Origin of the sequence: Ochrobactrum sp. Q0168 (assembly GCF_016427605.1) — a bacterium.
In the GTDB taxonomy this organism is placed as follows: Bacteria; Pseudomonadota; Alphaproteobacteria; order Rhizobiales; family Rhizobiaceae; genus Brucella.
Genome location: NZ_JAELXQ010000024.1, coordinates 1 through 49,977, shown reverse-complemented (window position 1 = coordinate 49,977; position 49,977 = coordinate 1). Strand labels below are relative to the sequence as shown.

Sequence of the window (49,977 nt, the reverse complement as noted above, 5' to 3'; positions counted from 1 at the left end):
TCTCCGTGACCTTGCCTGCTTCCTTCAAACGGATCGCCTCTTCAACCGCAATCTCGTCGAACGGGTTCATCGACATCTTCACATTCGAAAGCTCAACGCCAGATCCGTCGCCCTTCACACGGATCTTAACATTGTAATCGACGACACGTTTTACTGCGACAACTGCCTTCATGGGCTAACCTTTCCTTGCGGCGAACCGCATCATCGTAACGATATATCGGAGCCGGTTCGCACTAACTATTGGACGGACGATCAGAGGCGCGCGCGCTTGGCTTCCGGATCGTAGGGCGAATCCTCGATCACGCGGGCCTTACGCATCTCACCCAGAACCGGGATTTCCAGTTCGGTGCCCGGCACGCCAAGCTCGACCGGCAGCAGCGCTAGGGCAATATCGTGCCCGAACGTGTAGGAATAGCTGCCCGAAGTGACGCGACCCACCAGCTTGCCATTATGGCAGATACCCTCGCAGGTCAGCGTGCTGGCGCCATCGGTTTCAACCGCAAGCGTGACGGAGCGGCGCTTGATGCCGCGTTCCTTTTCCTCAACCAGCGCCTGCCTGCCGATGAAATCGCCCTTGTCGAGACGGATGAAGCGTTCGAGGCCGCTTTCCCAGGCGCTAAGCTCGGTGTTCATGTCGCGGTACATGGCGCGATAGGACTTGTCGAGACGCAGCGATTCCAGCGCATGCAGGCCGATAAGGCGCAGACCGTGCTCCTTGCCAGACGCAAGTAAGGCTTCCAGCAGATGCCGCTGATAGGCCAGCGGATGATAAAGCTCCCAGCCCAGTTCGCCTTCATAATTGACACGCAGCAGGCGCACATCGCTGGCAAGGCCGACCGTTCCAGACTTGATGCCGAACCACGGGAATGCTTCGTTGGACAGATCGATTTCGGTAAGCGACTGCAACATGTTACGCGCCTTCGGTCCGACGATTGTGAAGCAACCCCGATCATTGGTCACATTGCGCAGGGTGACGCTGCCGTCCTTCGGCAGCAGCTTTGACAGATCGTCAAAGTTCCAGCGTTCGGCGCGCGGAGTGGAGATCATGTAGAACGTGCCGTCATCGAGATGCGACACCACATATTCCGCCTGCACGCTGCCCTTCTTGGTCAGATGATGCGCAAGGTTGACGCGACCAATTTTCGGCAGGCGATTGGCGAGAATGCCATCGAGCCACGCTTCCGCGCCGGTACCGCTGACCTCGAATTTGGTCATTGGCGTCATTTCGACGAGGCCGACCGCATTGCGGACCGCCTCAACTTCCTCGCCGACATATTTGCCCTTTTCCGTCCAGCGCCAGCTATACTGATCCTTCGCCTCGACGCCCTTAGGCGCGAACCAGTTGGGCATTTCCCAACCGTTGAGGCAGCCCCAGACAGCGCCCAGTTCCGTCAGGCGGTCATAGGACGGCGCGGTTTTCTGCGGGCGAGCGGCGGGCATATCCTGTCCCGGATAATGCTGCTCGGCATGGGTGCCCCAGGATTCGCGCACCTTTTCGCGGGTCCAGTTCTTGTTGGCGTAATCGCCGAAACGACGCGGATCGAGTTCGGACGTGTCGATGCTGTTGCCGCCCTCCACGATGCGTTCCGAAAGATAATAGCCGATAGCGCCGCCCCACAGGATGCCGCCCGGAACGCCTTCGGCCAGCCAGACATTGTCCAGCCCCCAGGCCGGACCGACCAGCGGCAGTTCATCCGCCGTCATCTGGAACGGCCCGCGCACATTGGCCTTGATGCCAACGCGACCGAGTGCGGGAACCATCTCAATGGCCTGTTCCCAATTCCACGAAACAGAATCGAAATCCTCTTCCAGAAGATCGGCGCCGAACCATTCCGGCACGCCGTTTTCAGCAAAGAGCTTCAGATGTTCCGTCTTCTCATAAGGGCCGAACATCAGCCCGTCGCCTTCCTCACGCAGATAGCCCTCAAAGCCCTCGTCGCGCAGGATTGGCATTTCAGGCAGGCCCTGACGCTTGCGCTCGATCACTTCCGGCACAGCATCGGTGATCCAGTACTGATGGATGATCGGGATCGCCGGAATGTCGAGGCCAAGCATCGCCCCGGTCTGGCGGGCATAATTACCCGTGGCCGAGATGATATGCTCGCAGATGATGTCGCCCTGATTGGTCTTCACCTTCCACTCACCGCTCAGCAGACGCTCGAAACCGTTGACCTGCGTGTTGAGATGGATCTTCGCGCCTCTGTCGCGTGCGCCCTTGGCCAGCGCCATGGTGACATCGGCAGGCGCGATATGACCATCATCCGGATGGTAAAGTGCGCCGAGCATGTCATGATTGTTTTCAAGCAGCGGCCACAATTCGCGGGCGCGTGCCGGCGAAACAAGCTCGGCACGCAGACCCTGCACTTCCGCAACGCTCATATAGCTCTTATATTCGTCCAGCCGGTCGCGTGTGTTGGCAATGCGCAACTGGCCGCATTTGTGCCAGCCGACATGCTGGCCGGTCTCGGCTTCCAGACCTTCATAAATCTCGATGGATTTGTTGATCATGCGGCCGATATTGATGCTGCGCGCATAGGACGGGATCAGGCCTGCTGCGTGCCATGTGGAACCGGCGGTGAGCTGCGTGCGTTCCAGAAGAACGACATCCGACCAGCCTCGCTTGGCCAGACCGTAAAGAATGGAGGCGCCGACGCAACCTCCCCCGATGACAACCGCGCGCGCATGAGTCTGCATTCTAAGTTCCCTTCCAATATATGATTTGGAGATTGCCGAAGCGTCGCTCCCGGCGACGATACGGACTCCTTTGTGCGTTACATTACAGAGGGTCCTGCGCCCTGTGAGCTTGATAAAAAATCCGCGAAGATATAACTTCATATTATGCATAGACTCCGCTCGCTCATCCCCTCGGCCAATTACCTCTTCGTGTTCGAGGCGGCGGCCCGACGGCTGAGCTTTACGGCGGCAGCGGAAGAGCTCAATGTCAGCCAGCCAGCCGTGAGCAAGACGATCAAGCTTCTGGAAGAAGCTACCGGATTGAAGCTTTTCCGGCGCGAGCGCAGCCGTCTGGAACTGACGGCGGAAGGCCAGCGGCTTTATCGCGAAACGCAGGAAGCATTCGACCATCTGCACATGGTCATCTCGTCCATGCGCAAGAAACACTCGCGCGATATCATCCGCGTGTCATTCTCGGCGTCCTTCGTGCAACTATGGCTTCTGCCACGTCTGAAAGGGTTCAAGGAAAAGCATCCGGATGTGGCGCTGCGCATCGAAGAAAGCAGCCGCGACGATCAGGATTTGCTTGAAGAAGATATCGACGTTTCGGCGCGTCTGGGGAGAGGCAAATGGCCGGGCATCCTCGCCTGGCCCTTCGTGACGGAGGAAGTCTGGCCGGTTTGCAGCCCCGCATATCTGAAGGAGCGCGGACAGATCGAGGAAGCCAGCGATCTGCTGAACCACACGCTGCTGCATTTCGAGGAGCGCCACCGCTCGCGGCTTGGCTGGCGCGAATGGCTGGAACGTTCCGGCGTACCAAACCCGCGCATTGAACAGGATTTTGTCTTTACCGACGCGCTCAGTTCCATCGAGGCTGCGGTGCAGGGACAAGGCGTAGCACTTGGCTGGAAACACCTCGTCCATGATCATATCGTGGCCGGACGCCTTTTGCCCGCCACGCATATTTTTCATCGGTCCGGCGATACGATCCATCTGGTCATGCCCGCTCAACGTCCGCCAAAGCGGGGGGCTGAACTGTTCCGCGACTGGCTTCTCGAACAGGGCGCAGACGCGGAACTGGATATATAGGCCCTCGGCCTATTGCGCGAAAACCACCGTCTTGTGCCCATTGAGCATGACGCGGTTTTCGAGATGCATCTTTACCGCCCGCGCAAGAACCCGGCTTTCGATATCGCGCCCGGTGGCGACGAAATCTTCCGCGCTCATGGAATGCGTGACGCGCTCGGTTTCCTGCTCGATGATCGGGCCTTCATCGAGATCCCGCGTCACATAATGCGCCGTTGCACCGATCAGCTTCACGCCGCGCTCGAACGCCTGATGATAGGGTTTTGCACCCTTGAAGGATGGCAGAAACGAATGGTGGATGTTGATAATCTTGCCGAACAGGCGGTTGGACAGATTATCCGATAGCACCTGCATATAGCGTGCGAGGACCACCAGATCGGCCTGCGTCTCACGCACCAGATCGATCAGGCGGGCTTCCTGCTCGGCCTTGTTGTCCTTGTTCACGCCCCATGAATGATAGGGAATGCCCGCACTTTCTGCCGTTTCGCGGCTATCTTCATGATTGGAAACGATGGCAACGACCTCGGCATTCAGCCAGCCGACGCGTATCTGATAGAGAAGATGCAGCATGGCGTGATCGAATTTGGACACCATGAGAACGATCTTCGGCTTGCGGGTGGCATCGGCCACTACGAATTTCATGCCGAAACGCTCGCCTGCCGGTTTTAGTGCGTGCTCTATCGCCTCACGCGACATGCCAAGCGGCGCGCTGAAAGCAATGCGCATGAAAAAGCGGTTGGTCAGCCTGTCGCGAAACTGATTGCTTTCCACGATATTACCGCCGATGGCCGCCAGTTCCGTGGTGATAGCCGCCACGATGCCGGGCTTGTCATCGCAATCGAGCGTGAGGACAAAAAGGGCTGGTTCGACGGCAGCGACAGAGCGCACCTTCGCGGGCATGTCGTTCATGGTGGTTCCTTAAGACTGATCAGTCGTTCTTGGGAGGTTTTCCGAAAGCGTATTCACCGACCTTCGGGACGAAATGCGGGTGCTGATAACCGGCAGGCTTGTCACCGACCGAAACGCCGGTGTTGAGAATGCCCGCCTGATAATCCGGCGCGAAAAGCGAATAGGGATAAGTGGGTTGAAGGGCGCTTGCACCCTCCAGTCTGGCACGCAATTCATCCGGAATTGTCAATGCGAGCGCACCCAGATTGTCGTCGAGCTGCGCAAGCTTGCTTGCGCCGATAATGGCTGCCGCAATGCCCGGCTGTGTCACCACCCAGTTGAGGGCGACCTGCGCCATCGGCTTGTCCATGGCATCTGCAACCTCGGCCAGCGCCGTGACGATGCGGGTGTTGCGTTCGGTGAAAAGCCCCAGCCCTTCGGCATTGTCGCGGTTCAGGCGACCCTCGCCGCCCGCGCGATATTTACCCGACAGAAGCCCCATGGCCAGCGGGCTCCATGCGGTGATGCCAAGGCCGAGATTTTGACCGAGCGGCACGAATTCCTGCTCGATGCTGCGCTCGACCAGCGAATAGGGCAGTTGAAGGCCGATCGGCTGCGAAAGCGCATGCGCTTCCGCCCAGGTTTGCGCCCGCGCCGCATACCAAGCGGGCACGTCGGAAAGGCCGCAATAGCGGATTTTACCCGCACGGATCAAATCATCGAAGCCGCGCATTACCTCCTCCACGGGGGTCATCCCGTCCCAGGTATGCACCATATAGAGATCGATATAATCGGTCTTCAGTCGCTTCAGCGACTGGTTGACCGCCCGCATCATGTTCTTGCGGCCATTGCCGCCGGCATTGGGATTGCCCGGCTGCAGATTGTTCGAATATTTGGTCGCAATGACCACGCGATCCCGTGCGCCAGCTTCCTCGACGAACTTGCCGACCAAAGTTTCGCTGAGACCCGCCCCATAGGAATCCGCCGTGTCGATGAAATTACCGCCCGCTTCCAGATAGCGGTCGAAAATGGCCCGCGCATTGCCCTCGTCGGTGCCCCACGACCCGCCGATCCCCCTGATTCCGGCATTGCCGAAAGTCATCGTACCAAGCGCCAGACGGCTGACACGAAGACCGGAACGACCGAGAAGGAAATAGTGATCGAGCGCCATGGCGGCACCTCCGCAATATGCCATTATGCAGGTGGTTGCGGATGCGGCTGTCAGCCGCCGCATCCGCTCATGATGATGGAATTACTCGATGAGCTTCGGCGCACCGGTGTCACCGGCGCTTTCATCGAGACCGTAGGACTTCAGGATTTTGGCAATCGTGCCGTCCTTGTGCATTTCCTCGATATTGGCATCGAGTGCCGCACCGAAATCTGTCGCGCTCTTGGCATAAGGCAGGCTTGCCTGCGCCGCTTCCTTGGTGGCGCGGATGCGCGGATCAGGCTGTGCAACCTCGACCTTGATATCCTTGAGCGTGCCATTCTTGGCCGCATAAGCGCCGGTCGAATAACCGTCGATGCCGATGTCGATGCGCCCGGATGCAAGATCCTGATGCATGTTCACGGAGTTCGGATAAAGGCGCAGTTTTGCACCCAGAAGTTTCTTGGCATCGGTGACCCAGAGATAGCCCTGAACGGTACCGACATTCTTGCCGACCAGTTCCTCGACAGTCTTGGCGCCATCCTTGGAATAAAGACCCATCTGGTCCTTATAGAGCGGATAGGAAAGGTTCATCACCTTGGCGCGTTCGGCGGTGCGATACCAGTCGCCAGTGGTGATATCGGCCTGACCCGACAGCACATACTGGATGGCCGCGGCTGGATCGACGGCGACCGGCTTGACGGTCAGGCATTCGCGTTTGGCGAATTCGGTTGCGATATCGCCATCAAGACCCTTCAGCTTGCCGCTCTCATCCATGAAGGAATGCGGTGCATAGGTGGTGACGGCAATCGTCAGTGTGCCCGGCGTGATGGTTTTGAACTCATGCTTCGGCTTGCAATCCTCTGCGAACGCTGCCGAAGACAGGCCCATAAGCAATGCGGCGCCGAGAACACCTTTGCGTATCATCCCATTTTTCATCTGCTACTCCCCTTTATTGTTGTGGGCATTTATTGTTGCGTTGGGTTTTATCGGGTGGCGTAAGCGGATGAGCGCTTCTCCACATAGGAAACGATCCATGCTGCCGGAACGCAGATCGTGGCATAGAGCAAGCCGGCCAGCAGCAAGGCAGGCATATAGCGGAACGTGTTGGACCCGATTTCGTAGGCGTTGCTGACGAGTTCCGGCAGGGCAATCGTGAAGCAGAGCGACGTGCCCTGAAAAATCAGGATCGCGAAGCCCAGGAGCGCGGGAAGCGCCACGCGCAGAGCCTGTGGCAGCAGGACAAAGCGCAGTTCGTCAAGCGCATTGAAGCCCATCGCCTCTGCCGCCTCGCGCTGGCCGTGATGGATCGATTGCAAGCTCGCGCGAATGATCTCGCTCGTGTAAGCGCCCGTATTCCAGGCCAGCGCCACCACGGCAGCAGAAAATGAAGTCATCGTCAGACCCGTCGCAGGCAGGCCGAAATATATGAACTGCAACAGCACCAGCGCCGGAGCGCCGCGCCCGATCTCGACCAGAAACAGGCTCAGATAGCGATTGAAGCGCGATTTTGCACCGACGCCCAGCGCCAGCAGAAGCCCAAGCGGAATGCCGATGGCGAGGCTCAGCGCCGCCACCTGCAAGCTGATTTGCAACCCGCCGAGCAGCGCAGGCATCCATTCGTAGAATTCTTCAGAGGTTGGAAACATCAGCGTGCCACCTTTGCTCTCAGATAGCTGTCGGCAGAGCGCGACAGCCACGCGACAGGGAGGCTCAGGAAGATGTAGAACAGGCCGACCAGCGCGAAAACCTCGATGCCCTTGAAGGTGAGCTGCGACACCTGATTGCCCCGGAAGGCGAGATCCGCGACACCGATGGTCGAGGCAACGGCGGTTTCCTTCATCAGCCCGATCAGATAGCTCGCCGCCGATGGCAGCGCGACACGAAAGGCCTGCGGCGCGACCACATCAACCAGCGTGTGGCGGGTGCCGAAATTCAACGCCGTCGCCGCTTCCCACTGGCCATGGTGAAGAGAGGCCAGCGCGCCGCGATAGATTTCAGCCATATTGGCCGATGCGATCAGCCCAAGACCGATCAGCGCCGCCACAAACGGATTGATCGGCATGATGCCCATGCCAATGCCGAAGAAGATGATGAACAGCCAGAGGATCGGCGGCAGGGCGCGCACGATCTGGATCAGCCCAGCCGCGATCCACCGTACTGGTGCGAGGCGCGCCTGACGCGCGGCAAGAAGCGGGACGCCGAGAATGCAGCCAATTGCGAAGGAACCCAAGGTCAGCGCTATGGTCCATGGCAGGCCGCTCAGGATGAGGAGAACATTGTCCGCTGTCATCGGTCATGCACCGCACGAAGAAACCGCTTCGTGCGTTCCTCTTGCGGATTGCGCATGACATCCTTCGATGCGCCCTTCTCGGTGATGCGCCCATCAGCCATGATCATGACCGTATCAGAGACATTTTCCGCGAAGCCCATTTCATGGGTCACCACGAGCATGGTCATGCCGCTTTCGGCAAGCTCGCGCATGACGGCAAGTACCTCAAGCCCCAGTTCAGGATCGAGCGCCGAGGTCGGCTCGTCGAACAGCATCACCTGCGGATTGAGCGCCAGCGAGCGCGCAATGGCGATGCGCTGTTGCTGACCGCCAGAACAACGGCCGGGATATTGCGTCGCCTTGTCAGCAAGACCGACGCGTTCGAGAAGCTGGATCGCCCGCTCCTCGGCTTCCGCGCGGCTGCGGCCCAGCACGCGCTCCTGCGGCAGGCTGACATTGCGCAGAACGCTCATATGCGGGAACAGATTGAATGACTGGAACACCATGCCAATCGTATTGCGCAACTCTTTCAGCTGCGCAGCACGCGGCGCCTGAGTGGCGTCGAGCTTCACCTTGCCGACCGTCAGGAGACCACCATCCGGCCTTTCCAGATAATTGATGCAACGCAGAAGCGTGCTCTTGCCCGAGCCGCTGGGACCGATGATTGCCAGCACTTCGCCTTGCGCAACTTCCAGATCGATATTCTCAAGGACGAGATGCGCCCCGAAATGTTTGCTCAACCCCTCAAGGCGTATGAGTTTCGATGCGGAGGCAGGCGCATTTTCCACGCCAGCAGACCCTGACACCAAAGTCGGTCGCATTGCGTTCAATAACCGCACTCCCCTTTTTTATCGTTCATCGCGACAGTCCCATCTTTACGCGGATGCAGGCCGGAAATGCCTGCAAGACACGCTGGATCTATGCTCGTTCTGGCGGAACCTTGATTATTTATTATGCCGCCGACGTTCCCTTTATCTTCATCACGATAGTGACCGCTGGAAAGAATACAAAGGCAAAAAATGTCTACGACTTCATAACTCTTAGTTATGAGGTCATGCCTCTGACTACAGATCCTTGCCCAGCCGCAACCCGTCATAAATGGCCGCATGGGTGTTACGGGCCGTAACGGCATCGCCAATCCGGTAAAGCTCGAAAGCGCCTTGCGCATTTCTGACAACGGCCTGCCTGCGCCCTTCGATCAGGGCGTCGTAATCCACCGCGCCGAGGTTGCGGGACAGGGGTTTCAGCTCGAAATACAGCGTATCCATGGGACGTGTACCGTCATTGATGACGATCTGGTCAAATTCGCGCTCGCTGACAGGCGCGCCATAATCGCTGCCGATCCGCGCAACGAGCCTGTTGCCGTCGCGGTGAATGCCTTCCAGCCGATAGCCGACGGTGAAAGTGACATCCTTCTTTTGCAGGCTTCGCATATAGGGCACGAGGTTCATGCCCATAACTTCCGGTGCGAATGTGCGGTCGGCAGTCATGATCTCGACCTTGCCGCCCGCATTGGCGATGAATTCCGCGGCCTGAAGCCCGGCATGATCTCCCGCCTCGTCAAAGACCAGCGCATTGGTACCGGGACGCACATCACCGGAAATGATGTCCCAGGCGGAAACGGCAAGCTCGTTGCCCGCGCCAAGCAGGTTCATTTCCGGCATGCCGCCGGTCGCTATGATCGCCACATCCGGCGCTTCCGCCGTTACCGTGTCGGCCTCGGCCCAGGCATTGAAGCGAAAATCGACGCCGAGCTTTTCGCACTGCGCCATGCGCCAGTCGATGACGCCCATCATCTCGCGACGGCGCGGGCTTTGCGCTGTCAGCCGCACCTGACCGCCCGGCTGGCTCGCCGCCTCGAAGACCACGACCTTATGGCCGCGCTCGGCGCTGACGCGCGCGACTTCCAGCCCGGCGGGACCCGCACCGACAACCACGATGCGGCGGCTTTGTTCAGCCTTGTTGACCACATGCGGCATCGAGGTCTCGCGACCCGTGGCGGGATTATGGATGCAATAGGCTGCACCGCCCTGATAAATCCGGTCGAGGCAGTAATTCGCGCCGACGCAGGGGCGGATTTCCTCTTCCCGCTTTTCAAGGATTTTGCGCACGATATGCGGATCGGTCATATGGGCACGCGTCATGCCGACCATGTCGAGCTTGCCGGATGCAATGGCATGGCGCGCTGTTGCCACATCCTGAATCTTGGAGGCATGAAACGTCGCTATTCCGGTGCTGGACCGGATTTCGCCCGCGAAATCCAGATGCGGCGCACTCGGCATGCCCTGAATGGGAATGACGTCGGTGAGACCGGCATCGGTTTCAATATGGCCGCGAATGACATTGAGAAAATCGACCAGACCGCTGTCCTTCAGCCTGCGGGAAATCTCCAGACCATCCGCCCGTGTCAGGCCGCCTTCAAGCGTCTCATCGGCCACATAACGAATGCCGACCAGAAAATTCGGGCCGACCCGCTCGCGAATGGCGCTCAAAACCTGAAACGAAAACCGCAGCCGATTGTCGAGCGAACCGCCGTAATCGCCATCGAGCTCATTGGTCAGCGGCGACCAGAACTGGTCGAGCAGGTGGCCATAGGCTTCCAGTTCCAGACCGTCGAGACCGGCAGCTTTCATCCGCTCCGCCGCATCGGCATAATCGCGGATGATGCGCTCAATGTCCCAGTCTTCGGCCCGCTTGGGGTAAGCGCGATGGGCCGGTTCGTGCTTTGCAGTCGACGACACGGAGGGCAGCCAGTCGCCCTTGTCCCAGCGGGTGCGGCGACCGAGATGGGTAAGCTGGATCATCACCGCCGCGCCGTGCTCATGGCACTCATCCGCCAGCATCCGCAACCAGGGCACCACCTCGTCCTTGTATGCCAGCACATTGTTGAAAGCAGGCGGACTGTCCTTTGACACCGAGGCTGAGCCTGCCGTCATCGTCAGTGCGATACCGGCCTTGGCCCGTTCGACGTGATAAGCGCGGTAACGCTCCTTCGGCATGCCGTCATCTGCATAGGCTGGCTCATGTGAGGTGAGCATGATGCGGTTACGAAGCGTCAGATGCTTGATGGTAAGCAGCTGCAACAGCGGATCGGCTGACATTCGATCGTTCCCATTTGTGGTTTTCAGCAAGGCTAGCTGGAAATGTACATAACCGTCAATTTAATAATCATAAGTGTCATATTGCCGTACAAAGCTGTTTGGTCTTCTTGCCAAACGTCGATTGTCTGGTAGAACTGACACTATGGAACGACCGATGACAAACGAAACAGGATGGCGCGGATCGCCCGACATCTGGCTTAAAGCGGCTTATGATGCACTGATCGAAAGCGGCGTGGAGGCCGTGCGCATTTTATCACTGGCCAAGCGGCTCGATCTGTCACGCACCAGTTTCTACTGGTTCTTCAAGGACCGTCGAGAATTGCTCGACACTCTTATCGCGCGTTGGCGCGATAAGAATACAGGTGCTCTACTGCGACAGACAAACGCCTATGCAGAAACAATCGAAGAAGCCGTTTTGAACGTTTTTGATTGCTGGTTTGATAGCGATCTATTTGACCCTGCTTTTGAATTCGCGATCCGCAGTTGGGCCCTTCAATCAGAAAAAGTTGAAAACGAAGTGCAGAAGGCCGACGTATTGCGTCTTCGGGGTCTTTCGCGGATGTTTGAACGTTTCGGATTTGATGAAGACATAGCCGATGTACGCGCGCGCACTATATATCTTGTGCAGATTGGCTATATCTCTATTCGAACGCAAGAAAAGACTGCACTGCGGCTAGCCCGTGTTCCATATTATGTCGAAGCCTTCACTGGCCGAGCACCGCAACACAAAGAACTTAACAGATTTCTTTCGCGACACGTGGAAAGATGAATATTCCCAAATCAATAAAATAATACCGACTAACGAACCGCCATCTGATTACCAGTCAAGTAGAGATTGAAGGGGGCGACCTATTCGGCTTCCAGATGGACACGTTTGTCGAATTGCTTCCGCAACTATGAAAAATGTTGCAACTTGACGAGAAACCGGCCTATCAGCAAGCCGCCTGATTTCTGATGGTCTTCAAGTTTTCTGAAGTCAGAATGACTACATTTTCGCAGGCAGCGCAGACTTGTGGAACGTGGTACCGCGTCGAAATGGAGATAAAACTTTGGCAGTTGGTCGTCAAACCATGCCCCCGCTCAATGCGCTGGTGGTTTTCGACAGCGCGGCCAGACTTGGCAGTTTCTCCCGTGCAGGTCAGGAACTGGGCCTTACCCAGAGCGCCGTCAGCCGACAGATCGGCAAGCTGGAAGCCTTCATTGGTTCAAAGCTCTTCAATCGTCTGCCGGTTGGCGTACAACTGACTGCCATGGGTGAAAGTTATGCCTCGGAAGTCAGTCGGCTCCTGGGCGATCTCAGCGCTGTCACAGATGGCCTTCGGGCGTGGATAGGCCCCCGGCAGATCACCATCGCCTGTTCGCGCGGCATTGCCGACCAGTGGTTTCTCTCGCGCATAGGCAAGTTGAAAGCAGAGATCTCAGGCATCGAAATCCGGCTGCGCGTAACGGATGACGTCGCCCATTTGCGCCTCGATGAGTTCGACCTTGCATTGTTTTATCGCAAAGAGCGCCCCATCGGCGTCAATCTGACGGTCCTCGGACGAGAGGAAGTCGTGCCGGTATCAGCGCCGGGTGTGCCCAATATCATGGAGCAGGAAGCGCCTGTGCTGCTTGCTATCGAAGATACGATGCGCGAGTGGCAGGGATGGCCGGAATGGTGGCACGACGCCCGACTGTCGCCGCCCATCGGCGCGCTGGAATGGCGGCTCGGCGATTACGGCCTTTGCGTCGCCGCGGCAACGCAAGGCATCGGCATCACGCTCGGCTGGACATGGCTGATCAAGGAACAGCTTGCGAGCGGGACTTTGGTGCCCGTGCATAGCCACATGATGCGGTCGGACGCCTATTTCTATCTGATGCGACCTGCCGACCGTCACCAGCGAAAAATCGTACGGGAAGTGGCCGACTGGCTGATTGCGAGCAATGGAACCGATCCGATCACGTAAAGATGATCGGATCGGCGAAACGCATCATTCCTGCGGGAGTGCGGCGCGGCGGCGCGACACCATGCGGAAGCGGATATATCCGAAAACGGTGATCACCAGCCAGGCAACCTGCGAAATAAAGGAACCGAGGTTGAAGTTCCAGGCCAGCGAATAGATCAGGGCGATGCCGCCCAGCACATTCAGCAGCGGAATGACCGGATCGTCGACGGTAAAAATACGCAATTGAATCAGCGCATAGCCAAGAAGGTAAAAGAACGCGCCCACCAAGCCGATAACATCCGGCAAACCCATTTTCGATCTCCAGGATCATCCAAATCTGAAAAAGCAGGGACAGCTTCCCCTACGGAAAAACGCCCCTGCCGGTACTGTTGGACGCTCCTTTATTCCTGTTCGCGCAAATGCCAAGACACACATTTCGCATGAGGGTATGCTTAAAAGTCATGCCCAGAAATCCGACATCAACCCTTGAAAATAAGGGCTACAGTAAGCTACCCCACCCGCAAAAGCCGATAAGCTATGACTTAAACACAGGGGTACAGAATGCCTGAGCAAAAAAGCCAGTTTCAATTGACGCGTCGTTCTTTCGTGGCGGGCGCAGCCGGCCTCGGTCTGGCGGGCATCACCGGCATGAGCGGCCTGATCACCTCGCCCGCTGCGGCGGCAGGCGAAGGCGCGCCAAAGAAAGGCGGAGTGCTCAAGCTCGGCATCGGCGGCGGCAGCACGACCGACAATTTTGATCCGCGCCTTCTGAAGGACTGGGTTCCGGTCAATCAGGCCTACATGCTGATGAACGGTCTTGTCGAAATCGACGCCAACAACAAGGCTGTGCCTGAACTGTTCGAAAGCTGGAAGCCGTCAGCCGACGCCAAGGAATGGACCTTCAAGGTTCGTCAGGGCGTGACCTTCCATAACGGCAAGACGCTTGACGCCGACGACGTCATCTATTCGATCAACCTTCATCGCGGCGAAACCACATCTGGCGCGCGTTCGCTCGCCTCGGAATTCACCGATGTCGCCAAGGTCGATGCTGGCACGGTCAAGATCACGCTGAAGAGCGGCAATGCCGATCTGCCTTACATCCTGTCCGATTATCACTTCCTCGTCGTTCCGAAAGACTGGACCGATTTCAACAAGCCGGTCGGCACCGGACCTTTCGTTTTCGAGCGTTTCCAGCCGGGCGTGCGTTCGCGTTTCACGCGCAATGAAAGCTATTGGAAGCCGAACACGGCATGGGTCGATGCGGTTGAAGTCATCGTTATCAACGATGTGTCTGCCCGTACCAACGCCATGATGTCCGGTCAGGTGCACGCCATCAACCAGCTCGACTTTAAGACCGTCGATCTGTTGAAGCGCAATCCGAACCTCAACATCGTCCAGTCGTCCGGCGGCCAGCACTTCTCCTTCCTGATGGATTGCACGCAGGCACCATTCACCGACAACAATGTCCGTCTTGCCGTCAAGCATGCCATCGACCGTGAACAGATGCTCAAGACCGCCTTGCGCGGCTATGGACGTCTCGGCAACGACAACCCGATCCCGAGCACCGACCCGTTCTTTGACGCAGCACTGCCGCAACGCGCCTATGACCCGGAAAAAGCCAAGTTCTATCTGAAACAGGCCGGCCTGGATTCGCTGAAAATCCAGCTGTCCGCTTCCGATGCAGCCTTCACGGGCGCTGTCGATGCCGCTGCGATCTTCCGCACCGCCGCCGCCAAGTCGGGCATCGAGATCGATATCAAGCGTGAACCGGCTGACGGCTATTGGGACAATGTCTGGATGAAAGCGCCGTTCTGCATGTCTTATCGTGGTGGTCGCCCGACTGCCGATCAGGCCCTGTCGGTCGCCTACGCATCCAACGCATCGCAAAACGATACGCATTGGAAGAGCGCCGATTTCGACGCCAAGCTGCTTGAAGCCCGTGCGATGCTTGATCAGGCCAAGCGCAAGGAAATCTACGCCGAATTGCAAGCCATGATCAGCAATGATGGCGGCGCGCTTATTCCAATGTTCGGCGACTATCTCGACGCCACCTCCAAAAAGCTCAAGGGCGTGACCACGCATCCGATGTTCAATCTGATGGGTGCGCGCCTTGCCGAAAAAGTCTGGCTGGAAGCATAAATGTTCGTTCTCATTACCAAGCGTGTGGGGCTCGGGATCCTCACGCTGTTCCTCGTGTCGGCGTTGATTTTCGCCGGCACGCAGATCCTGCCGGGTGACGTGGCCTCAGCCATTCTCGGCCAGAATGCCACGCCGGAAGCGCTTGCGACGCTCCGCGAGAACCTCGGCCTCAATCAACCTGTCCTCGCACGCTATTTCTCATGGCTGGCCGGTTTCGTGACCGGTGACCTCGGCACCTCGCTTGCCAACCAGCAGCCGGTGGCCGATCTCCTTTGGCCGCGTTTCTGGAATACGATGGCGCTTGCAGCCTTTGCAGCGGTGATCAGCGTCCCTATCGCCATTCTCTTTGGCCTCGTCACAGCGGTAAAGCGCGGCGGCATCTTCGACCGCGTCGTGAATATTGTGGCGCTCGCCTTTGTTTCACTGCCTGAATATTTCCTCGGTCTGCTGCTGATCCTGTTCCTGTCGATCCGCTTCAACCTTCTGCCGAGCCTTGCCGACACTTATGAAGGCATGACATTCCTCGAATGGGTTCAGGCAACCGCCCTGCCCGCACTGACCCTCGTCCTGGTGACCGTTGCGCAGATGATGCGCATGACCCGCACCGCAGTTTTGTCGGTTATGGATCAGGCCTATGTCGAGACAGCCTATCTGAAAGGTCTGCGCACCAAGCGCGTTGTGACCAAACACGCCTTGCCCAATGCGGCAGCGCCGATCGTCAATGTTGTAGCGTTCAACATCGCCTACCTCATCACCGGCGTGGTGCTCGTCGAAGCTGTCTTCAACTATAATGGCCTTGGCCGCTTCATGGTTGACGCCGTTTCCAAGCGTGACCTTCCGCTCGTGCAGGCTGCGGCCCTCGTCTTCGGTGGGGCCTATGTCATTCTCAATATCATCGCCGATGTCGCTGCCATCGCGCTCAATCCGCGCCTGAGGCACCCACGGTGAAGACAATGAAGAAATCTATTCCCCTGACGGCGTGGGTCGGCCTCGCCATTGTCACGCTGTGCCTTCTCATGTTCCTGTTTGGCCCAATGATCGCGCCTTATGGTCAGGAAGATATTGTCGGCGCGCCATTTGATCCGCCATCGGCGCAGTTCTGGTTCGGTCTCGATCAGAATGGCCGCGACATGCTCTCGCGCCTGCTCTTTGGTGCGCAGATGTCGATTGGTGTTTCACTGGCTGCATCGCTATTGTCGTTCAGCGTCGGCGTGCCTCTCGGTTTCCTTGCCGCCATTTTCGGTGGTTGGGTCGATACGATCCTGTCGCGCATCGTCGATACCGTCATGTGCATTCCGGTGCTCATTTCGGCGCTCGTCATCCTTCAGGCGCTCGGCTCTTCGCTGCCCGTGCTGATCATCACCATCGCATTGCTCGATTCCACCCGCGTGTTCCGTCTGGCGCGCATCGTTGCGCAAGGCGTCAATGTGCTGGAATATGCCGAAACCGCCCGCCTTCGCGGCGAAGGTCTCGGCTGGCTGATCTGGCGTGAAATCCTGCCCAACACGCTGCCGCCGCTGATCGCGGAATTTGGCCTGCGCTTTTGCTTCACCTTCCTTTTCGTGGCCGGTCTGTCGTTCCTCGGCCTCGGTATCCAGCCACCGTTTGCGGACTGGGGCGGCATGGTGAAGGACAACCAGCAGGCCATTCTCTACGGCCTCTACGCACCGCTTTTCCCGGCGGCTGCAATCGCCATCCTCACCGTTGGCGTCAACCTCGTCGTCGACTGGCTTCTCGCCGGACGCACGACCACGCAGGGAGCTGATCGATGAGCAGGGATATCGTACTTTCAATCTCCGACCTCGTCGTCAAAGCACCCAATGGCGCAACGCTTGTCGATCATGTCGATGTGACGCTGAAGCGTGGTGAAGTGCTGGGGCTCATTGGCGAGTCCGGTGCTGGCAAATCCACCATCGGTCTGGCTGCAATGGGCTATGGCCGTGGCGGCTGCAGGATCGCAAAGGGCACGGTCGTCGTTGACGATATTTCGCTGATGGACGGCTCTCGCGAGACCCGTGAAAAGGCGCGCGGCGCGCGCATCGCCTACGTCGCGCAAAGTGCGGCGGCGTCGTTCAATCCGGCGCATCGCATCGGCGATCAGATCATGGAAGGCCCGCTCTATCACGGCCTCATGACCAAAGCGGAAGCAAAGGCATGGATGCTGGAACTGTTGCACGCGCTGCAGCTTCCAGACCCGAACAATTTTGGTGACCGCTATCCCCATCAGGTTTCCGGTGGTCAGTTGCAGCGCGCCATGGTCGCCATGGCCATGTCCTGCCGCCCGGATATTCTGGTGCTGGACGAGCCGACCACCGCACTTGATGTGACGACCCAGATCGAAGTGCTGGCGCTTTTGCGCAGCCTGATCCAGCGTTACAACACTGCTGCTCTCTACATCACGCATGACCTGGCAGTGGTAGCCCAAATCGCCGACCGCATCATGGTTCTTCGTCATGGCAAGATGGTCGAACTTGGTTCTGCGGAAGAAATTCTCGAAGCACCCAAGCAGGACTATACCCAGCGTCTGGTGTCCGAGCGTGAAGCCAGCATTTCGGGCGAACAGGCCGAGCACAAGACCGGCGAAATCCTGCTCGAGGTGAAAAACGCAACCGCCTATTACGGCAAGAAACTCGTTCTGACCGATGTGGGTTGTTACATTCGTCGCGGCGAAACGCTTGCGGTTGTGGGCGAATCCGGCTCCGGCAAATCAACACTTGCGCGCATCATTGCAGGCCTGCCGCCGCACTCAAGCGGTATCGTCACGCTTGCCGGGCAACGGCTGGAAGCGAACTACAAAAAGCGTAGCCGCGAAGAACTGCGCCGCATTCAGCTCGTTTACCAGCTGCCTGATGTGGCATTGAACCCGCGCCAGACCGTTGGTGAAATCATCGGGCGTCCGATGAAGTTCTATTTCGGCATGAATGAGGACCAGCGCGAGATTGAGGTCAAGCGCCTGCTTGAACTCATCGGCCTGCCTGCCGATTTCGCCAGCCGCCTGCCGGGCGCGCTTTCCGGCGGACAGAAGCAGCGTGTTTGTATCGCCCGCGCGCTGGCAGCAAAGCCTGATCTCATCATCTGCGATGAAGTCACCTCGGCGCTCGACCCGCTTGTCGCGGAGGAAATTCTCAGACTTCTGCGCAAGTTGCAGGACGAATTGCATGTGTCATATCTCTTCATCACCCACGACCTTGGCGTCGTCCGTCGGCTCGCCGACCGCACCATGGTGATGCAGAAGGGCAAGGTGGTCGAAACCGGCACCACGAAGGCAATCTTCGAACCGCCTTACGAGCCCTATACGGAGCAACTCATCACATCCGTTCCGGAGCTGCGCCGCGACTGGCTGGACGACATCCTGAAAGCACGTGCCGCCAGTTGAACTACCGATGCGGCGCTAATGCCGCACCGGCTTCTCTTCATTGAAATTGGAACCGATCATGACCGTAAACGTCACCGAGCATCTGTGGATCACTCTGAAGGATGGCACCCGTCTTGGTGCGCGCCTGTGGCTGCCTGAAGGCGCCGAGGAAAATCCCGTTCCTGCCGTGCTCGAATATATTCCATACCGCAAGCGTGACGGCACGCGTGGCCGCGACGAGCCAATGCATGGCTACTTCGCGCAGAACGGCTATGCCGCGATCCGCGTCGACATGCGCGGCACGGGCGAATCCGACGGCCACATGGCTGACGAATATATCCAGCAGGAGCAGGACGATGCGCTGGAAGTCATCGCCTGGATCGCGGAGCAGCCATGGTGCAGCGGCAATGTCGGCATGATGGGCAAGAGCTGGGGCGGCTTCAACGGCCTTCAGGCTGCCGCCTGCCGCCCGCCTGCATTGAAGGCGATCATCACCGCCTATTCCACCGATGACCGTTTCCGCGACGACATCCACTACATGGGCGGCCTGCTGCTCAATGATAATCTCTGGTGGGGCACGATCATGCTCGCCTATCAGTCGCGTCCGCTCGATCCGGCGATTGTGGGCGCTGGCTGGCGCGATGCATGGATTGAACGTCTGGAGCGCCTGCCATTCTTCCCGGCGCTCTGGCTCGAACACCAGCATTACGACGAATATTGGAAGCATGGCTCGGTCTGCGAAGACTGGTCTGCAATCCAGTGCCCGGTTCTCGCCATTGGCGCATGGGCCGACAGCTACACCAATGCTGTTCCGCGCCTGCTTGAAAACCTTCAGGTTCCTGCGCGTGGTATTATCGGCCCATGGGGCCATGTCTATCCGCAGGACGGTCTGCCGGGTCCGGCAATCGGCTTCTTGCAGGAAGCTGTGCGCTGGTGGGACCAGTGGCTTAAGGGCAAAGAGACCGGCATCATGGATGAGCCGAAGCTCCGCGCCTATATCTGCGATACTATCGAGCCCACCGGCTCGCGCGACTTTACCAATGGCCGTTGGGTTGGCGAACAGAACTGGCCTTCGACCGAAATCGTACACACGCCTTTCGCGCTTGGCGCTGACTTCACGCTGGGCAAGGCCGATGCAGCCAAGGGTGTGCTTTCGATTTCCTCGCCAAACAGCCACGGCAAGGCCGGTGGCGAATGGATGGCGACCGGTTGCCCTGGCGAACACCCGACCGATCAGCGTCTTGACGACGGCGGTTCGCTCAACTTCGACACCGCTGTTCTGACCGAGAACCTCGAAATTCTCGGCGCGCCAGTTGCACGTCTGACATTCACCGTCGATCAGCCGGTTGCACAGGTTTCGCTGCGTCTGAGCGATATTCTGCCCGATGGCCGCATCACCCGCGTCAGCTATCAGGTCTTCAACCTCAACCACATCAACGGCCATGACAAGCCGGAAATGCTGGTACCGGGCAAGACCTACGAAATTGCGATCAAGCTCAACGATAGCGGCTACAGCTTCAAGCAAGGCCATCGCATCCGTCTTTCGGTTGCAACTGGCTACTGGCCGATGGTCTGGCCATCACCAAAGCGTGTGACACTCACGCTCGACACCGTTTCATCAGTTCTTGATCTGCCAGTGCGCCCGACATCCGCCGATGACGCGAAGGTCGTCTTCCAGAAGCCAGCACATGGCCCTGCAACGCCTATGACCCAGCTTGATCCGGGCAGCGTGCGTCGCTGGACCGAGCAGGATCACGTCACCGGCGAAACGCTCTATGTGACGGAAGGCATTGGTGGCCTGTTCGGCGAAGGCATTTTGCGCTTTGACGATCTCGGCACGCAATTAAGCCACAGCCTCAAGCGTGAACTGCGTATCCATGACAATGATCCGTTGTCCGCGTCTTATGTGCTGACACAGGGCTATCAGATGGGCCGCGAAGGCTGGATGATCGATATTGAAAGCACCACCAAGATGCAGTCGGACGCAGCGAATTTCTATATTTCTGGCGTGTTGACGGCAAAGGAAAGTGGTGAAGCGGTGACAACCCGCGAATGGAACAAGACCATTCCGCGCTATCATCTTTGAATAAGTACTACAAGCGGTGGCGTCGCCTAAAGGATTTTGCTGAGCGCGGTGATATTCACAGAGCATGACCGAAGACCAGCCTGTTCAAGTTAGACGCCACCGTTTTCCAGAAGATCATTGCACATGTAGTGTGGCTTTATTATCAGTTTCCACTGAGCTTACACGACGTAGGAGACAGGAACTTTTTGGCGCTTGAGGTGCTCAACGGCCCTTCGAAGTTGCAACGCAGAAGAGACCCAGGTCTCCGAGTGCAGAGGAGGTGACCACGAACTCGCTGTGTAGTGCCTCGATCTGGTCGCGACCCTCGGCATCGGTAAGGACGACCACTCCTTTGCGCCCTTCTACCAGAATACGCAACGGGTCGGCGAGAGAGGTGGAGCCGCCGACGTACTCCCTTGCAAGATGAACGACTTCATCGACGGTGCAGCGCATCCTGATCCCGTCGTCTACCAGGGCTATCGTCTCGAAGCCACCGCCCCAGTACGCGGTGTAATCCTCGAAAACCTTCGGCCAGGAGCGATTGCATTGAGCCAGAGACGTCGATCATCAACGAATCGCACGGCGCCGACACAGGGGGGGGGGTGCCGCGGAGCAGGACACGGGGCATGATGGCCCTGACTTGCTGCTGGAACTCCTCCAACCGTGCGACATTTGACGGCATGAGGTCTCCTATCTGGACGCAGCGTGCCGCAGTCGCCGCATCGACGCCTGTAGCATGTCAGAGACGGGACCGTGGTTAACTAGCAGGACTTGGGCTGGAGAAGCTATCCTAAGTGCATCATGCCGTTGATGAGGCATATCGGGCGTCGGCTGCCCGGCCTTCGCCGCCGTGATGGCTTCGAGGTTCGCGAAGATTTCTTCGCGAATCCCGCCGCGATTGACGGTCGCGTAATGCACCCCGTCTTTATAATTCTCCGGAAACTGAACGCGATCATTGGCAGCCCATGCCTGCCACACGACAACCATACCGACGGCGGTCAAAACAAGAACAGATGTAAGACTGAGCCTTTTCGCTTGTAGAAATCTTTTCAGATCATAAAGTGATACAAAAGTGAATATGTGCCTGTTGGACAGGGTCGGTTATTGCTTTAATGGCGATTGCATTGATCGGTCCGTTGTGGGTGAGGGGCCGAACCGCATGGCGAACGGGCGCTTTAAATTGTCACCAGGCTTTAAACGTCACTGATGTCTCCGGGAAACGTTACCGGTTCGAGGAGTTCGATGATCTCACCTGCTATGCCCTCGAAAATAGCATTGTGAACGGTGATGGCTGGCGTTCCGAGTTCCAGCGTCTCAGGCCCGTAAAGTTTCGTGGCGCCCGCTTCCACAATTCGTTGAACGGCAAGGTCGAGATTTGAAACCGTTAGACAGATATGGGCGAGCGCACCTGTGACAACTTCTTGCGGATGGCTTGCCGGATTGCCTTGCATGGGGATCGTTGCCTGAAGATCGAACAGCTCGATCCAGCTCTTGTGATCGGGTGCTTGCATCATCACGGCCTGCTCTATCGAATATTGCGGCAATTGCCAGTGATGCACTTGTCGAAAGCCCAGAGCCTCGTAGAATGAAACTGATCGTGGCAGGTTTGGGCATCGTATCGAATAGTGATGGAAGCCGAGAAATAATTGATCTGTCATAGTAATCTCACACTGTTTTTACGCAGCGCATCATAGGCAAGCAGTAGCGATGGACCAGACTGACAATTTTGACATAGCTGTCCCGGATTGGACGACAACGCACGAGCGTAACAAAGGTCTCCTTCATCAGTGGTGTGATCTTGCCGCAGGTCTGGAAACCATTCGAGGACAATGGAAGGCGTCCATAGTGGTCACACTTGCTGAGACCCCTATCGGGGTACCAGAGTTGCAAAAACGCCTTGTTCCGGCAAATCGCCGGGTTCTGGTGCGCGCTTTACGTGAACTTGAAGCTGCGGAACTGATCGTCCGCAACCAGACGAGCGGCGTCGGATATTCGCTGACGAGCCAAGGTATGGCACTTGCCGGAATTCTTCTGGATCTGGCCGCATGGCACAAAGCGCGTAATGGTTATGTCGCAAATTTTTCATCAGGTTAAAAGCGGCCTGATCTTCAGACGCAATTATGCTGCAAGCTCCGCAAAGACCTCGAATGGCGAGCGGTTGTCATTGGCAAATTGGTTCTTGCGGATCATATGTGCCACTTCGATGCCCGCGATTGTCTCTGAGGCTGAATGAAATGCCTTGAAGCCCAACATGTGTTTGGTAATTCGCTTGATAAACCGGTGATCCTGCTCAAGGATGTTGTTGAGATATTTAATCTGCAGGATTTCAATCATCTTGCTGTGACCGGTGATTTTCAGGATTGTGTTTACAGCTTGTGCTCCGGCCAGATTGGCTCGGCTTTTATCAATGACAATTTTGTCTGGAACACCGTTGCTAGTGATGGCTTTCTTGAAGAACCGCCGTGCAGCGCCGAGATTTCGGCGTTCGGCGAGCATGAAATCAACCTTTTGGCCGTCACGATCAACGGCTCGGTACAGATAGGTCCATTGACCACGAACCTTGATATAGGTCTCGTCAACACGCCATGACGCAAGCGTTCGACGTTTACGCTTCTGTGCATGATCTGCGATCTGTGGCGCGTAACGGACAACCCAACGGTTCAATGTTGCATAGTCAACGTTCACACCACGTTCGGCCATAATTTCCTGCAAGTCACGATAGGAACCGGGATAGCGCACGTAAAAGAAAACGGCGTAAAGGATGACACTTTTAGGAAAATGAGCCCCTTTGAAATCGATTGCCATACCCTGTCACCTCACCCAACGTCCGCACCGAAGCGACAATAGCGCAGCAGAAGTGAAAAATTCGCGACAGAACCTTCTTGATACCATCAGGGACGGACACCCAAAAAACGCCGCTCCTGGTCGTGTCTCCGATCTACTGTCCGATTCATGAAATGACGCCCGGCCCAGGCATGTTCGACCTTGACGCCCTGGCCAAGGGCGAGACGAAGTTTGTTGCTCTCGGCCAGCCCGAGGAAACACGCGCCGGCAAGCTCACCCTGAGCATTGTCCGCGAACATCTCAAAGCCATCGTCGAGCAACGCGTGCGCGATGACGCCAATATGCGTTATCTTGATGGGCTGGAACTATACGGGGCGTTGGACCATGAGCGTCTGCCGCTGCCGGATCGGCTGCACCCCGACGCCGAAACGCACCGCATTATCGGAGCCCGATTTGCGCCGGTCCTCCGAGAAATGACGCCGTCGGCGAAAAAACAGGCCTGAGCGCCAACAGACTCTGCGCCAACTCTTCCTCGCCTGACAAACCTGGACTTCGCACAAAGGGTTGCAAGCTCTCGGTTGAGTTCGTGAAGTTACTTCGCAGTGTCCCCTTTAGCCAGCCACTCACCAGAAGCCGCAGGTCTCCTTCCCACCCCATCATAGTCGTTAGCACTAAAAAAGCGGAATGACCGCTTTGGAGTGCGTGTGTGAATTGTACGGTAATGTCGGCAATGGAGACGCGTTTCTGACTGGCAGTTTTCGACCACATTACGGTCGAAACGACGGAGCTATATCTTCACCAAGGCCCACGCCTGTGCCAATATCGATGAAACTGGTTTCACTTTCAGCAGGAGAAATTGCGACAGTTACAATTTCACTCTCTCAAACCGACCTGCTTCCCTCTCTCCACCGTGAACAAATTATCAGCCATGAAGTCCACGAAGACGCGAATCTTCGGTGATAGATAACGGCTCGTCGGCCAAAGAACACGGAAGATGCCCGCTTCTGCTGTGAAGCCGTCGAGTATCGATACCAGCTTCCCCTCATTTATATGTTGGGCCACTGCGAAATGGGGCAAGCAGGTTATGCCCAAACCGTTCTCGGCGAGGTGGATGAGCGGTTCAAGTGTGCTGGCCACTGTCGTTGTTGGCAGCGTGACATGCAAGACTTTGCCGTCTCTGGCCAACGGCCATGGCTCCAGTTTGCCTGAATTGGCATATCGGTGGTGCATGCAGCGATGGCGTTGCAGGTCTTCCGGCGCCAGCGGCACGCCTTCTCTTTGCAAATATCCAGGCGAGGCGACTATCCGGTGCCTGAAGGAGCCAAGTTTGCGGCTCATCAGCCGCGTGTCACGCATTTCACCGGTACGGACAACGGCATCGAAACCTTCTTCGATCACGTCAACCAGGCGGTCCGTGAAATCGAGGTCCAGGGTGATTTCGGGGTAAGCTTTCATGAATGCCGATATCGCTGGCATCAGCAGCACGCCTGTCAGGGGAAAACTCACGCGCAACAGGCCATGAGGCTTACTGCGGGACCGTGAAAGCTGCGCCTGCGCCACATCCAGTTCAGACAGAATACGCCGGCAGGTATCCAGAAAAAAGCTGCCTTCCTCCGTCAGTGTCATGCTGCGCGTTGAGCGATGAAAAAGGCGCACCCCCATCTCCTGTTCAAGACGCGCGATTGCCTTGCCAACCGCCGAGCTGGAGAGACCAAGTCGCTTAGAGGCCGCAACAAAGCTGCCGCCTTCCGCCGCCTGAACGAAAATACCCAACGCACCAAGCTTATCCATGTCCATCCTATTAAGGAATAAATTTCCGCTCTTATCGGAATACCAGACCATTTATCGCGTATCGCGCAGCCGATATCCAGCCTGTCGCGGCAGCCAATGCCGATTTTCATCAGAGGAAGACACATGGATATGAAGTTCGCCGCCGGATTTGCCGCCTCTCCGGAACCTACCATTTTTATCGTCAACGTCGTTCATGCCCATCCGGGAAAGCAGGATGAAGCGTTTCAAATCATTCAAGACGTGGTGCATTACGTGGCAGAGAGAAAGCCGGGGTTTCTGTGGAGCAATCTCGCCAAGAGCACTGACGGGCTGACCGTGGTCAACATTGAAGCAATTCAGGGTGCAAGCAACGTAGACGAGTTCTTTTCCGATCCGGTTTTCGTTGAAAAATTCCGTAAGCTCGTCGCCGTCTCAACCAGCGAATTCCATACGTATAGCGTCGGCGACCTGGTTTTGCCCAAACTCGGACGGAAGGGTTGAACACTACGGCCCCCTCCACTCCCGACGGCCGCAAAACGAGCGAAAGGCCGGAGGATGCTCGCTTGCCGATGTTAGCCCTTCTTGCCCTTGCCATGGCTGGTTTCATCACCATCCTGACAGAGGTCGCATGTCTGTTCTGGATATTCCTCTTCGAAAAGCGCTGCAATTATTCTATGCGCCACCTCCGTTACGGCGTTCTATTTTAAAAGAGGATGTCCGTCTTGACCGCAAGAAAGAGGCAGGCGGCAACCGAAGCCGAGGTGGAGATTTCCATGGGGCTTTCTGGTCAGATGTGAAGAAGCATATCTCGGGCAACGGTGATCTTGCACAACTGACCGATGCCCGCATAGAGTCGAACAAACGGCTCAAGCGACTATACCCGTTGCTGAAAGACGGCGTTCTTGAACTTCTCAGCGCAAAATTGCGTTGGTCAAATGAACTGGTTGAGATCATCCCCCAAAAGCGTGCACGGCAACCTACGAATCGAAGAGCCAGGTGGCACAATCCGAATACGGGACGCCCTGCACGCAAAGGTGAGAAGCGAATACACCCGTGTCGTATATGCCTACTTTAGCGAAGAACCCGCCCTCTCCGAAGAGGGCGGACGATTGGGGCTGTGGGTGATGCAACATATGCTGTCAAACCTCGATCCGGATGACATGCGCATCATTGCCCCACTTCGAAAGACCTTCTTTTCACCACGAGCCACACCGTTGCTGGGCGATGAAGAGACAGTGTTTCGTGAAAGATACAGTTCATTGATTGTTGAATGGGAGCATTTGACACGCGAGTGAGACAGGTCTCGGCCTTTCGAGGCTATCGAACATTCTTCAGCACATCAAGAAATGCGACGGCCTGACATTGGAATCTGCCCTCGTTTTATGCCCGCTTTTCTGATGCAAACTGTCCCGCCGACCTGTCCGAAAAAAAGACGCATATCCGCTTGTTCTAAAATGCACGGCGCCGCTCAATGCGGGGCCGTTATTGTTAAATATCTGTATGCTCTGCCAATTCCAGCGCGTCCTCAATGTCCACACCGAGATACCTGACCGTGTTCTCGATCTTGGTATGCCTGAGGAGGATCTGGATTGCTCGAAGATTGCCCGTCGCCTTGTAGATCATCGCGGCCTTTGTGCGCCGAAGCGAGTGAGTGCCATAGTCTTCGCGTCGCAGCCCGATTGCGGTGACCCACTCATCGACCAACCTGGCATACTGTCGAGTGCTCAGATGATCGCTGTGATCGACCCAGCTAGGAAAAGCATAGTCCTCCACTGTTCCTCCTCTCCGTTCGAGCCAAGCAAGCAAACTCGCCCTGACGTTAGGTGTGATCTCGAATTGCACGGGACGTGCACCGGAAGGCTCGGAAACTCCTGTGCAGAAATATCGCTCACAACAACTCAGACGAAAGGCGTTGGCGAAGCCGCTTTGAGGTGGCCGCGAAGTGTTTCGGTCGTGTATTCGTGGCGATAGAGACCCCGCTTGCGCAGGATCGGCACCAGTTCATCTGCGATCACCGGCAGACCATCGATCAACCGGTCAGGCTGCAGGTTGAAGCCATCGATGGCGCCAGCGTGGAACCAGTCCTCGATATGGTCGGCTAGCTGCTCCGGCGTACCGACGAAACCGGCGTGGCCCGAACCGGTGTAACGGGTCTGGCGCAGATATTCGCGCACCGTCGGGTTGGTCTTTCGTATCTGCGTTATGATGGATTCGCGAAAACCGATACTGCCAAGGAAGGCTTTGGCGTCCCTTATCGGCCCCAGGATCTCTTCGGGAAACGGCTCGTCCAGTTCCAGCTTCGAGGCATCGTAGCCGATGGCCTGCGACAGCCAACCCACCGAATACGACGCCGGGCCGGCATCGTGGATTTCATCGCTGCGGCGACGCGCCTCCTCTTCCGTGCTGCCAAGACTCAGCAAGAGACCCGGCAGGATTTTTACATCATCCGGTGAGCGGCCATTGTCGCGGGCAAATCCCTTGACCAGCCGGTAATGTTCGATTGCCTGCGCCTTGGTCAGTTCTGCTGCAAATACCCCTTCGGCAATTCGGCCTGCCAGTGTGCGGCCCTGCGGTGAGCCACCGGCCTGAAAGATGACTGGCTGGCCCTGTTTTGATGGCGGCACACGTAGGCGACCAGAAATGTTAAAAAACTCGCCCTGATGATTAATGTCGCGCCCGTCAGCCGCCGAAGCCCATAGAGCACGCACTACATCGACAAATTCGCTTGCCCGCTCATAGCGGTCATCGCGGGCCGGAATGTCGGGAATGCCGAAATTGCGCGCAGCCGGCGCGCCACGGGTGGTCACGACATTCCATGCCGCACGTCCACCAGTCTGTTGGTCCCAGGATAAAAAGCGCTCAGCCAGTTCAAATGGATCGTTGAAGGTTGAAGAGGCCGTCGCCACCAGACCAACATGCGAGGTTGCTGCCGCCACGTGACCCCAATTGACCGAAGGTTCCAGCCTTATTGGATTGGCATCATAGGCCGGGTCACCGAGCAGCGGTCCATCTGCCAGAAACAGCGCATCCAGCGTGCCGCGTTCGGCCGTTTTGCCAATATTCTCCCAATAGGCCGGATCAATGAAGGCATCCTTTTCCAGCAATGGCGTTTTCCACGCCGCCGGCAGATAGCCGAGAACCAGCACGTTGATGCCGAGCAGGACGTGGCCAGATCGTTTGTTTGTCATCTGAAATGTCTCCAATACCGTCTACAGCGCGACATGAGGTTTTGGCGCCGGGAAAGCAGCACGCACCGTGGATAGCAGCGGCTGCGGTGGGACGAGCTTGATGGCATCTCGCAGGGAGCCGCCAAGCGGCGTTGTTTCAAAACCATCCGCCAACAGGCGCTCTGCCGCCTCCAGCAACGCGCGCACCGACTGCTCGTTGCCTGCCTTCAGCACGACACCGGTCACACCTTGGGTGGGTGGTGTCTCCTCCAAGGAGACTACGGGCACAGCACCCGCGCCACCCAACACCAGCTCAATCGGGTTATTGTCTCCCGCAGGTGGAGCATCCGCATTTGTGTGGCCGTACCAAGCAATGACCGAGGCACCGGTCTGTGGTTCCGGTGCATTGAGCGGTCCGGCAATGGAAAAGCTGTTGGCAATATCGACATGCACGATACGGTCCGACTGCACGAGAATGCCGCTTTCAAGGTCGCCGATGATCGTGTCATACGGCCAGCTTTGCTCCAGCGCTCTCACGGCAACGGCCATGTCATAGGCCGTCTTGGCATTCAGCTGCGCACCGCCGCCAAGCCCCGCCCCGCCCCATGCCGGAGCATCCTTTGGCCCTTCCGGTGCATAGGCATCACGAATACCGACAAGCAGGCCACTGCGTCCGCCCGAGAGATGGGCAAGCGACGCAACACGGCGTGCCAGATTATAGGGGTGGTCACGTTGTGGTGCAGCGGCAATCAGGAAGCGGCCGTTTTCGGTCGCACCGGCCAGCGTGGCACCGGCGGCACTGCTGGCAAGCGTCACGGCTGCCGGCTCGCTCCCATCGATGCGGTCGATGCCAAGCACCGTAAAGGCAACCGGCAAGGCATCCCAGCGTGCTAGCAGTTCACGGCTGCCGGTCAGTTCCACCAGATGTGGACCGGCCAATGCAAGGGCGAGATAAGGTCTGGTCATGGTGCCGCTCCTCAGTTGCCCTGCCCGCCGCGACCAAGCCGCGCGAGGCTCGACACCGGCGACTTGTCGTTGACCATATAGTCACCAAGGATGCGGGCCTTGTAGGCAACCGGATTGTGCGAGGCCAGCGTACGGGCGTTGCGCCAGTGGCGATCGAGCGCGGTTTCCTCTGATGTGGCCGAGGCGCCAAGCGCGTTGAACACATGGGTGGCGGCATAAAGCGTGTTGTCGACAATGGCGATCTGCGCCTGCGCAACAGCCACTTCACCGGCTGTGGCGCGCTTGTCGCGCAGTTCCACATCACCGGCAGCGTGGGCGGCAGCAATAAGGTCAAGCGAAGCTGCTGCACGGCGAAGTGCCGCTTCGGTCGTAAAGGCACGCACCGAAACCTCACCAATCACCTGCAACAATTGCGCATCCAGTGCCGGCACCGGATCAAGCCCTTGCGGATAATTGCGGCCACGGGATTTGAGTGCCTTGATACCATCACTCAGCACGGACCGGGTGATGCCGGTCAGCACCGCCAGCAGCGCCGTCTGGTAGAAATGCCCCTGATAGACAACACGTTCGCTGGCTGGAAAAACATCGCCCTCATGCGCCACAACATCCGTGTAAACAGCGCTGCCGCTGGCCGTGGTGCGTTGGCCAAAACCCGGCCAGTCATCGGACAGCTCAACGCCGGGCTGGTGGCGGTTGACGAGTGTGGTGATCAGCGTGCCGTCGGCGTCCTTGCCGATAACATCCAGCCAGTCGGCATAAAGGCTGCCGGTGGCATAAAACTTGGCGCCGGATACCCGGTAGTGGTCATCGGTTTTAGTGACTGTGGTCTTGATGGTGGCATAGGTGCCGTTATTGGCTTCCGTCCAGCCGCCACCAACAAATTCGCGGTCGCGGAAGCGCTGCAGCCAACGTTCATTGGCGGCGGATGGCCGGGCATTGAGGCGGTCCTCAACAAAGGCCAGATGGTTGCGCCAGATATGGGCGACATTGGCGTCGGCCTCTGCCAGCAGGGAAAGCAGGTAAAACACCTGCTCAAGCGAGGCACCAAAACCGCCAAACTCCACCGGCACACGCACAAGAGCAAAATCGGCATCCTTCAGCCACTGCACCTGTTCAAAGGGAAAGGTGCGGTTGCGCTCACGCTCAATACTGCCTTCGGCAATACGGTCAAAGACCGGCTGGAAGCGCTCGACGAGCGCCTTTTCTCGTGCCGTTGCGGGGCGCAAATAGCTACGTGAAATCGTTGCATCCACTGCGGTCATGTCATTCTCCTTCATAGTGGACCAGCATCAGCAAAAGATGCGGGCGCGAATGTCTATTGTGTTGGCGACGAGCCTTGAAGGCCATCTGCAGGATTGTCGGGTTTGAAGGGTTAAGCGCCGGCATCAGCGCATCGGACAGGATTGGCCGGGTCACGTCGGATCACTACGGGTCACGCCATTGCGCGACCAAATCAACGATCAGGGTGCAGACCACAAAAACGGATGCGGCAAAGATAGTCGTGCCGATGACCAGCGGGAAATCGCCGTCCAGTGCGGCGGTAATCGCCATGCGGCCAATACCATCGAGACCGAAGATCGTTTCCGTGACGATTGCGCCGCCCATGATCACGGCAAGCTCAAGCCCACCCAGCGTGATGATGGGATTGAGGGCCGCCTTTAAGGCGTGAGACAGGTAGATGCGGCTTTCGCCGAGCCCCTTGGCGCGGGCGGTGCGGATATAATCCTGGCCCAGAACATCGAGCATGCCTGCCCTGACGATGCGCTGGAAAATGCCGATTTCAGCAATGGCCAGCGTTGCCCAGGGCAAAGCCAGATGGCGCGCCCATTCCAGCGGGTTCTCCGTCAGGGGCACATAACCGCTGCTCGGAAACCAGCTGTAACCATGGTTGGTCAGTTGATAAAAGAAAAAATAGGAAATCAGAATGCCGCTGAGGAATGTCGGGATCGACAGGCCGACATAGGCAAAAAGCGCCAATACATGATCAATGAAACGGCCATGCCACCGGGCGGCAACAACGCCAGAAATGATGGAGATCGCCATCCAGATGACCAGTGCGCCAAGTGCCAGCGAAATGGTCACCGGGGCCTTTGCCAGAATGAGATCGGTGACTGGCGCCTGCTTGCGAAACGAAAATCCAAGCGCCGGTGGCCAGTGCATCAAGCCCATCGGCGCGCCTTGAATGTCAGGACCACGAAACAGGTAATACCACAGCTGATCGTACCATGGCTCGTTAAGGCGCAAGGCCCGCGCCACACCGTCAATGGTTTCCTGCGTGGCGTTGCGTGGCGCCAGCATGGCCGCAGGATTACGATAGGCAATGCGAGTGATGAAGAAAGACAGGATCAGTACGATGACGAGTGTCGACGCGGACCGAAACACGGTTGAAATGAAGTTTCTGGTCATGGATTACAAACGCCTCTGATGCGGATCGAGCACGGTTCGCAAACCGGAACTCAGGGTGTTGAAGCCGACCACGGTGAGAAAAAGCGCAAGAGCGGGTCCGGCCAAAAACCAAGGCTGGTCCTGATAAAGCGAGGTGCGCTGGGCTTCGGCAATCATGTTGCCCCAGCTTGGTACCGGTGCCTGAATGCCCACACCGAGGAAGGACAAGGTGGCCTCCGCCACTATGTTGGCCGGAAGTTGCACCGCCCAGTATACCAGCAGGGTCGGCAGGATATTGGGCAGGATATCGAGACAGATGATGCGGGATTTTGAAGCGCCCGTCACCAGCGATGCCTCGATCATCGGACTTGAGCGCAGTTCCCGCACCATGCCGCGCGTCAGGCGGGCAAAGTAGGTCCACGAAAACAGCGTAATCACCAAAATGACCACAACGACAGGCGAAATCAACGGCATGCCCTGCTCGCCCCTGTTCAATGACAACAGGCTGAGTGCAGTGACGACGAAGGGAAACGACATGGCAACATCGATTGCCTGACTGACGATCCGATCGACCCGGCCCGCCAGAAAACCGCTGATCATGCCAATCAACGTGCCGATGATCATCGCAGCCGTGGTCGCGGGAATACCGACCAGCAGTGAAATCTGCGCGCCGTACAGTGTGCGCACGAACACATCGCGGCCATTTCCATCAGCGCCCAGCGGAAAGGCCCAGGATGGGCCAACCGGCAGGCCCATTTCATCCAGCGCCACATCCGGAAACAGGTCCGTCGGGCCATGCCCGGTCAGATAGGCAGCCAGTGGCGCCAAGGCCGCTGCAACCAGCACTGCAAAAACGATGATGGCGCCAACCCGCACGCTTCGCTCACGCCACAAGATGCCGACAAACTCCGGCAACCAGTGACGGCGCGGTGCGTCCTCGATGATCTCAACCGACATAGGACACGGCCTTCACAACTGTATTGACGAGTTGCCGTTTGCTGCCGGGCATCGAGGCCAGCAAACGTTTTGTGTAGGTGTGTTCGGCACGTTCGAAGATGCGCCGGGTTGGGCCAGCCTCAACGATATGCCCCTTCTCCAGCACGATGACGCGATCGCATAATTCACCGACCACACCGAGATCATGGGAAATGAACAGGAAAGAAATTCCCAGCCGATCTCGCAGACGGCGCAGCAACTCGACGATCTTGGCCTGAGTGGTGATATCGAGCGCCGACACCGGCTCATCCGCGACAACGAGCGATGGTCGCGAGGCAATTGCCCGTGCGATGGCAACACGTTGCCGCTGACCACCCGAGAGTTGCGACGGGAAACGGCTGGCGATGGCCTCCGGCAGTTCCACCTCTGCCAGCAATTGGTGAACCTGCTGGCGCAGGCGCGTGCGGTCGCGTTCACCGGCGATGACGAAACTGTCGCAAAGAATGGATTCAACGGATCGACGCGGATTGAGGCTGGCGTAAGGGTCCTGAAACACCACCTGAATGTCGCGGCGTGCAGCGCCAGTCAGCGTGGTAGGGCGGCCGGCCCGTGCATAATTAGTGCCGGAGAGTGCAATGGAGCCATCATCCGGCCGATCAAGACCGGCAATCAGCCGGCCAATGGTCGATTTTCCAGAACCGGATTCACCGACCAGCCCGAGGATTTCGCCCTTGGCGATAGAAAACGTTACGTCCTCCAGCACCGGCTGGCCTGCAACAAAGGAACGGCTGAGACCGTCCACATTAAGCAGCGACTGGCTTGCGCTGACCGCAGGTGGCTGTGTATAAGTTCTTGGGCCATCCAGCCGTGCTGCACTCAGCAATTCGCGCGTATAGGCATGTTTTGGCGTGGCATAGATGGCATCGGCGGCGGAACGTTCGACCACAAGACCGTCCCGCATCACCACCACATCATCGGCGATATCGGACACGACAGCCAGATCATGGCTGACGAAGACCAGTGCGGTACCGTGCCTCTCCTGCAAACGTCGCAGCAGATCAAGGATCGAGGCCTGAACAGTCACATCGAGCGCCGTGGTCGGCTCATCGGCGATGATCAGGCCGGGGTTCAGCGCAATGGCAATGGCAATCATCACGCGCTGGCGCATGCCGCCCGAGAGATGGCGCGGATAATCATCCAGCCGCTTTTCCGGGTTCGATATTTCAACGTCGTGGAGAAGCGCAAGTACACGCTCGCGCTTCTCCTTTTTGCCGATGGATCGATGAGCCGATATCGCCTCACCGATCTGGTCGCCAATCGTCTTGAGCGGATGAAGGTTGCTCAGCGGATCTTGAAAGATAAAGCCGATCTCGGCCCCCCTTATCTTGCGCAACACCGCCGGTGACGCACCTAGTATCTCTCGCCCACGGTAGAGAACACTGCCGCGCACCTTTGCCGAGGCTGGCAGGAGACCAGCCGCCCCCAGCAGGCTAGCGCTCTTGCCCGATCCGGACTCGCCGACGATGGCCAGCGTCTTTCCCTCTTCGACATCAAATGATACGCCTCTGACAGCCTCGACGGCGCCAAAACGAACCTGCAAATCGTGTACGGAAAAGACGCTCATCGGACTTATTTCTTCACTGCGATGTTGGTGATATCGGCCTGAACCGCCAGCGAAGACCATGCCCAATGGGTAATGCGGTCTGAGGTGATGGCGATCTTGCGCTTTTCAAACAGCGGGATCCACGGAATGTCGGCAGAGACGATCTTGTCAGCCTTGGCCCAGATCGGACCGGGGTCATCCGAAGGGAATGCCTCAGCGGCCAGCTTGTTCAGCTCGGCATTGCTATAGCAAATCGAGTTAACATTGCCGGTACCGCAAGGTGCAGCATCCGAGTTGAGCCAGCCTCCCAGAAGCATGCGGGTGCTTGGCCCCTGCCAGTCTGGCGCGAACTGTCCACCAAGCGAAATATCCCATCTGCTCTTGGCGTCTTGAATGAAGGCATACCACTGGGTTGGCGGAACCGGGATCAGGTTAAGCTCGATACCGGCGGCAGCGACATCTTCCTTCACCGCAACGGCAATTGCCTCAAACTGGGCGGTCGTGCGGTAGATGGCATCAAACTTCACGCCATTGGGGTAACCGGCCTTTGCCAACAACTCCTTGGCCTTCGCCGCGTCACCCTTGTTGCCTTCGGTCGGGTACGGATCAAACGCCTCGTGACCGAGAATGGTCGAGGTGATGATCTGCGTCAGCGGCACGGCGGCAATCGGGCCACCCTGTACCTGCACCAGATGGGCGCGGTTGACGGCATAGGTCAGAGCCTGGCGCACTTCCAGTTTTCTCAGCGCGTTGGCGCCGTCGCTCTGGGCTTCCGGGCGAGCGTTGAAGGTGATGAAGTTGGCCGCACCACTGTTGGACGAATGCAGCTGTTCCGCCTTCTGGGTCTGGAAACGTCTGATTGCGGTTCTTGGCGGTGTGTCGAGATAAAGCGACAGATCCGCCTCACCCGCTTCGATCTTCTGGACGATGCTGTCTTCGCTGTTGGCGGTAAAATCAACGATGATCTCATCGACATAGGCTTTGCGGGCTTCGTCGCTTTCGGCCTTGAAGCTCTTGGCCTTTTTCAGCACCAGCTTCTGGCCATCCTGATAGCTATCCACGTAATAAGGACCGCTGGAGGGGAAGTTCTTGCGGAACTCCGCAGAGTCAGGGAAATATTTCGACGCGACTTCCGGCGGCAGCGGCGACACGAAGTTCATCGAGAGAATGTTGAGGAAGTCGTAGTTTTTTGAATCCGACCTGATCACGAGTGTCTTGTCATCAGGGGCGCTGACGCCAGAGATTTCGTGGGAATCGATGAATGCCTTGGTTGCGGCAAGATCACCTGGTGGAACCTTGGCAAACTCCTCACAATAGGCCTTGAAGCCGGAGATCGCCAGATTGAAGTAGTTGATGGCAGCGACCTGCTTGTTCGGATCGCAGAAGCGCTTGATGTTATAAACAAAATCGCCTGCTACGATCTTGCGGTCGATGGGGCCGGAAAAGAACACATCGTCTTTCAGATGAAAGGTGTAGGTCTTGCCTTCATCCGACACGTCCCAGGACTTGGCAAGGTCAGGCACCAGCTTGGTATCGTCCTTGATATCGGTGAATGCGCCAGGATAGGTGACCAGCTGGCGGGTGACTGCCCGCAGGATCTCCCAGGAATCGGTGCTGTAACCTGTTAGCGGATCAAAGGCATCGAGATCCGCCTGCAGGGAAGCAATGCGCAGCGTACCGCCATAATGCGGCTCACCTGCCAGCGCCTCTCCCCCAAGCGAAACGATAATGGCAAGGCTCGATGCAACACGTCCCAGTGCTGAGCAGTGAGAATAAGATTTCATTGGAACAACCTTAATTGATAATGTCTATAATATTTATAGATTTCGAAAATTCTGCGAGTGTCGCAAAGTTCCAAACTCCGCGCGTTCGGGAAAATATCTGTCCGCCTCACACACCGTATGGGGAATACGCTTCCGCTAACTTTTATTCGCTCTTGCTCACAAGCGGCGCTGCACAATCATGCCTTCACCACTTAACGATAGAAGAATTTCATTTTTCGGCCCAAATTTAGAACAGAAGCAGCGCACCTTTGATCCCTTTTTCGATCATATCTACTAAAACTATAGAATTGAGGATCAAGAGATGTTTGCTCGCGACTGGAGATCATTTGCGCTTGGATTAACTGGAGCGATTGTCGGCTTGGCCTTCGCGTCCACGGCTTTTTCGGCAGAGACCGGGGGTACACTGAACCTGATTGTCCAGCCGGAGCCCATCTCGCTCAATCCCGGCATCAACCGCTTGGGTCCGGCGACCTTTGTTGGCAACAAGATCTACGATTCGCTGCTTGGTTATTCCGCCAGGGACATCAAACCTATTCCGCGGCTGGCGGAAAGCTGGGAGATTTCCGCCGATGGCAAGACCTATACGTTCAAGCTGCGCCCCGGCGTTACCTGGCATGATGGCGAGCCTTTCACGTCAAAGGATGTTGCCTTCAGCATCGGCGACTTCCTGCCGATCCAGCACGCACGTTCAAAAGACCTCAGCGCGCAGATCGACCACATCGAAACGCCTGATGATCTGACCGTTGTCTTTACGCTGAAGGCGCCCTACCCGGCCTTCCTGTGGTCGCTCAATGTGGCGATCGTCCCCGCCCATAAATATGTCGGCGTAACCGATCTGCGCGCCGCACCTGCCAATTCGGAATTTATCGGCACCGGCCCGTTCAAGTTCTCGGAGTGGAAAAAGGGCAGCATCATCCGTCTGGTTCGTAACGACAAATATTGGGATGCGGGCAAACCCTATCTCGATGAAATTGATTTCCAGATCGTGCCGGATGCGAACTCCCGCTCGATTGCCTTCGAAACTGGACAGGTCGACGTGCTGCGCTCCGGCGATGTCGAGAATTTCGACATTCCGCGCCTTTCTGCACTTGAGGGTGTTGCGGTCAATGAAGGTGGTTGGGAGTTCCTGCAGCCGATCGGTTATGTGCATATCAACAACCGCAATCCGGTTCTCGCTAACCGGAAGGTCCGTCAGGCCATCACCCAGGCGATTGACCGCGACTTCATTATCAACACGATCTTTGCTGGTTATGGCAAACCGATCAACGGCCCTTTCTCCAGCCTGTCGGCTTACAAGGATGCAAGCGTCGAGACGACTTACCCCTATGATCCGGAAAAGGCCGCAGCCCTGCTGGACGAGGTCGGTTACAAGGTGGGTGGCGATGGCACACGTTTCACGCTGAAGCTGGTGCCTCTGCCCTATGGTGAATTGTGGTCGCGACAGGCGGAATATTTGCGTGAGGCGCTGGGTGCGGTTGGTATCAAGGTTGAAATCCAGTCAGTTGACGTTGCCGGCTGGTTCAAACGCCTTACCACCTTCGATTATGATATTGCCCAGAACTTCGTTTACACCACGGCCGATCCGGGCATTGGCATTTCCTACGGTTACACGACTGTCAAGGGCGACAATGCCGGCAGCACCGGCGGCAACATCAACGGGTATTCCAACCCGGAGGTGGATGCCCTGCTCGATCAGGGTGCGCATGAGCAGGACGATGCCAAGCGCAAGCAGATCTATTCCCGGGTTCAGAAAATCCTGTCGCATGAAATGCCGATGGTATGGACCCACGACATCGTCTTTCCGACGCTCTACCGCGACAAGGTTCAGGACCTGATCACCACGGCGCTCGGCACCGATGACAATTTTGCGAATGTCTGGCTGAAGAAGTGATGGCAGCGAGGCAAAACACGACGCAGGGGGGCCGGGCTGCGGTAACCGTCTATGCGATTGGGTTGCGGCTTTCCAAGGCTCTGCTGACCCTGCTTTTTGTGGTCGTTGGCAGTTTCCTGCTGCTGCGTCTGGCGCCGGGTGATCCGGCGCTTATTCTGGCCGGAGATCAGGGCGGCAGTGACCCCGCCTTTGTCGAAGACCTGCGCCGCCATCTCGGGCTCGATGGGTCGGTCTATCTGCAAATGTGGAGATATCTGCAGAGCGTCGCGACCTTCGATTTTGGACTGTCCTACCGCGACCAGCGGCCGGTGATCGACATTGTGCTGGAGAAGGTTCCGGCAACACTTGTGCTGACGATCAGCGGTTTTCTGTTCTCGATCGTTCTCGGCGTGACGCTGGGTGCGCTTGCAGCCCGAAAGCCGGGTTCAGCACTGGATGGCATCATCACCACCATTTCGGTGGCATTTTTTGCCATGCCGATGTTCTGGGTTGGCCTCGTCTTTATCATCATCTTTGCCGTCAAACTCGGCTGGTTGCCCTCCTATGGTATGGAAACAGCCTCCATCGCCTCGCAAGGCGGGTGGCCGGCCTTTGTCAACCGTCTGGCCCATATGGCGCTGCCGGTGCTGACGCTTGGGCTTTTCCATATGTCGATCCATGCAAGGGTATCGCGCACCGCGATTCTTCAGGTGTCCGGCATGGATTTCATTCGCACGGCGCGCGCCAAGGGCCTGTCGCCTTGGCGGATCTGGCGCGACCATCTGCTGCGCAATGCCCTGTTGCCGACCATCACCATTGCCGCCTTGCAGGCCGGCCAGTTGATTGGCGGTTCGATACTTGTCGAGACGGTGTTTGCCTGGCCGGGCATTGGCAGGTTGGCGTTCAACGCGCTGACCACCCGTGACTATAATGTGCTTCTTGCCGTGTTCATCGTTTCGTCCTTCGGGGTGATCCTTGCCAATCTTATTGCTGATGCCGCCTATCGGCTGATCGATCCGCGCCTTGAGCGGGAGGGAACGGTATGATCAGCTGGCCAAACCATCCCCTGCTCCGACCACCTGTGATCTTTGGATTTGCGGTGCTGGTCGCACTGGCAATTCTGGTGATCTTTGCCGATCTGATCTATCCCGGCGATCCATGGCGTATGGTGGCGCGGCCAAACCTGCCGCCCCTCTCGCCTGGCTTTCCCGCTGGTACCGATATGCTGGGGCGTGACCTGACCGCCGGTCTCGTGCACGGCAGCCGGGCAACGCTGGCGGTAGCCGTCAGTGTCGTTGCCTTTGCCGTCAGCCTCGGTGTCGTGCTCGGGCTGCTGGCCGGTTACTTTGGCGAGATCGTTGACGAGTTGATCATTCGCATCACCGAGTTTTTCCAGACAATCCCCGGTTTCCTGCTGACGATCATGATCGTTGCCATTCTCTCGCCCACCCGCTGGACCGTCGTGTTTGCAATCGCTTTGATCTCATGGCCGCCCATCGTGCGGATCGTGCGGGCCGAAGTGCTGTCGCTGCGGCGTCTCGACTGGGTGCGCGCTGCGCGGATCAGTGGCCTGTCGCATCTGCGCATTGCCCTTTTGCATGTGTTGCCCAATGTGCTGCCGCAGGTGGTGGTGCAGGCCTCGCTGCTGATTGCGGGTGCTGTGATGATTGAATCCGGCATCAGCTTTCTTGGCCTTGGCAGTCGCGACTCCGTGTCCTGGGGGTTCCTGCTCGCGTCCGGCAGAACCTCGTTCAGCGTCAACTGGTGGCTGTCGACCCTGCCGGGGCTGGCAATTTTCTTGACTGTGCTCGCCTTCAATCTGGTTGGTGATGGGCTGGAACGCTGGCTGGACCCCAAACATGCCGGGAGGCATCAGCCATGAGCCAGAAATGCACCCCACTTGTTGCCATAGACAGGCTCGACATTGCCCTTCCCAAAGGGGCTGATCGATCTCTTGCTGTGTCCAACGCCACGGTGTCGATCAAACGCGGCGAGGTGCTGTGCATCGTCGGCGAAAGCGGTTCCGGCAAATCAGTGCTTGCCTCAGCCATTGCCGGTCTGCTGCCAGGCAACACATTGAAGGTTACCGGCGGTGCTCTGTCCTTTGACGGACAGGATATTCTCTCTCTCAATGAGGTACAGCTGCGCAGACTGCGTGGCAGGCGCATTGGCTATATTTTTCAAGAGCCGATGACTGCACTCAACCCGCTGTTGACGGTTGGTCGGCAGGTGACGGAAACGCTTGAGGCGCACGGTTTTCCTGCACCTAAGGACAAGATCGCTGCACTGTTTGCCGCCATGAAGCTGCCGGAGCCGGACACGATCGGCCAGCGCTATCCGCATGAACTGTCTGGCGGGCAGCGGCAGCGCGTGGCGATTGCCATGGCCATTGCCTGCGAACCGGAACTGCTGATTGCCGATGAACCGACCACCGCGCTGGATGTCACAACCCAGTCGGAAATTCTCAAACTGATCCTTGATCTGCGCGAAAAACGCGGCCTTGCCGTGCTGTTTATCACCCATGACTTTGGTGTGGTTGCCGACATTGCCGACCGTATCGTGGTTATGCAGAACGGCGAAATCGTTGAGACTGGCACCGCCCCTGATCTGCTGGCGGGGCCGCAGCACCCCTATACACGCCGCTTGCTGGCAGCCGTGCCTGACTTTGACAACAGCCATCGCCCACCGGTCGATGGCGCCGTTCTACTGCAGCTTGACGGCATCCGCAAAACCCATGCCGCCTCCCGCCGTCTGCTCAGCAAAACACGGGAACCGGTTGCAGCGCTTGGTGGCGTAGACCTGCTGCTGCGGCAGGGTGAAACGCTTGCTTTGGTCGGCGAAAGCGGTTCGGGCAAATCAACGCTCGGTCAAGTCATTACTGGGCTGATTGAACGGGATGCCGGCACCTTCCGCTTTGCCGGAGATGACATTGAAAACGCCAAGGGCCTGTTTACCCGCGAGCGACGCCCGCTGGTGCAGATGGTGTTTCAGGACCCACAATCCTCTCTCAATCCGCGTCACAGCATACGTCGCACCCTGACCGAGGCTGCCCGGCATTTCGGCGTCAGTAGGGATGAGGCAGAGGCGCGCATGAACGAGCTTTTGCGCCGGGTGGGCATTGATGCGCGCGCCGCCGACCGCAAACCGCACGCCTTCTCGGGCGGCCAACGACAGCGTATCGCGCTGGCGCGTGCGCTGATGTTGCAGCCCAGATTACTGGTGGCCGATGAGCCGGTTTCGGCACTGGATGTTTCGGTGCAGACGCAGGTTCTGACACTACTGACCGAGCTGCAAAAGGACTTTGGCCTAGCGATGTTGTTCATCACCCATGACATCAGGGTCGCCGTGTCGATTGCCGACCGGATTGCGGTGATGCAACGCGGTCAGATTGTCGAGGTTGCCCCCGCCGATGCGCTTATTCGCGCACCAAAATCAGACTATGCCCGCACCCTCATCGCCTCCGTACCTGGCCGGCGCGATGAGGCTGTCCACCGGGTTCCTTCCTTCACACAACGAGACTTCGCATGAAACACAACAGCTTTTCTTCACGACAGAAGCGGCCTTCATCCGTCGTTTCGGAGATCCGGTCATGAGTGGCAAAATTCATCTGCACTGGTATCTGCCAACCAATGGTGACAGTCGCGGCCTGACCGGTTCCGGCAATGACAGCCACCTGATCGATTTTGCCGGCGGTTACCGTGCGCCTACCCTCGCCTATCTTGGCGAGGTCGCACGCGCGGCCGAAGCGCAGCCCTTTCACGCCGTGCTGACCCCAACCGGTACATGGTGCGAAGACGCATGGATTGCCACGGCCGCCCTTTCGGCCGAGACAAAACGGCTGAAATTTCTCGTTGCCTTTCGTCCGGGTCTGATTTCGCCAACCCTTGTTGCGCATCAGGCTGCCACCTTTCAGCGGGTGACGCAGGGTCGTTTGCTGCTCAACGTGGTGACCGGTGGTGATCGGTTTGAACAGGCACGGTTTGGCGACCACCTTGATCATGACGCCCGTTATGAGCGGACTGCGGAATTCATTCAGGTGCTGCGCGGCGTCTCCGACGAAAACGCGAAAGAACCGTTTTCCTTCAACGGCAAACATTACGACATACGCGAAGCGCGTATCAATGCTGCCCCTTACGGCCTGCCGCAGATCTTCTTTGGTGGTGCAAGTGGCGCGGCAACCGAGGTCGCCACATCGCATTCCGATGTTTATCTGGTCTGGGGGCGCCAGCCTGAGTTGGAAGCCGAGAACATCAAGAAGCTGATAGCACAGGCGGCGGCCAAAGGTCGTGACCTGAAATTTGGTATTCGCCTGCATGTGATTTCCCGCGAGACTGAGGATGAGGCATGGGCGGTCGCCGACAAGCTACTCGGTTGGGTTTCCCCTGATCAGGTGGCAAACGCCAAAAGCCTTGCAGCAAAATCGGAATCGGTTGGCCAAAGCCATATGACGGCGCTGCATGCCGAACGGGATGGACTGCCAAAATCAGCCCGTGAACTGCAAATCCATCCCGGTGTGTGGTCGGGTTACGGTCTCGTGCGCGGTGGTGCGGGAACCGCGCTGGTCGGCAGCCATGAGCAGGTGGCAGACCTGGTCGAGACCTACCACAAGGCAGGGTTTGATCATTTCATCTTCTCCGGCCAGCCGCATCTGGAAGAGGCCTGGCATTTCGGTGAAGGCGCTGCCGCCCGCCTGAAAGCCCGTGGTCTGCTGGCCCCGGTGTAGTGATGTAGAGACAGGTGTCCTGCCCTGACAGGACACCAAAGACGGCTGCCCATTTATAATGCGGGGCGCGTGCCTTGCTGCTTTCAATTTTCGGGATACTCCACATGACTGAACAGACCCGCCCCATAGAGGTTCGCGCCCTTACCAGCACGCAAGAAAAGCGACAGGCCTTTGCCCAGTTTCGTCAGGCCATGCTTGGCATTGCCGACATCGGTCACGCCGATGCGAAGGCCGAAACCGACTATCTGGAAAGCGGTTCGCCGCTCGGTGGATTTATCCACGGTGAACTGCAGGGCGTGGTCAATGGTTATGAAGGTTCTGTTGCCCTACCCGGCGGCAATTACGTTAGTCACCTCGCAGTGACGCATGTTGGTGTCGCCCCGACCCAGATCCGCAACGGTATTGCCCGTGCGCTGCTGAGCGAGCAATTGAGGCGCGCTCATGCGCAAGGTTATGTGGTCGCGGGCTTGCGTGCATCCGATGCTCGTATCTATGGACGCTACGGATACGGAATCGCGTCTTGGTCTGTTCGGCAGGAGGTTGACCTTTCCAATGGTGGACGGCCAAAACTTGAACGGCATAGTGATTTACGTATTGTCGATGCAGTTGAGAGCTTTGACTTGTTCCAGAGAATTGCCAAAGCGATTCCGACACCACGGGCAGCAACCTTGTCACGCTGGAACGCATGGTGGAGAATACAGGAATTACGCACCAGAAAGGCATCCGCGCCTCACCATGCGGCGGTGGTTGGGTCTGAGGGCGCCGAACGGGGATATATAAGGTTTCATATTCAATCATCGGACAACTGGTTTACTTCCACTCAAAGAACAGCAATTGTCGATGATCTGGTGGCTCACGATGACGGCGCCTGGCGTGCACTAATTGGCCACTTATTTTCCCAGGATATCCTTCACAAGGTTATTCTGCCGTCACGACCGGTTGACGATCCGCTACCTCTGTTTGTCGAAAATCTGCGGGCTGTGCAAACGTCGGAACTCCGCGATGAGAGCTGGATAAGACCGCTGGACCTGCACAAATTCCTAAACGCTCGTAGCTATAACGCTTCTCAAGATGTTGTTCTGCGGATTGAAGACCAATTGATCTCCGAGAATAATGGCGTGTGGACGATCAATGGAGAGGGGGTAAGGCAAAATGGCGAAGACCCGTCAATCACGTTGGGAGTGGACGCAGTATCCGAACTCGTTTTCGGGGCGAGCTCTGCATCGTCGCTGGCGGCAACTGGTCGTATAAAGGGCGCTCCACGGGCAATCGAAGCGCTCGACCGCGCCGTTGCAACTCATTTAAAGCCGCATGCTGGTATTTCATTTTAAGAGAGGTAGCTGCACTCCGCGTGACAGGGGCAGAGTGTGAGAAGTTTTCCAGAAGGCGTCACACGCAGATTCATACCAAGCTTGGCGAAATGTCAATTCGCGAGGAACCATGAACATCAGCTATGTGAGATACTGAGAGCGACACCCTGACCCGCTGAATAAACGGCCTGGATCTCTTGCTCCTCTGTTTCTCGGCACGTCTGTGAGCCTTGTAATCACTGCAGGTGCGTCGAATTTCCCCTTCGGTGTTTCTGCATGGAATATTGGATCTGATGCAATATTTGATGACTGCTTCTTTCACATTGCGCTGATCAACCGTGCCTGAAGCTTCAGCTTGTTGATCTGTCTTTCGACCTAGCCAACTACTTCAAATCTTGCGAATATGACCCCGATTAAAGTGGGCGCGCGCTAGCTTATTCTTCGGTGGGATACCAGATTGCAACATGGAGCGGACCGGTACTCTCTTTGTCCAGTTCAACCTCTCGAAATCCGACGGTTCAGCAGAATGAGCAAGCGTGACGATGGACAGCCAGAATCCGGCAATCAAAAAGGAAATCATCAGCATGAGTGCCTCTCGCGTGATCGAGTTCTGCTCTAATGCTGGAAAATCTGTTCTTTGGAGACCTCAATCGCGATTCAGGACGTGTAAATGATCGTTGTCGCTCCGTTCTGCCTTAGCGTGCCTGAAGGAAAATATCTTTTTCCGACCCCGTATCGATTCAGCGCACGCTTTGAAGCGAGCGCTCGAAATACCTTTAAGAAATATTTCCGGTATCAACAGAACCAAATCATAAAAGCAATTCGCAATTCGAATAACCTATTCCCCAAAACGGGCAACTTTTGTGTAGAATGCTCCTGCCCTAAAAGCTGCAACGTTAATTGCCAGTCAGAATTTTTCGGTCTCAATCAGCGCCTTTTCGCGCAAACAAACCTTCCACATTGCTACCCGACATGGCCGCGATATAGGCATTGACCGGCGCATTTCCTAAGCCTTCTTGGATGTTAATGTGAGCGCCGGATAGGTGTTTTATTTCGTCTCGTACCATGGAGAGGTATGTTCAAGCATTTTATGCCAATACTTGAAACGGATGCGTCAAAGGCTGCTCTCCGTTTGATTGGGGCAGCGCTCAGGCGCGCTGTCCCACATATCGTCCTACAGCAGCCGGAACAGTCAAGCCGTTCTGGGAAAGCGTGAGCTCTTCCAGCGTTTGCAAAATGACAGGATCGGCGGCAACCGCCTTGCCTGCTTTCGTATCGACATGGAGCATCATCTGTTCCGCGCTTGCCAGTTCTGCCTCACCGCGTTTCAGCGAATGGATGAGGTGAATTCGCTTTGCATCGAAGGACAAAAGCTGTGTGTCGACATGCAATTTGTCGCCAACTTTAGCTTCATCGCGATGCATGATGTGGGTTTCGACGGTGTAGTAACTGTGGCCACCGCTCAGATAGGCTTTATCAACGCCGATATGCGCGAGTAACTGGTCGGTAGTCCGCCCAAAAAGATCGAGATATCGGTGCTCGGTCATATGGCCATTATAGTCGATCCATTCCGGGATCACACGGGCGTCGAGCAGCCGTAGCGGACTGGAGCGAGACGCTATCTTGTCGTCGGATGTGTCGAGCCGCGCCGTATACTCGTTCAAAAGTGCGCCTGCGCCCCAGCCTTTGCCCTGCTGCTGCTGGGAAAGGGCGCGGATAATGGCCACCAGATTGGCGTCGCGAATGGATTCAAGATCGCGGATCGACAGGTTTTGGTTCTGCGCGTCGGACTGGCTGGCGATGCGACCTATCAGGGTCTCGTCCAGCTCCGGAACATCCGTCAGTTTCGTCCACGGCCATTGCAAGGCGGGACCAAACTGCGCCAGAAAGTGCTTCATACCCGCCGGACCGCCCGCGATGCGATAGGTTTGGAATAAGCCCATCTGCGCCCAGCGCAAACCGAACGAATAGCGGATAATGTTGTCGATCTGCTCAACTGTGGCGATACCATCTTTGACGAGCCAGAGCGCTTCGCGCCACAAGGCTTCCAGCAAACGGTCGCCGACAAAGGCATCGATTTCCTTTTCGAGAATGACGGCTTCCATACCCGTATGGCGGTAAAGCGCGGCGGCCATTTCGATAGCCTGCCTGCCGGTCTTTTCACCCGGTACGAGTTCCACCAGAGGCAGCAGATAGACCGGATTATAGGGATGCGCGATGATCAGCCGTTCCGGGTGCTGCAAGGGGGCTTGCAGCTTGCTCGGCAGGAAGCCGGAGGTGGATGATGCAATCAGCGCGTCGCTGGAACAGGATGCCTCGATCTCCTTAAGAACCGCGAGCTTCAGGTCTAGCCTTTCGGGCACGCTTTCCTGAATCAGTATGGCATCGCGCACGGCGTCGGCCAGTGATGGCGCGAAGGAAAGTGTGCCTTCGTTTGGCAGGCGCTTCGGGGTGAGGGCGGACAGGGCGCGCCGGGCATTGTCGAGGATATGCTCGGTTGTGGCCTGCGCATCCGGCGACGGGTCATAGACGGCAACATCATAGCCGTTGAGCAGAAAGCGTGCGGCCCAGCCGCTGCCGATGACGCCGCTACCGATGCAGGCGATCTTGGTAGGATGAATGGTCATGGGCATCACCAACGCTTCTTGAGCTTGAGCTTTTCGCGAACTTCACCGGGCGTCAGTATCTTTGACCCCATATTGACGGCGATGTTTCTGGCGCGTTCCACCAGATCGCCATTGGAAGCGAGCACGCCCTTTTCGAGCCAGATATTGTCTTCGAGGCCGACGCGGATATTGCCGCCAGCGAGCACCGCAAGTGCTGCATAAGGCAACTGGTTACGGCCAATGGAAAATGCTGAGAATATCCAGTTATCCGGCAGATTGTGGAGGACGGACACCAGCGTCGCGAGATCATCCGGTGCACCCCATGGAATGCCCATGCACAATTGCACCATCACTGGGTCGTCAAGCAGGCCTTGCTGTTGCAGCCATTGGGCCAATGGCAGGTGACCTGTGTCGAAAATTTCGATTTCCGGGCGAACGCCCAAACGTTGAATTTGCGCTGCCATTTCTTTCAGCATGGCAGGGGTGTTGGTCATCACATAGTCGCCTTCACCGAAATTCATGGTGCCGCAATCAAGCGTGCAGATTCCCGGCAGAAGTGCTGCAACATGTGCAGGGCGCTCTGCCGCCCCCGCCATATCGGTCTTCAATGCATCCGGCGGCAGCGGCGCTTCGGCAGAGCCGAAGACCAGATCGCCGCCAACGCCCGCGGTCAGGTTAAGCACGATATCCACACCCGATGCCCGGATATGATCGACCACTTCGCGGAACAGTTCGACTTTGCGCGATGGTTCGCCCGTTTCGGGATCGCGCACATGTATATGGGCGATTGCGGCACCTGCTTTAGCGCTTTCAATGGCGGCATCGGCAATCTGCCTTGGCGTGATCGGCACCTTGTTGGAGCGGTGTGTGGTGGCGCCAGCGCCGGTAACGGCGGCTGTGATGAAGGTTTCGCGAGCGGGCTGCAGAGGCATGGTGATTTCCCTCGATTTTGGTCGAGCTTGACAGGTCGCGGATTGCTGAGATTATCATTTTACGAAATTAATTTGGCGAAGAGCGAAGCCCGTGATCTTTGAACCATCCGACGAACAACTGTCTGTCACCCTGCTGGTCTTGCCGGATTGTTCGCTCATGTCACTGGCCGCGACGCTCGATCCGATGCGCGGCGCCAACCGTGTGACGGGTCGTTCGCTCTATTCCTGGCGGGTGGTGTCCCCGGATGGGAACGACCCCACCACATCAAGCGGGCTGAAGGTCGGTGTGAATGGAAAATTCGAGGCAACACCGCAGGATATACTGATCATCGTCAGCGCATTTCATGCGCTGGAACACGCGACCCCAAAGCTTCTTGCGCAGTTGCGGCAGGCTGCCAAACAGTCCCAGCTGGTGATCGGCGTTGAGGCGGGTTCATGGGTGCTGGCAAAAGCCGGGCTTCTCAATGGCAGGAAAGCCACCACCCATTGGGAAGATCTGGAAGCCTTCTCCCAGCGATTTCCGGAAGTGGAGATGCAATCGGATCGCTGGGTGCGCGACGGGACCTATCTGACGACGGGCGGCGCTGCGCCCGCACTCGACATGATGCTGGCGCTGATCCGCGCGCGGCATGGCTATTCCATCGCGCTCGATGTCGCGAGCCTCTATGTTTATGACGAGGTGCGGCAGGCTTCGGACGCGCAGCCATTGGTATCGCTGGGGCGGCTTTTGAACCGCGAGCCGCGGCTGGCCGATGCCATCAAGATTATGGAAAGCCATATCGACCGGCCGATCCCGGTGACGCGGATCGCCAGACGGCTCGGTCTTTCGACGCGCAGTCTTGAAATGCTGTTTGCCAATGTGATCGGGCAATCGCCGGGCAATTATTATCTGTCGCTGCGGCTCAAGGCTGCTCGACGCCTCATCCTTGATACGCATCTTTCAATGGCGGATACGGCGGAACAGACCGGTTTTTCGTCGATCAGTTCGCTTTCCCGCGCTTTCAAGCGGTATTTCGGACAGGCGCCGAGCAAGTTGCGGCAAAAATAGTTTCGCGGCTTATTACTTGTTACAAGCCGAGACTGGATTTCACTTCGGCGAGCGCTGGTTTACCGTCGAAAGTGTTGAAACCGTCGAGCCACGCATTGAGCTGCGCCGGGTTGTCCTTGATCCATTTCGTGACGGCATCCTTGGCTTCCATGCCGTCATTGAGGATCATATTCATCATGGTGCTTTCCATCTCGGTCGTGAACTTCAACTTCGACAGAAAATGCGAGACATTCGGGCAATCCGCTGCATAGCCCTTGCGGGTCAGCGTCTCGACGGTTGCGGCACCGTCGTTGGGGCCAAAGAGATTATCGCCGTTTTCCAGATAGGTGAGCTTGTAACGAATATTCATCGGATGTGGGGTCCATGCGAAGAACACCACGGGCTCATCCTTGCGCACGGCGTTCTGCACCTGTGACAGCATGGCCTGTTCGCTTGATTCCGCCAACTGGAAATCCTTGAGGCCGAATTTGTCCTTCTCGATCATCGACTGGATCGTTGCATTGGCGCTGCTGCCCGCTTCGATACCGTAGATCTTTCCGCCGAGCTGGTCTTTAAACTTTGCGATGTCGGCATAGGTCTTGATGCCAAGATCCTTGCCCGTTGCGGCAAGACCGATCTTTGCATTTTCGAGATTGATACTGGCCTGCTCGATTTTCCTTCCTTCGAGATAGGGTTTGCGCACTTCTTCCTGAAGCGGCATCCAGTTTCCAAGGAAGATATCGATCTGGCCATTTTCCAGTGACTGGAAGGTCACCGGTACTGAGAGGATTGTCGTCTGGGGCTGGTATCCAGCCTTTTCAAGCAAAAGCGATGCGAGCGCCGTGGTCGCGGTGATATCGGTCCAGCCGACATCCGAAAATTTCGGTGCTTTACAGGATTCTGCCTCGGCTGCTAAAGCCGGAGCAGCGAACAGGATTGCGATACCCGCCACCAGCAAGTGATTGAGCTTCTTCATCATCTCTCCCCTTTGTTATTGTTGGGAACAATATGATAGGGAAAACTGACAGAGTCACTTCACGATTCACGCATCATTATTGGCAATTTACGAAGCCTGGGCCGGGTGAAAGCTGGATAAGTCGAGTGGGACAGCGCGTTTGCACTGACACACTTACGTTTCATTTGATGATCAAAGATAACTTCGTAAGCGCTCCTGTCGATGCAGACTGGACCATCCGTATTGAAAAGATAGGAACCACCTGGCCCTGTTTTTGGGCGAGGTGCTGTTTGCCAGTCAAGAATATAGTTCACACCGATCAATCTTTAATCAGTAGCAACGCCAGTGATGCACCAGATGCGGATAGCGATGAGTTTGACGGCAGCGAGGAAATTGGCCGGGTTCTTATCATAACGTGTGGCAATACCACGATAGTGCTTGATGCGGTTAAAGAAGCGTTCGACCAGGTTTCTCTGGCGATAGACCCATGGTGAGAACGCGAAGACGT

43 protein-coding genes and 4 pseudogenes are annotated in these 49,977 nt (G+C 57.2%); 20 read left to right on the top strand and 27 right to left on the bottom strand.

Annotated features, from left to right (window positions below; all coding sequences use genetic code 11):
* Positions 1-172 (bottom strand): annotated as a pseudogene (locus tag JAU75_RS22655) (electron transfer flavoprotein subunit beta/FixA family protein); the annotation flags it as partial.
* Between the two features lie 80 nt (positions 173-252).
* A complete protein-coding gene (locus tag JAU75_RS22650; protein ID WP_199058751.1) occupies positions 253-2,694 on the bottom strand; it encodes an FAD-dependent oxidoreductase in 2,442 nt (813 codons plus the stop codon).
* 144 nt (positions 2,695-2,838) lie between these two features.
* On the opposite strand from JAU75_RS22650, the gene JAU75_RS22645 reads away from it, so the two are divergent.
* Positions 2,839-3,762 (top strand): LysR substrate-binding domain-containing protein, encoded by a 924-nt coding sequence (locus tag JAU75_RS22645; RefSeq protein WP_199058750.1) that lies wholly within the window; start codon positions 2,839-2,841, stop codon positions 3,760-3,762.
* A gap of 9 nt (positions 3,763-3,771) precedes the next feature.
* Here the strand turns inward: JAU75_RS22645 and purU are convergent, their stop codons facing one another.
* The 7 genes from purU to JAU75_RS22610 all read right to left on the bottom strand — a co-directional run bounded on the left by purU (position 3,772) and on the right by JAU75_RS22610 (position 11,167).
* A complete protein-coding gene (gene purU, locus JAU75_RS22640; RefSeq protein WP_199058749.1) occupies positions 3,772-4,668 on the bottom strand; it encodes a formyltetrahydrofolate deformylase in 897 nt (298 codons plus the stop codon).
* A gap of 19 nt (positions 4,669-4,687) precedes the next feature.
* Positions 4,688-5,818, bottom strand: coding sequence for an aldo/keto reductase (locus tag JAU75_RS22635; protein ID WP_199058748.1), 1,131 nt, complete (start codon positions 5,816-5,818; stop codon positions 4,688-4,690).
* Positions 5,819-5,899: 81 nt separating this feature from the next.
* Positions 5,900-6,733 (bottom strand): transporter substrate-binding domain-containing protein, encoded by an 834-nt coding sequence (locus JAU75_RS22630; protein ID WP_078338139.1) that lies wholly within the window; start codon positions 6,731-6,733, stop codon positions 5,900-5,902.
* A gap of 47 nt (positions 6,734-6,780) precedes the next feature.
* A complete protein-coding gene (locus JAU75_RS22625; protein ID WP_199058747.1) occupies positions 6,781-7,443 on the bottom strand; it encodes an amino acid ABC transporter permease in 663 nt (220 codons plus the stop codon).
* Positions 7,443-8,087: an amino acid ABC transporter permease gene (locus tag JAU75_RS22620; protein ID WP_199058746.1), complete on the bottom strand. Its 645-nt coding sequence runs from the start codon at positions 8,085-8,087 to the stop codon at positions 7,443-7,445. Before JAU75_RS22620 ends, JAU75_RS22625 begins: the two co-directional genes overlap by 1 nt.
* Positions 8,084-8,896, bottom strand: coding sequence for an amino acid ABC transporter ATP-binding protein (locus JAU75_RS22615; protein WP_371836234.1), 813 nt, complete (start codon positions 8,894-8,896; stop codon positions 8,084-8,086). The genes JAU75_RS22620 and JAU75_RS22615 overlap by 4 nt, the downstream gene beginning before the upstream one ends.
* A 234-nt stretch (positions 8,897-9,130) precedes the next feature.
* Positions 9,131-11,167 carry an NADH:flavin oxidoreductase gene (locus JAU75_RS22610; RefSeq protein ID WP_199058745.1) on the bottom strand — a complete coding sequence of 679 codons (2,037 nt, stop codon included), beginning with the start codon at positions 11,165-11,167 and terminating at the stop codon, positions 9,131-9,133.
* Positions 11,168-11,309: 142 nt separating this feature from the next.
* On the opposite strand from JAU75_RS22610, the gene JAU75_RS22605 reads away from it, so the two are divergent.
* Together JAU75_RS22605 and JAU75_RS22600 are read left to right on the top strand one after the other, a co-directional pair.
* Positions 11,310-11,936, top strand: coding sequence for a TetR/AcrR family transcriptional regulator (locus JAU75_RS22605; protein ID WP_199058744.1), 627 nt, complete (start codon positions 11,310-11,312; stop codon positions 11,934-11,936).
* Between the two features lie 280 nt (positions 11,937-12,216).
* Complete coding sequence (locus tag JAU75_RS22600; protein WP_199058743.1) at positions 12,217-13,113, top strand: LysR substrate-binding domain-containing protein; 897 nt, start codon at positions 12,217-12,219, stop codon at positions 13,111-13,113.
* Positions 13,114-13,137: 24 nt separating this feature from the next.
* Here the strand turns inward: JAU75_RS22600 and JAU75_RS22595 are convergent, their stop codons facing one another.
* Positions 13,138-13,404, bottom strand: a complete 267-nt coding sequence (locus JAU75_RS22595) for a cyclic nucleotide-binding protein (protein WP_199058742.1) — start codon at positions 13,402-13,404, stop codon at positions 13,138-13,140.
* Between the two features lie 249 nt (positions 13,405-13,653).
* Here JAU75_RS22595 and JAU75_RS22590 point away from each other — a divergent pair, with 249 nt between their 5' ends.
* From JAU75_RS22590 to JAU75_RS24150, 6 genes and pseudogenes are all read left to right on the top strand, one after another.
* Complete coding sequence (locus tag JAU75_RS22590; protein ID WP_199058741.1) at positions 13,654-15,231, top strand: ABC transporter substrate-binding protein; 1,578 nt, start codon at positions 13,654-13,656, stop codon at positions 15,229-15,231.
* Complete coding sequence (locus tag JAU75_RS22585) at positions 15,232-16,179, top strand: ABC transporter permease (RefSeq protein ID WP_199058740.1); 948 nt, start codon at positions 15,232-15,234, stop codon at positions 16,177-16,179.
* 5 nt (positions 16,180-16,184) lie between these two features.
* Complete coding sequence (locus tag JAU75_RS22580) at positions 16,185-17,003, top strand: ABC transporter permease (RefSeq protein WP_121539578.1); 819 nt, start codon at positions 16,185-16,187, stop codon at positions 17,001-17,003.
* Positions 17,000-18,607 carry an ABC transporter ATP-binding protein gene (locus JAU75_RS22575; RefSeq protein WP_199058739.1) on the top strand — a complete coding sequence of 536 codons (1,608 nt, stop codon included), beginning with the start codon at positions 17,000-17,002 and terminating at the stop codon, positions 18,605-18,607. The genes JAU75_RS22580 and JAU75_RS22575 overlap by 4 nt, the downstream gene beginning before the upstream one ends.
* A gap of 58 nt (positions 18,608-18,665) precedes the next feature.
* Positions 18,666-20,672: a CocE/NonD family hydrolase gene (locus JAU75_RS22570; RefSeq protein ID WP_199058738.1), complete on the top strand. Its 2,007-nt coding sequence runs from the start codon at positions 18,666-18,668 to the stop codon at positions 20,670-20,672.
* Between the two features lie 64 nt (positions 20,673-20,736).
* Positions 20,737-20,848 (top strand): annotated as a pseudogene (locus tag JAU75_RS24150) (IS6 family transposase); the annotation flags it as partial.
* A gap of 25 nt (positions 20,849-20,873) precedes the next feature.
* On the opposite strand, the gene JAU75_RS22565 reads toward JAU75_RS24150, so the two are convergent.
* Positions 20,874-21,104, bottom strand: a complete 231-nt coding sequence (locus tag JAU75_RS22565; RefSeq protein WP_199058737.1) for a hypothetical protein — start codon at positions 21,102-21,104, stop codon at positions 20,874-20,876.
* Positions 21,105-21,844: 740 nt separating this feature from the next.
* Complete coding sequence (locus tag JAU75_RS22560; RefSeq protein ID WP_199058736.1) at positions 21,845-22,309, bottom strand: VOC family protein; 465 nt, start codon at positions 22,307-22,309, stop codon at positions 21,845-21,847.
* A 49-nt stretch (positions 22,310-22,358) separates the two neighbouring features.
* Here JAU75_RS22560 and JAU75_RS22555 point away from each other — a divergent pair, with 49 nt between their 5' ends.
* Positions 22,359-22,745, top strand: a complete 387-nt coding sequence (locus JAU75_RS22555) for a helix-turn-helix domain-containing protein (RefSeq protein ID WP_199058735.1) — start codon at positions 22,359-22,361, stop codon at positions 22,743-22,745.
* Between the two features lie 24 nt (positions 22,746-22,769).
* On the opposite strand, the gene JAU75_RS22550 is transcribed toward JAU75_RS22555, so the two are convergent.
* Positions 22,770-23,456, bottom strand: a complete 687-nt coding sequence (locus tag JAU75_RS22550) for an IS6 family transposase (RefSeq protein WP_199058734.1) — start codon at positions 23,454-23,456, stop codon at positions 22,770-22,772.
* 170 nt (positions 23,457-23,626) lie between these two features.
* On the opposite strand from JAU75_RS22550, the gene JAU75_RS22545 reads away from it, so the two are divergent.
* Positions 23,627-23,938 carry a hypothetical protein gene (locus JAU75_RS22545; protein WP_199058733.1) on the top strand — a complete coding sequence of 104 codons (312 nt, stop codon included), beginning with the start codon at positions 23,627-23,629 and terminating at the stop codon, positions 23,936-23,938.
* Between the two features lie 370 nt (positions 23,939-24,308).
* On the opposite strand, the gene JAU75_RS22540 is transcribed toward JAU75_RS22545, so the two are convergent.
* Positions 24,309-25,226: a LysR family transcriptional regulator gene (locus JAU75_RS22540; protein WP_199058732.1), complete on the bottom strand. Its 918-nt coding sequence runs from the start codon at positions 25,224-25,226 to the stop codon at positions 24,309-24,311.
* A gap of 123 nt (positions 25,227-25,349) precedes the next feature.
* Here JAU75_RS22540 and JAU75_RS22535 point away from each other — a divergent pair, with 123 nt between their 5' ends.
* On the top strand, positions 25,350-25,706 hold the full coding sequence (locus tag JAU75_RS22535; RefSeq protein WP_199058731.1) for an antibiotic biosynthesis monooxygenase: 357 nt from the start codon (positions 25,350-25,352) through the stop codon (positions 25,704-25,706).
* Positions 25,707-26,107: 401 nt separating this feature from the next.
* Positions 26,108-26,500 carry a hypothetical protein gene (locus tag JAU75_RS22530; RefSeq protein ID WP_199058730.1) on the top strand — a complete coding sequence of 131 codons (393 nt, stop codon included), beginning with the start codon at positions 26,108-26,110 and terminating at the stop codon, positions 26,498-26,500.
* 193 nt (positions 26,501-26,693) lie between these two features.
* Here JAU75_RS22530 and JAU75_RS22525 read toward each other — a convergent pair.
* The 8 genes and pseudogenes from JAU75_RS22525 to JAU75_RS22490 form a co-directional block, all read right to left on the bottom strand.
* A pseudogene (locus JAU75_RS22525) lies at positions 26,694-27,056 on the bottom strand (tyrosine-type recombinase/integrase); the annotation flags it as partial.
* A gap of 47 nt (positions 27,057-27,103) precedes the next feature.
* Entirely contained in the window at positions 27,104-28,393 is a 1,290-nt protein-coding gene (locus JAU75_RS22520; RefSeq protein ID WP_199058729.1) for an NtaA/DmoA family FMN-dependent monooxygenase, read from the bottom strand.
* A gap of 21 nt (positions 28,394-28,414) precedes the next feature.
* Complete coding sequence (locus JAU75_RS22515; RefSeq protein WP_199058728.1) at positions 28,415-29,338, bottom strand: LLM class flavin-dependent oxidoreductase; 924 nt, start codon at positions 29,336-29,338, stop codon at positions 28,415-28,417.
* Positions 29,339-29,349: 11 nt separating this feature from the next.
* Positions 29,350-30,600 (bottom strand): acyl-CoA dehydrogenase family protein, encoded by a 1,251-nt coding sequence (locus JAU75_RS22510; RefSeq protein ID WP_199058727.1) that lies wholly within the window; start codon positions 30,598-30,600, stop codon positions 29,350-29,352.
* Between the two features lie 163 nt (positions 30,601-30,763).
* Entirely contained in the window at positions 30,764-31,744 is a 981-nt protein-coding gene (locus JAU75_RS22505; protein ID WP_199058726.1) for an ABC transporter permease, read from the bottom strand.
* Between the two features lie 3 nt (positions 31,745-31,747).
* Positions 31,748-32,680, bottom strand: a complete 933-nt coding sequence (locus JAU75_RS22500; protein WP_199058725.1) for an ABC transporter permease — start codon at positions 32,678-32,680, stop codon at positions 31,748-31,750.
* Positions 32,670-34,283 carry an ABC transporter ATP-binding protein gene (locus tag JAU75_RS22495; protein WP_199058724.1) on the bottom strand — a complete coding sequence of 538 codons (1,614 nt, stop codon included), beginning with the start codon at positions 34,281-34,283 and terminating at the stop codon, positions 32,670-32,672. Before JAU75_RS22495 ends, JAU75_RS22500 begins: the two co-directional genes overlap by 11 nt.
* Before the next feature lie 5 nt (positions 34,284-34,288).
* Positions 34,289-36,046, bottom strand: coding sequence for an ABC transporter substrate-binding protein (locus JAU75_RS22490; RefSeq protein WP_199058723.1), 1,758 nt, complete (start codon positions 36,044-36,046; stop codon positions 34,289-34,291).
* 301 nt (positions 36,047-36,347) lie between these two features.
* Here JAU75_RS22490 and JAU75_RS22485 point away from each other — a divergent pair, with 301 nt between their 5' ends.
* The 6 genes from JAU75_RS22485 (at position 36,348) to JAU75_RS22460 (ending at position 43,970) form a co-directional block, all read left to right on the top strand.
* A complete protein-coding gene (locus tag JAU75_RS22485) occupies positions 36,348-37,937 on the top strand; it encodes an ABC transporter substrate-binding protein (RefSeq protein WP_199058722.1) in 1,590 nt (529 codons plus the stop codon).
* On the top strand, positions 37,937-38,962 hold the full coding sequence (locus tag JAU75_RS22480; RefSeq protein WP_199058721.1) for an ABC transporter permease: 1,026 nt from the start codon (positions 37,937-37,939) through the stop codon (positions 38,960-38,962). Before JAU75_RS22485 ends, JAU75_RS22480 begins: the two co-directional genes overlap by 1 nt.
* Positions 38,959-39,798 (top strand): ABC transporter permease, encoded by an 840-nt coding sequence (locus JAU75_RS22475; RefSeq protein ID WP_199058720.1) that lies wholly within the window; start codon positions 38,959-38,961, stop codon positions 39,796-39,798. The genes JAU75_RS22480 and JAU75_RS22475 overlap by 4 nt, the downstream gene beginning before the upstream one ends.
* Entirely contained in the window at positions 39,795-41,444 is a 1,650-nt protein-coding gene (locus tag JAU75_RS22470) for an ABC transporter ATP-binding protein (RefSeq protein WP_199058719.1), read from the top strand. The genes JAU75_RS22475 and JAU75_RS22470 overlap by 4 nt, the downstream gene beginning before the upstream one ends.
* 61 nt (positions 41,445-41,505) lie before the next feature.
* The gene (locus JAU75_RS22465; RefSeq protein WP_199058718.1) at positions 41,506-42,639 is read left to right on the top strand and encodes an LLM class flavin-dependent oxidoreductase; all 1,134 of its coding nucleotides are present in this window, start codon (positions 41,506-41,508) and stop codon (positions 42,637-42,639) included.
* 104 nt (positions 42,640-42,743) lie between these two features.
* Complete coding sequence (locus tag JAU75_RS22460) at positions 42,744-43,970, top strand: GNAT family N-acetyltransferase (protein WP_199058717.1); 1,227 nt, start codon at positions 42,744-42,746, stop codon at positions 43,968-43,970.
* Positions 43,971-44,337: 367 nt separating this feature from the next.
* Here the strand turns inward: JAU75_RS22460 and JAU75_RS23965 are convergent, their stop codons facing one another.
* The 3 genes from JAU75_RS23965 to JAU75_RS22450 all read right to left on the bottom strand — a co-directional run bounded on the left by JAU75_RS23965 (position 44,338) and on the right by JAU75_RS22450 (position 47,487).
* Entirely contained in the window at positions 44,338-44,535 is a 198-nt protein-coding gene (locus JAU75_RS23965; RefSeq protein ID WP_210339385.1) for a hypothetical protein, read from the bottom strand.
* A gap of 562 nt (positions 44,536-45,097) precedes the next feature.
* Positions 45,098-46,576 carry a carnitine 3-dehydrogenase gene (locus JAU75_RS22455; protein WP_199058716.1) on the bottom strand — a complete coding sequence of 493 codons (1,479 nt, stop codon included), beginning with the start codon at positions 46,574-46,576 and terminating at the stop codon, positions 45,098-45,100.
* Between the two features lie 5 nt (positions 46,577-46,581).
* Positions 46,582-47,487, bottom strand: coding sequence for a 3-keto-5-aminohexanoate cleavage protein (locus JAU75_RS22450; RefSeq protein WP_199058715.1), 906 nt, complete (start codon positions 47,485-47,487; stop codon positions 46,582-46,584).
* A 91-nt stretch (positions 47,488-47,578) separates the two neighbouring features.
* Between JAU75_RS22450 and JAU75_RS22445 the strand changes: the two genes are divergently transcribed.
* Positions 47,579-48,535 (top strand): GlxA family transcriptional regulator, encoded by a 957-nt coding sequence (locus JAU75_RS22445; protein WP_199058714.1) that lies wholly within the window; start codon positions 47,579-47,581, stop codon positions 48,533-48,535.
* Positions 48,536-48,554: 19 nt separating this feature from the next.
* On the opposite strand, the gene choX is transcribed toward JAU75_RS22445, so the two are convergent.
* Positions 48,555-49,490: a choline ABC transporter substrate-binding protein gene (gene choX, locus JAU75_RS22440; protein ID WP_199058713.1), complete on the bottom strand. Its 936-nt coding sequence runs from the start codon at positions 49,488-49,490 to the stop codon at positions 48,555-48,557.
* Positions 49,491-49,795: 305 nt separating this feature from the next.
* Positions 49,796-49,977 (bottom strand): annotated as a pseudogene (locus tag JAU75_RS22435) (hypothetical protein); the annotation flags it as partial.

Coding starts and splice junctions, on each gene's coding strand:
- JAU75_RS22650 (WP_199058751.1), bottom strand. CDS start 2,694: ATGCAGACTCATGCGCGCGCGGTTGTCATCGGGGGAGGTTGCGTCGGC.
- JAU75_RS22645 (WP_199058750.1), top strand. CDS start 2,839: ATGCATAGACTCCGCTCGCTCATCCCCTCGGCCAATTACCTCTTCGTG.
- purU (WP_199058749.1), bottom strand. CDS start 4,668: ATGAACGACATGCCCGCGAAGGTGCGCTCTGTCGCTGCCGTCGAACCA.
- JAU75_RS22635 (WP_199058748.1), bottom strand. CDS start 5,818: ATGGCGCTCGATCACTATTTCCTTCTCGGTCGTTCCGGTCTTCGTGTC.
- JAU75_RS22630 (WP_078338139.1), bottom strand. CDS start 6,733: ATGAAAAATGGGATGATACGCAAAGGTGTTCTCGGCGCCGCATTGCTT.
- JAU75_RS22625 (WP_199058747.1), bottom strand. CDS start 7,443: ATGTTTCCAACCTCTGAAGAATTCTACGAATGGATGCCTGCGCTGCTC.
- JAU75_RS22620 (WP_199058746.1), bottom strand. CDS start 8,087: ATGACAGCGGACAATGTTCTCCTCATCCTGAGCGGCCTGCCATGGACC.
- JAU75_RS22610 (WP_199058745.1), bottom strand. CDS start 11,167: ATGTCAGCCGATCCGCTGTTGCAGCTGCTTACCATCAAGCATCTGACG.
- JAU75_RS22605 (WP_199058744.1), top strand. CDS start 11,310: ATGGAACGACCGATGACAAACGAAACAGGATGGCGCGGATCGCCCGAC.
- JAU75_RS22595 (WP_199058742.1), bottom strand. CDS start 13,404: ATGGGTTTGCCGGATGTTATCGGCTTGGTGGGCGCGTTCTTTTACCTT.
- JAU75_RS22590 (WP_199058741.1), top strand. CDS start 13,654: ATGCCTGAGCAAAAAAGCCAGTTTCAATTGACGCGTCGTTCTTTCGTG.
- JAU75_RS22585 (WP_199058740.1), top strand. CDS start 15,232: ATGTTCGTTCTCATTACCAAGCGTGTGGGGCTCGGGATCCTCACGCTG.
- JAU75_RS22580 (WP_121539578.1), top strand. CDS start 16,185: ATGAAGAAATCTATTCCCCTGACGGCGTGGGTCGGCCTCGCCATTGTC.
- JAU75_RS22575 (WP_199058739.1), top strand. CDS start 17,000: ATGAGCAGGGATATCGTACTTTCAATCTCCGACCTCGTCGTCAAAGCA.
- JAU75_RS22570 (WP_199058738.1), top strand. CDS start 18,666: ATGACCGTAAACGTCACCGAGCATCTGTGGATCACTCTGAAGGATGGC.
- JAU75_RS22565 (WP_199058737.1), bottom strand. CDS start 21,104: ATGCGCTGCACCGTCGATGAAGTCGTTCATCTTGCAAGGGAGTACGTC.
- JAU75_RS22560 (WP_199058736.1), bottom strand. CDS start 22,309: ATGACAGATCAATTATTTCTCGGCTTCCATCACTATTCGATACGATGC.
- JAU75_RS22555 (WP_199058735.1), top strand. CDS start 22,359: ATGGACCAGACTGACAATTTTGACATAGCTGTCCCGGATTGGACGACA.
- JAU75_RS22550 (WP_199058734.1), bottom strand. CDS start 23,456: ATGGCAATCGATTTCAAAGGGGCTCATTTTCCTAAAAGTGTCATCCTT.
- JAU75_RS22545 (WP_199058733.1), top strand. CDS start 23,627: ATGTTCGACCTTGACGCCCTGGCCAAGGGCGAGACGAAGTTTGTTGCT.
- JAU75_RS22540 (WP_199058732.1), bottom strand. CDS start 25,226: ATGGATAAGCTTGGTGCGTTGGGTATTTTCGTTCAGGCGGCGGAAGGC.
- JAU75_RS22535 (WP_199058731.1), top strand. CDS start 25,350: ATGGATATGAAGTTCGCCGCCGGATTTGCCGCCTCTCCGGAACCTACC.
- JAU75_RS22520 (WP_199058729.1), bottom strand. CDS start 28,393: ATGACAAACAAACGATCTGGCCACGTCCTGCTCGGCATCAACGTGCTG.
- JAU75_RS22515 (WP_199058728.1), bottom strand. CDS start 29,338: ATGACCAGACCTTATCTCGCCCTTGCATTGGCCGGTCCACATCTGGTG.
- JAU75_RS22510 (WP_199058727.1), bottom strand. CDS start 30,600: ATGACCGCAGTGGATGCAACGATTTCACGTAGCTATTTGCGCCCCGCA.
- JAU75_RS22505 (WP_199058726.1), bottom strand. CDS start 31,744: ATGACCAGAAACTTCATTTCAACCGTGTTTCGGTCCGCGTCGACACTC.
- JAU75_RS22500 (WP_199058725.1), bottom strand. CDS start 32,680: ATGTCGGTTGAGATCATCGAGGACGCACCGCGCCGTCACTGGTTGCCG.
- JAU75_RS22495 (WP_199058724.1), bottom strand. CDS start 34,283: ATGAGCGTCTTTTCCGTACACGATTTGCAGGTTCGTTTTGGCGCCGTC.
- JAU75_RS22490 (WP_199058723.1), bottom strand. CDS start 36,046: ATGAAATCTTATTCTCACTGCTCAGCACTGGGACGTGTTGCATCGAGC.
- JAU75_RS22485 (WP_199058722.1), top strand. CDS start 36,348: ATGTTTGCTCGCGACTGGAGATCATTTGCGCTTGGATTAACTGGAGCG.
- JAU75_RS22480 (WP_199058721.1), top strand. CDS start 37,937: ATGGCAGCGAGGCAAAACACGACGCAGGGGGGCCGGGCTGCGGTAACC.
- JAU75_RS22475 (WP_199058720.1), top strand. CDS start 38,959: ATGATCAGCTGGCCAAACCATCCCCTGCTCCGACCACCTGTGATCTTT.
- JAU75_RS22470 (WP_199058719.1), top strand. CDS start 39,795: ATGAGCCAGAAATGCACCCCACTTGTTGCCATAGACAGGCTCGACATT.
- JAU75_RS22465 (WP_199058718.1), top strand. CDS start 41,506: ATGAGTGGCAAAATTCATCTGCACTGGTATCTGCCAACCAATGGTGAC.
- JAU75_RS22460 (WP_199058717.1), top strand. CDS start 42,744: ATGACTGAACAGACCCGCCCCATAGAGGTTCGCGCCCTTACCAGCACG.
- JAU75_RS23965 (WP_210339385.1), bottom strand. CDS start 44,535: ATGCTGATGATTTCCTTTTTGATTGCCGGATTCTGGCTGTCCATCGTC.
- JAU75_RS22455 (WP_199058716.1), bottom strand. CDS start 46,576: ATGACCATTCATCCTACCAAGATCGCCTGCATCGGTAGCGGCGTCATC.
- JAU75_RS22450 (WP_199058715.1), bottom strand. CDS start 47,487: ATGCCTCTGCAGCCCGCTCGCGAAACCTTCATCACAGCCGCCGTTACC.
- choX (WP_199058713.1), bottom strand. CDS start 49,490: ATGAAGAAGCTCAATCACTTGCTGGTGGCGGGTATCGCAATCCTGTTC.